Origin of the sequence: Pararhizobium sp., assembly GCF_035497515.1 — a bacterium.
Classification (GTDB): Bacteria; Pseudomonadota; Alphaproteobacteria; order Rhizobiales; family Rhizobiaceae; genus Pararhizobium.
In genome coordinates this window covers 1-57,671 of sequence record NZ_DATJDJ010000226.1, presented here as the reverse complement: position 1 = coordinate 57,671, position 57,671 = coordinate 1, and the positions used below count along the sequence as shown (strand labels likewise).

Here is a 57,671-nt window from a genome sequence, read left to right as displayed (position 1 = left end):
GCGCCCTTGTCGAACACGGCGCTGTCTTCCTCGACGGCTTCCTCGGCCTCCTCCGCGTCCTCGGTGACGGTGCCGAGATATTCCGGCCGGCCTTGCGTTTTCAGGTGGGCAACGACCTTCTCGACTTCCTCGTCGGAGACAAAGGGGCCATGGACGCGGGCGATGCGGCCGCCGCCGACCATATGCAGCATATCCCCCTGCCCCAGCAGGTGCTCGGCGCCCTGTTCACCAAGGATGGTGCGGCTGTCGATCTTGGAGGTGACCTGGAAGGAGATGCGGGTCGGGAAGTTGGCCTTGATCGTGCCGGTGATGACATCGACCGAGGGGCGCTGCGTCGCCGTGATCAGATGGATGCCGGCTGCGCGCGCCATCTGGGCCAGCCGCTGGATAGCGCCTTCGATCTCCTTGCCGGCGACCATCATCAGGTCTGCCATCTCATCGACGATGATGACGATGTAGGGCATCGGCGCGAGGTCCATTTCCTCCTGCTCGAACACCGCTTCACCAGTCGACCGATCGAACCCGGTCTGCACGCTGCAGAGGATCGTCTCGCCCTTGTCGCGTGCCATTGCCGCGCGGGCATTGTAACCGTCGATATTGCGCACGCCGAGGCGCGACATCTTGCGATACCGGTCTTCCATCTCGCGCACGGCCCATTTCAGCGCCATGACCGCCTTTTTCGGATCGGTGACGACGGGTGTCAGCAGGTGCGGAATGCCGTCATAGACGGAGAGTTCCAGCATCTTCGGGTCGACCATGATCAGGCGGCACTCTTCCGGCTTCAGCCGGTAAAGCAGCGACAGGATCATCGTGTTGATGGCGACGGACTTGCCGGAGCCGGTCGTGCCGGCGACGAGCAGATGCGGCATCTTCGCAAGTTCGGCGACAACAGGCTCGCCGCCGATGGTCTTGCCGAGGCAGAGCGCCAGCTTGAAGCGGCTCTCGCCGTAATTTTCCGATTCGATCAGCTCGCGAAAATAGACGGTTTCGCGCACAGGGTTCGGCAGTTCGATACCGATCACATTGCGGCCGGGAACGACGGCGACACGGGCCGACAGCGCCGACATCGACCGGGCGATATCGTCGGAAAGACCGATGACGCGGGATGATTTCACGCCCGGCGCCGGCTCGAATTCGTAGAGCGTGACGACCGGACCGGGGCGGACATCGATGATCTCGCCGCGAATGCCGAAATCCTCCAGCACGCTTTCAAGAAGCCCGGCGCTCTGTTCCAGCGCTTCCTGGGTGATGACGGCGGTTTCTTGGACGCATGGCTCCTGCAGCAGGTCGATGGGCGGAAAGACATATTCGCCTTCTGCTGCGATGGCAGGCATGTTGACAAGGGTCTCGGCAGCTTCGATCCGGGGAGCCGGGATATGTACCGGTGCCGGCGCAACAGCTACCACAGGCGCCGGTGCCGGCATGGCGGGGGCAACGGGCAGTTTCGGCTGAATAGCAGGCCTGACGGGTGCTGCTACGCCCGCAAGCGGCTTGATATCCCGCGCAGGGCGGATCGGCACTCTCAATGCGGGTGCCGGCGGCGGCGCGATCCTCGGCGTCGGCAAGGCTGGCGTGCCTGCGGGCCGGATGCCGATTTCACGATAAAGCGCCGTCACCGAATTGGCCGCGATCCGGACCTCTGGCGCCTTCCAGGTGGAAATCGGAGCGAGAAACTCCATGTCGGCGTCCATGTCCATCGCATCCCAGAAGACGTGATCGGAGACATGGAACGAGAAGGTCGGCTGCGGTTCGGCAACCGTCGTGACTGCGGGAGCGACAGGCACTTCGATGACGGCCTGCTCTATCGGGAAGCATGCGAGATCGACGTCTGCGGTCGCTGGTGGTTCAAAACCCGGAACGGTCTTTTCCATGCGGGCTGCCGCGACGGCGCTCATTTCACGCATTAGCCTAAGTGACAGAGCTTGGATGCCATAAGCAGGCATCGCATCGTCGATGGCAGGGACTTTTGCAACTGGTACGGTGTCGAGAACTTCAGGCTGCTTGAAAGCAGCAACAACTGGAGCCTCAAGTTCTTCCTTGTGATCCACTGCTGTGCGCTTGGAATAGACGCTTTCCGGTGTGCGGGTGAAGCGGACGTTCGGACCCAGCACGAAGGCGCTCTGCCAGACCGGCGCATCATCCCTGCCCTCGATTTCGCTGGCAGCAATCGCATCCGTATCGGTCGCGACCTGAGATGAAATGTCGAGAGGGTTCGCGTTCGGTGCGCCGTAGATGCGACGCTGCAGTTCTGCCCTCATCTCCTGGCTTTCCGAATCTGTGGGCGGTTCCCCCGCGTTATCGAAGCTGTTCGAAAAGTTCGTTCGGGAAAGACGCATAGTTACCTGCTCACTCAAAATTCACGGGCATTGGGCACACCCCTCTTCAATAGAAAATAAAGGTTAATCGCCCCTTTCCAGCGACCCTTTTTCGCACACGCGCCATGGGCGTCGGGGGAGGTCGGAACGGGACCGAAAAGGCGAAAGGCGTCGATTTTCGGCCTGTTTTGCCAATTTTTTTTCAGCTTATCGCGTGCTTTTCCCGAAAAATGCATCGTTTCGGTTTCTTTATTCAGGAACTTGCCGGGAGGGGTGTCGGGCATGGACGATAACCGCGTGCGCGCTTGCTGCGCATGAGGCCGAGGAAGAGGTCTACCGCTTCCTTTTCGCGTGAGAAATGATGGATCTTGCTCTGCCCGCGTTTGCCGATCCGGCCCCAGGAGCGGGTGAGACAGACCTCTCCAAAGAGGGTCGCGGAAATCTCCAGGACATAGTAGCGCGCCATGTTTTTAGAGGCGTCGGTTCGTTCGATATAGAGGTGATAAGGCTGCTTGATCATGCCGACAGAATCGGAAATTCCGCTGCAGGCGTCCAACGAGACTTATGAATCGATCAGGCCGCATCGATTCATGTTCGTGATGGAAGTGTCACGATCGATCTGTAATTCTCTGTCCTTATATGTCGGCGTATCGAACGATGTGGACGCGAATCGCATCGATGCTGTCGGTATGTGGTTGCGAATCGGATTGGATCGACGGTTCCCTTCAAGACGAAAGCGCCGCAGCCATATGCCGTGGCAGATTTCTGTGGGATTTCAGCACTTGCGATGAAGGATTCCAAGCGACTGGAGTTCTCTATAAATAATTGATTATAATAGTAAAATTGAAAAAATACTGATTCTTCGGGATGAACGGTTACCCGCCGCGCAAAAAGTCGCCTGCCGAGACCGTTTGACGAAAGACGGGAATCGGGCAATGGTCCCTCGACGGAAAATCACTGACGATCACGAAAAAACCGTCGTGAGGAAAAATGAAAGCCAGCAAGCAGCATATCGAACCTGTGGAATCTTCGGCAACGAAGATCAGTCGGCAGTCGCAATTGCTGTCCGCGCAACTCCAGTCGATCCGCGAGCGGCTCTACGAGCCGCAGGACGCAAAATCCCTGAAGACCTTTACGTCGCGCGAAGTCGCAGCGATGCTCGGTATCGCGGAATCGACCTTGCGGCAAATGTCGCTGGATGGCGAGAGCGCCATTCCGGAGCGGCAGGATAACGGCCGACGCATTTACACGCTGGTGCAGATCAACCAGATTCGCGAGCATCTAGCCCAGAAGCGTCCCGCCGAGGCACTCGATTTCTTCCCGCGCCGTCGGGAAGGCGAAAAACTGCAGGTCATCACCGTCGCCAATTTCAAGGGCGGATCTGCCAAGACGACGACGACGCTGCACTTGGCGCATTATCTCGCGATCCAGGGCCTGCGCGTGCTCGCCATCGACCTCGACCCGCAGGCTTCACTGTCTTCGATGTTCGGCTATCAGCCTGAATTCGACGTTGATGAAAACGAGACCGTTTATGCGGCCATCCGCTACGACGATCGCCGCCGGCCCGTTCAGGAGGTGATCCGCAAAACCTATTTCGAAGGGATCGATCTCATCCCGGCGAACCTGGAACTGATGGAGTACGAGCACGAGACGCCACAGGCGATCGCGGACGGCTACGGTCGCGGCGACAAGATTTTCTTCCGCCGGCTTTCGGCTGTCATCAGCGAGGTCGAAGCGGATTACGATATCGTGCTGATCGATGCTCCGCCGCAGCTTGGTTATCTTACCCTTGGTGCGCTCTGTGCGGCGACCGGTCTTTTGATCACCATTCATCCCGCTATGATCGACGTGGCGAGCATGAACCAGTTTCTCGCGATGATGAGCGATCTGATGGGCGTGATCGAAGAGCGTGGCGGCACGCTCAGCCATGATTTCATCCGCTACGTCATCACCCGGCACAATCCGAATGACAGCCCGCAGGTGAATGTCGTCACCTTGCTGCGCTCCCTCTTCAAGGAAGATGTGCTGGCACCGGCTGTCGTCGAGACGACGGCTATCGCCAGCGCGGGTCTCGAGAAGAAGAGTCTCTATGAACTTTCGAGGGGAAGTGTCGGGCGTGATACGCTGAGCCGGGCTCTTGAATCCGTCGATTCTGTCAACCGTGAAATCTTTCTTCACATCAAGGACGTGTGGGGCCGGTGATGGTCAATCCGAAAGAACGAAACCTGCGGATGAAGAGCCTGTTCGGCAATGTCGATCCGGAAGCACTCAACAGGCAGGCAGCCCCCTCCCCTTCCGAGGCGGAGAAAAAGCGTGTTGGTTCGGCGGCGGTCAAGTCGATGGACCGCGCCTTCGTCTCGATCGAGGACGAGAACAAACGGCTGCATGATCAGTTGCTGTCGTCAGAATCGATCATCGAACTCGATCCGGAGCGGATCATCCCCTCCTTCGTGAATGACCGTCTGGACATTGAAGGCGATAATGGGTTCCAGGCTTTCGTCGAAGGTATCCGGGAAGCGGGGCAGAAGCTGCCGATCCTGGTGCGTCCGCTACCCGGCAAGCCAGGCCACTATCAGGCAGCCTACGGGCATCGACGCCTGCGCGCCTGCCAGATCCTCAAGCGTCCGGTCAAGGCGATTGTCCGCGACCTTAGCGACGAAGAGCTTGTCATTTCGCAAGGCATCGAAAACTCGGAGCGCCTCAACCTGTCCTTCATCGAGCAGGCACTTTTTGCCCTGAAGCTGAAGGAGCGCGGCTATTCCCGGGAGACGATCTCCGATGCGCTCGGCCGCAAGGAGGGGCAGCGCCTCGCCTATATCTCGATCCTGACGAATACGGTATCGCTGATCCCCGATGTGCTGATCCGTCAGATCGGTCCCGCCTCCTCCATCGGCCGCCCGAAATGGGAAAAGTTGGGCGCCCTGATCCATGACCGGAAACTGAGCGCCCGCCAGTCGGAAACGCTCAAGGACCTGACTGCCTCCGCCGCCTGGTTGGAAAGTGATAGCGACCAGCGCTTCAGTCTGGTGCTCGACGCTTTCGACCAGACGTCAAGACGCAAGCCGGATCTGGTCGAGGTCTCGGTTGCACACGGTATCATCATTGTTGCCAAGCGGGCGGACAGTTCCACCCGGATTTCAATTCCCGACAATCGCCTTCCCGGCCTTTCGGACTGGCTGCTGCAACGGCTGCCCGAGCTTGTCGAGGAGTTTCAGCAAAAACAGGGAAAGGGTTCTGCGATGACATGATCGCCAGAAACGGAAAAGGGCCTACCAACTGCAATCGGTAGACCCTTAAACCACGAGCCAACGGACCACATGTGAACCGTCAACATCAGCTGTAACGAACTGATTCTAAGACGGACGAGGGTGTTAATCAAGTCTCTGTAACGAACGGGGACGGATTTTTTATGCCCCGCATCCGGCGGCTCCCGCGAAATCGAACGATTGGAACTGCGTTTCTACGGATTCGCAGCGGGATAGCTATGACCCAAGAAGCCTCTGTGGCGTCCTTCAGACGCGTCACCCCCGGAATTGTCGCCAGTGCGCGCCTGGCGATGGCGAACGACATACCGGACACGACCAAGTCGGAAATGGCGCTTCTCCTGAAAAAGGCGGCGCCGGTTCTCGGCATCGACGGCACGACCTATCATGTCATGGATATCCTTCTCGGTCTATCGAGGGCCGATGACTGGAAGGGCGCGAGCCGTCCGGTGGTGGCGATCTCGAATGCGAAGCTTGCGGAATATACGATGCGCTCGGAGCGCACGGTGATCCGCTGCATCCGCCGTCTTGTGGAAGCCGGGATCGCGGCTTATCGGGACAGTTCCACCGGCCGTCGTTTCGTTTATCGCAATGACAGCGGGGAGGTGATCGCCGGGTTCGGAATTGATTTCACGCCGGCACGTGTGCGATTGGACGAGTTGAAGCAGGCGGTCGAGCAGTATCAGTCGCGATTGAAGGCAGAACTCGCCGCCAGACGCGACATTACCCGCTTGTCGCGGATGATCGAAGATATGTGCATTGCATTTTCAGCAGAAACTGATGGCGCAAGGGACAAGTTGGCGGCTATTCTGGCCAGCAGCCAGGCAAACGTCATCCGAGCAGAGGCCGTCCGGGAGCTGCATCAGCAGGTAGTGTCCCAGGCCCCAGCTGAGCAAGTGCCGCTTGATATGTCATCCGAGGGTGACATGCATGTCAGTCCATATATAAATACAACCCAAGAATCTTCAATTGAAAGTAGGAAAAAGCGGACCCGCTCAACAGAGCGGGAGCACAGCAACACCAACGACCGCAATGCGGTCGAAGAGGCTTTTGACAAAAAGCCTGCCGAAACTGAGGGTGCTAGACAAGGTCGGGTTGGGCAGGATGTTCGGGATGTGACCGTTATCCAAGGCGAAGTTCTTGGCGCCGTGTCCGTCGGTCTGCTCCAGGCCGCCTGCCCCGAGACACAGGCCATGATTGCGGTTCAGTTCGACACCTGGTCTACGCTTGGACGTTCCGGCGAAACCCTGCGCCGTATGATCGGACTATCCGAGGCCGGGTGGGCGGATGGGCAAAAGCGTGTCGGCATCTACGCGGCCGCCGCGATCCTGGCGACTGTTGTGGAAAAATCGATCAGGGATCCCGACCAGATTTCCAAGCCCGGCGGTTATTTCCGAGCGATGATCGATCGAGCGGTTGAAGGTCAACTGAACCTTGAACGCAGCCTGTTTGGCCTTGCTGAAAGCCGATATCAAAGCTCGTAGCGAAAAAACTGTTGCTACCTCTTCATGGACTGTCATCCGTTTGCGGTGGGTTTGCCCCCCCAACCGGCTTTACGACCTGGACCATCGCCCGTCCGGGCCGCTCTTGATGCGGCGGTTTGAAAGAGTGGTTGTGGACAGGTCCGCTCCGACCCGAGGTACATCTGCTCGGGCATCGGGCCGTTCTACGTTGGGCTTTACCGTCAATGCCGAGGATTTGAAATCGCGTCACAAGCAATGACGTGGCGGCTGGCAGGCAGTGGTTGTGAGAATGTCGTAGTCCGACCGGTCGGCTGTTCGTCGGGGAGTTGGTGATGGACCTACGCCATGCGAACGCCGAGCTCGGGAACCTATTCCGAGCTTATTGGTGTGTCCCACACAAGTGGAGGCGGATCTCGTCCGAGGTCGTCAGATCACGACGTCAATTGTCGGTCGTTGCGAGCAGGTAACAGCTGTTACTCTCAAAGGGCCCGCGAACAGGCTTGAATTCATCGCTATGACGATGAAATTCCGCGGCGTGGCTCACCACCCCGCCGCCAGTTTTCGGGCCAGACGGGCTTAAAATAATTGAATGCCGGATAACCCCTTCTTCCGCCAAAATTGGCAGGCAGAAGGAGACATGAACATGAGCGAGAAGACGCACTCAAAAAGCCAGGCCCGATCGTCGCGCGGCAACTGCGATGAGTCGATGATTGTTGCGTTGGAGGCGAGGGAGGCCGACCGGGCTGCAGAGGACTTGAAGACGGTGTGATTGTGAATGTCGAGAGAAAGTTGGCGGAAGAAGCCGAAAGACGGAGATGGCGAATGACGGACTGGAACGCGGATAAACGCCGAATCTTGTGGCGCCGATCGGTCGCCACCATGGAAGCCCAGGGCTTGCCGGTCGAGAAGGACCCGCGGTTTCTCGGCTGGGTGGAAGACTGGATTGCCGGCCATATCCCGATGGCGGAAGTTCAGCGTCGCTACGGGCAATTGCTATCTGAGACGCCAGCCGAACCGGCCGATGCGGTTGATGCCACGACATATGCGGTTCTGGACGAGGTGCGGCAGGAGATCCCGAATATTGCCGGCGTCTCGTTAAGTACGGCCGAAGAGCGGGCGGAGCGGACACAAAAAATCACGGATGCCTGGCAATCCGGCCGCACATAGGTCGTTTAAATGCACCTGTTGTTTCAGCAGCACTGGGAGTGACCAGCGATCTGATCAAAAGTCTGGTCGGTTACGCTTCGTGCAAAACCCGGACGCATTTTAATCTCCACATGTCTCGGGGTATCGGTGAACATCGTTGGAACTGATGGGCATGGACCGGGGTCGCTAATACGGTTATGTGAGAACGAGTACTCTCGACCGGTTGAACAGCCGGTCGATTCTTCGGGGTGAGCAAGGACATGTGCGATATATTGACAGTTTTGAAGTTCCTATTAGACATGCACGCGGCTTTCTCTGCGTCTTGCTCGTTGGGACGGTGAGTATATCGCGTTGGGGGACACCAAGAAGGAGAAGGGTGGCCGACCCAAGACATTGCTGCAGCAATTGGCGGCGTCCCCGGAAAAACTGTTTTCCGGATCCTTCCGGCAGCAGGTCGCGGCGCTGTGCTTCCGCTTCACACCGAAGCCCGGTGAAATCGAAGTGCTGGTGGTGACGTCGCGCGAAAGCGGCCGTTGGGTTATTCCAAAAGGCTGGCCGATGAAGAACAAGGCGCTTTATGAGGCCGCCGCGATCGAGGCTGGTCAGGAAGCCGGTGTTCGTGGTCCCGTGAGGAAGAAGGCGATCGGCAGCTACACCTATCTGAAAACGCTGGAGACCGGCGCCGTTGTTCCCTGCATCGTCGACGTCTTCCAGATCGAGGTTCGCGAAACTGTCGACAAGTTCAAGGAGCAGGGCCAGCGGCGATTGGCTTGGGTGAGCCCGGATGAAGCGGCGCGGCGTGTTCGGGAAGTGGAGCTGAAATCGCTGATCATTGAATTTACACCGCGATAGCGGGGAATTGGTGGTGCCTGGACTTCGCCGGATCAGTCTCTGTCGGAATACCGATGGCTCTGCGTTGGGAGATACAGCATTCCCTCTCCGGCAACATGAGCGGGTTCCGGGATGGCGCGCCGGAGGTTATGGCGACGCAAATGTGAGTCGGCCCGTCATTCTGGTCCTCGCTCCCCAACGATATTCATTCATCCCATGTGGCGCCGGGGCGCGAGATAATCCGTTGATGGCCGCGTGCCTACTGCATAATTCCTTAAGCCGGAATCGATTTGAGGATAAAATTATGCAGCGTATTTAAAGGATTACAGCGACTTTACTCGTCATTCTTGAAGCGCTGCGCTATCGTTGCCACCCATATGGCGCGGTTCTTTCGCGAGGGCGGGGCGCTGCAGCGCCGCCCAGACGTATCGATCGCATGCGGATAGCCGATACTCAACGGGAGTGTGCTCCGTTGCGTGAACGCGATGGTAACAGCTGTTACTTTTGCCGAAACAAAACAGACCTCAAAAAATCATGTTGTGAGCTTTCTAACCCTCGGCATCTCATCATGATGCCTGCGCATTCGATCGAGGTGGCGGAACATGGTTCTCCGATCATCGTCAATCCGAAAATTCTCCCTCGCTCCCACGCCTGTGACGAGCACAGCCGAGGTTACCCGGCCGAGCGCACGCATTACCTATATCCGGGCGGGGGGGGATGGGATAACAATGGAAACGTATCACCGCACTTCGTTGCGCAAGTCGGGCAGGCCGATGCACGATGTAATGCGCCGTTGAGAAGAACCGCTAAAGCCCGACAAAGTCGCCAAACCGACGACTTCCGTTGTCGATCACGGTGTGTCGAAGCTCGACACGTCGACCCCGCATCGTCGGGCCGTGTGGTGAGAGGCTGCCCGCGTAGACGTTTTTCCCCTGACAGGAGATCACGCTCGTCGACAGTGATTTCGTTTGAGGAAGCGCAAAGGGGATCCGAAAAATCTCTCGCTGCTGGATAGGCAGCGGTTTCCAGAGGCTGTCTGCTATATGTGCCGGCGCCATTGTCGTGCCCGATACCGTCAGGATAACAACCGCGCAGCCTTGCCGCTACGCCGTGTCGCGTTGTTGTAGTAGCTGGAAGCCTGCTGCACGGACCGATGCCGGGATTGTTCCATGGCCTCGGGGAGAGGAACACCCCGGTTTGCGGCTTCCGTCAGATAGCCGGATCGCAAACCATGCGCGGAAAATTCGCTGGGATCCAGCCCCGCCATCCGGGCGCGCAGCTTGACGATGTCGTTGATCGCCTTCGGATCGAGTGCCCGGCGGGAAACGTTGCCCCAGCGATCGATTCCACGAAAGACGCTTCCACTGTCGATTTTTGCCGCAGCAAGCCAGGCATTGAGCGCATCGACGGGGCGGCCCGTCAGGTAGACGATTTCATCCTCATCCATGCTGCTGGTCTTGGTGCGGCCAAGATGGATTGACAACGAGGGCAGGGAGGGTCCTTCCTCGACAGGAACCGGCTGTTCGACAGTTAACTGCTCCTTCCGCAGTCCGGCTATTTCGCTGCGCCGGCGGCCGCCGGATGCGAAACCCAGCATCAGGATCGCCCGGTCGCGCAGATCGCGAAGCGCTGGGCTTGCGCAGGTGGCTAGCATTTTTGCCAGCACATCGCCGGTAACCGCCCCGGCGCTCTTGCGACGTCGCTTGCGTGGTGTGGCACGAACGGCCAGGCGAATCGCGGATTTGACGGCAGGGGAGGTAAACAGGCCGTCGAGCCCCCGCCATTTCGTCAGCGTCGACCAACTGGCCAGCCGTCGCTGGACTGTGGCTGGCGCATGCGGTTTCGCGACATGATACCCGGCCAGCCGCAGGTCCAGTTCGACCTGCGGCGGCATGCCGTGATCGGGATCGGTTTGCCGCCGGTTCGGGTCCCACAGATGGTGGGCGACAAACTTCAGAAGAAAGGCCTCCGGCGCCGGCCAGGGAAGGGGCGAACCCGTCGCTGCGGTCGCCCATGCTTCGAGATAGGCAAGGTCGGAGGCGAGTGCCCGCAGGCTGTTGTCGCCCATGCCCTCGTTGACCAGATGGCGTAGCGTTTCGACATCCTGATCAGTCAGCAGTTCGGCGAGCTTGTCTCGGCGGTCGATGGGCAGTACGGCGGCGATCGTGTCGAGTTCGCCGGCGCGCCGCTCGATGCTGGACGACACAGCTTTGCTTGGGGCAGGGCGGTTCACTTGGGCTCCATCGAGAGTAAAATTCGCTTCGGAACCGGCTTCTATGGCCGTCCGTTTGTCCAATTTCGCTGATTTGCTGTTGGAAATCAATAACTTCCGATAAGCGATCCTTATCGGTGGTTAGTGCATCAACCCACGAGCATACCCACTGGCGAACTCTAAAAGAACTATAGAGTTCGTTTAACAAATCGTTTACCATAAAATCAATGGCTTACGATATCGCGAAAATCAGCATGAGTGCCTTGATGCGGCCGGCTTTCGACGCCGGCATCGCTCTCGCGCGTTTGGACGAGCGCATTGCACGTTCGCCGGTCGGGCAGGGCTGGATTGAGCGCGCCCACTTCACCGATGCCTGCGCCTCCTTGTGGATCGACGGCGAACTCGTCCATCTCGAAGACCTCGTCCTCCACGACGCCACGCGGGATATTCGCACACCCACCCACGAACTGACAATCGCCCGCGACGTGTTGCGCACCCGCCGGCGCATCGCAGCCCAACCTCCCGGCTGGGCGCTGTCCGCCGACGGCATCAGCTCGCTGCGGAAAACCTCGAAGATCGGGTCGGGCGGCGGTGACGAGGCGACGACGGCCGGAGTTGTTCGGCCGGCGGTGGCGATCGACGCGGAAGGGGAGGGGGAAGATGTCGACGACATCGAAAATCTTCCCGGCGTCGACTATGCGGCCATTGATGCCGTGCTGGCCCGATCGGAGGCGGCGATCGAGAACGCAAAGCGCCCTGGCGCCGTCGCAGGCAGGCTTACTGCGGAAAAGGATCCCCTGGTCTATGACCTCGACTGGGACGAAGACGCGCGGCTCGACGAATGGCGCGGCGTGGTGCGCCAGGCGGAAAACTTGCCAGCGTTGCTGCAGGCCATCATCGCCCTCGATGCCTGGAACGAGCTTTCCGTGCTTCAGCATGGGCCCTGGCTTGGCCGGTTGTTGGCCGCGTCGATCTTGCGTCAGAGCGGCGTTACCACCGGTGCGCATCTCGCCGCTATCAACCTTGGCCTGAAAACCATTCCCGTCGATCGACGCCGGCATCGCGACCGGGAAACTCGGCTATTGGCCATCGCCCAAGGGTTTTTGGCGGCCGCCGAGATCGGCATGAAAGAGCATGACCGGCTGACACTGGCGAAAGCGATGATGGACCGAAAACTGGAAGGACGGCGGACGTCGTCAAAATTGCCGGAGCTGGTTGAGCTGGTGATGGCAAAACCGTTGGTGTCAGCCGGGATGGTGGCAAAAACCCTCGGGGTGACGCCGCAGGCGGCGCGGCGGATCGTTTTGGAGCTCGGCCTCAGAGAGATGACGGGGAGGGGGAGGTTTCGGGCGTGGGGATTACTATAACTCGCATATTTTAGAAAAGCCTCATCGCCGCCGCCGGCGAGCAAGGCGGGCTTTCGCGACAATCGAAGAAAGGCTCACTGTAAGCTCAATGCTTTCGGTTTCATCTATGCATTGCTTGATAAGACGTCCCAAAGTCGCGTCATGGGCCTGTCGCAAATTTTCGAGCTTAACCGTATGTTGACCATAGGCATAGAATTTGCCGCTTCGAAAGTTGCGGAGGCGAGCCATGATTTTGAATACCATTGCCGAGAAGCTGAAGCGCCCGTCGAAGGATGATTTCAAAGGCAGGCATTTCGAGGCATGGCTGATTGTACAGGCGGTTGCCTGGTACTTGCGCTACCCGCTCAGCTATCGTGACTTGGAAGAGATGTTTCGCGAGCGGGGCTTTGAGGTCGATCATAGCACGGTCAACCGCTGGGTATTGGCTTATGCGCCGATAATCGAGAAACGGCTGCGGCAGTTTCGGTGACCCCACTGCGGCTCGGTTCGGATCGATGAGACCTACGTCAAAATTCGCGGCAAATGGCGCTATCTTTACCGAGCCATCGACAAGCATGGCAATCCAGTGGATTTCCTGCTGACAGCTAAGCGCGATCTCGACGCCGCCAAGCGGTTCTTCCGCAAGATGCTCAAAGATGAACCCTTGTTGTCGCCGAACAGGATCGGGACGGACGGGGCCAACACCTTCCCTTCAACGATCAAAACGTCGGTTGAAGACGGGCTTCTACATTCCGATTCCGTCCACTATGTCACCAAGTACCTCCAGCAAGGCATAGATTTCCGGGTAAAGAAGAACATGCCAAAGATCGGTGGCTTCCAATCCTTCAACACGGCGCGGCGAACCATCGCAGGTTTCGAGGCGATGCTGTGGTTGAGGAAAGGCTTTGGCTTACCCGGCGGCTGGACTGTCAACGACCAGAACGATTTGCTTGCGCGCCTCTTCGGACTGCAAAAGCTTAACAAAGCATGAAAATGAAGATGCTCAGGGCATAATCGCGCGCTCCGATAATGTTTGCGACAGGCCCGTTCCGTCTTCACGCCTTATGTCCGCCATACGGGCAAGTTTTCCCTCCTGCCTGGAAGCAGACGTCGCGGATGACCCATGCTTTACATCATGGACTTCCGGTCGGCTTGAATGACCACTTATCAAGCGCCACGTGAACGATTTCGGCAAGCCTTGACCTCCAACTGAGACCTTCACCACACCTTCGGCAGAAACACCGTTGCATCTGCGATTTCTGTATGCAAGTATTCCAGCACACACATTATGGGAGGTGTACCGTTGACTCTTTCTGCGAAGTTAAACACCGATTTTGGGCACAGCCGAACTCTGGTCTAAAGCGGTGGGGATCCGAGCCAATCCGGCGTTGTTCAAGACATGTATTTTATGATCGGCAGGTTTTCTCACGCCGGAAAAGCAAAATTCCGGCGTTGGACGACTATCGGAAGATTAACAGTTCCTACCCGCGCGGACTGCATTTTCTCGCGCCCAATATGTGTTGAATGTAGAGAGAACAATATTTCCAAAATCCAAGGAGGAGTTACCATGAATATTAAGTCAGTGCTTCTATCATGCGGCATCTTACTCGCAACCAGCTCAGCATTTGCGCAAGACAAAGAGATTACCGTTCAGATATGGGGCTCGACGTGGGAAAACGGCCTGAAAGCCATTTCGCAGCAGTTCGAGGCTGAAAAGGGTATCAAGGTCAATGCGGTCACCCAGTCGTCTTCGGGCGAGGGGCTGGTCAAGCTCCAGGTCGAGCGCGACAAGCCCTCCGTGGATGTCTGGTTTGCAACCAACACCATTGCAAGCGAGGCGGCGCAGGATCGGAAGCTGTTCGTCAAGATCCCGCAGGATAAGCTCAGCAACCGCGACCAGTTGATCAAGGGCGCGATTTCCGAGGATTGGGTTGGCATCTATTACTACCCGATGGGCATCGTCTATGACGCGGACGCTATAGATGTCCCGCCGACGTCCTGGGAAGACCTCTGGAAGCCTGAGTACAAGGGCAAGATCATTGCTCCGGCCATGTCGATCTACTCTGGCTCGCTTTTGACGGTTGCAAACACCATCAATGGCGGCACCTCGGAGAACTTCGATCCCGGATTTGAGGCTCTCAAGCGCCTCAATGAGAATGTCTCGCTATACTACACCTCGGACTCCCAGGCTCGCCAGTCCGTCGTTCAGGGGGAGGGGAGCATCCTCATCGGTCAGAGCTCGCATATGAATGCGGTTGCAGGCGAAGGCCTCAACATGAAGATGATCGCTCCGCGCCCGGCCCCGATGTATTTCGATGTCATGATGATGACGAACGGATCCCATCAGGAAGAGGCAGCTATGTTTATCGACTTCATCATCTCGAAGAATGCACAGGAAGAGATGCTGGCTAGGGTGAACATGGCTCCGGTCAACCGGAACGCAAAGCTGCCGCCAGAACTCGCAGCGACCCTGCCAGCTGAGGGCGACGGAATCGTGATGGATGGCGCTGTCGTTTTGAAAAACATCAGCGACTGGTCTGTCCGCTTCGATGAAATCGCGACCCGCTAACCCCCACATACCGCCGCCCTGCGGAATAGAGATAGATCAGGTGGTGAAAGCCACCTGATCTTCTTTCCGATAAAGCTTCAAATCAAAGCAGTGGGCACCAGCCCGTCTGTGTCGCCTGGCTGGCCGACCCCTTGGGAGCCCACGACCTTGCCCACCCCGATCGCCGTCCTCACACTTCCCGAGCTCATTGCCCAACCGCTGGCTCAGATCGCAAAAGCGGTCGCAACGGGTAAGGTCAGATCGGTCGCCCTTACACAGCATTATCTGGAGCGGATCGCGCGGTTGAACCCGTCGCTTCAGGCCTACATCACAGTCACTGCTGAAACAGCGCTTGCGCAAGCAGACGCAGCCGACCGGGCATGGGATGAGGGCCGGCCCCTTGGGGTCCTGCACGGCGTACCCGTTGCGCTCAAGGATTTATGCGAATCTGATTTCGCGCCAACCTCCAACGGCATGGCGATTTATCGCAATCGCAATACCGGTCGCAATGGAGCCGTCGTCGGCAATCTTCTGGGGGCTGGCGCGGTTATTCTTGGCAAATTGGCCATGGCCGAGGGCGCTTGTTCCACCCACCATCCGAAAATGTCAGTTCCTGTAAACCCCTGGGGCCAATCGTTTCGCGTTGGTTCATCCTCATCGGGCTCGGGTGTTGCGGTCGCTGCCGGCCTCGCAGCCGCAGCCGTGGGCAGCGACACTGGCGGGTCAATCCGCTTCCCTTCAGCCTATTGCGGAATAACAGGGCTTAAGCCCAGCCGCGGTCTTGTCAGTACCGATGGCATTTGCGCCATGGCCCCCAGTCTCGACCATGTAGGTCCAATGGCATCCAATGCTGAAGGCTGCGCTTTGCTGCTGAAAGCGATGACTGGCCACGACAATACGCAACCGGCCCAAGAAAAAATGCACCGCTTCGGCTACCTTCCGATCCTGCTCAATGATGGGCTCGACCCCGAGATTGCGGCAACTTATCGCCGCCTGCTTGATACAGCCGAGCGTATCGGCCTCGATCTTATTGCCTGCGACCTGCCTGATATCCCCTATCTGCACGAAACGTGGGACCGGATCTGCGCTAGGGAGACGGCGCTCGGCCACGCAGCCACCTATCCCGCAAAAAGTGAGGACTATGGTCAGGCGCTCGCTACATTGATCCAAAAGGGATTGAGCGTGTCGGCTGACGACTATGCTGACGCCCTGAAGCGGCAGGCAGAGATCACCATCCTGTGGGAAAAGCTGTTCGAAGAGATCGACTGGCTGGCCCTGCCGGTTCATGCAGCCATTCCGCCCCCGCTTGATAATGCGCTTGGCGCACCAAACAGGAGCGTTGGCAATCCATTGGAATACACTTCGGCTGCCAATCTTACCGGCCTGCCGGCTCTTGCCTTTTCTGCAAGTCGAGATTCCCGCGGTTGCCCCATCGGCATGCAGGTCATGGGCCCGATGCACGCTGACTTCGCGTTGCTGGAACTGGGCAGCAGCTTGCAGTCAAACGGCCTCCATCCGCTCTCGCTTCTGAACGGAGAAAGCGGGAGCGTGCTGGAGTAGTCCGCAGGTCCAGAAAATAGCACTTGTTATCAAGCGAGGGCGCGAAAGTTTTTTTGTTGCGCTGCTCTAATAAGTATGCTTGTATCCATGTATACAAATATGGAGGCTATCGTGGATCTGGCTAATGAGTTTCGCAGCGTTTTTGCGGATCGTCTTGATGCAATGCTCGCAGACATTGCCGAGCTCGTCGCCATTGAGGCGGGCTCCTATGATATCGAAGGCGTGACCCGTACATCGCGCTGGATTGGCGAACGGTTGCAGGCGCTTGGCTTTGAGCTGAACTATGAGCAGGTACCCGAGCGCGGAGATCGCCTGCTGGCAGTACGAAAGGGTGATGGCAAGGGCCGCTTGATGATCCTCGGCCATGCCGATACCGTTTGGCCGCGCGGTACTCTCGAGAACTGGCCCTTCGAGATCAAGGCCGAGCTTGCGACCGGCCCCGGCGTTGGTGACATGCGAGGCGGGCTTGTGTTGGCCCTCAATGCCATTGAGGTTGCTTCCAAGGCGCGCCTTGCCGAGTTTGAAGAGATCAAGTTCCTTGTCGTCAGCGATGAAGAGCTCGGGAGCCCGCTCTCGCGCGACTGGATCGAAGCGCACGCAAAGACCTCCGATTGGGTACTGACCCTTGAGCCTGGTCGTCCCGGCGGTGGTTATTTTACCTCTCGCGGTGCCGTTGGTGCCTTCTTTATTGAGGCGACCGGGCAGACCGCGCATGCGGCAGCCAACTATCTCAAGGGCGCTTCCGCGGTTCGTCCTCTTGCCATCCTCGTGCCTCAGATCGAGGCACTTACGAATCTCGAAAATGGTACCATCGTCAACGTCGGCGTGTTTCAGGGTGGCGATGCCCGGCAGGTCATTCCGGGCCACGCTAAGCTCCACGTTGATATGCGCGCTCGAACGCCGGAGGAGGCTGAGAAGCTGCAAAAGGAAGTGGAGCGTCTGATTGCCGGGGTTTCGACCGACCGGGTTCGGGTGGTTCTGTCTGGCGGCTGGACGCGGCCTGCCTGGGCCCGGACGCCCGAGACCAAGGCGCTTTACGAGATCGTTGCCAAGGCTTCCGAGAATATCGGCGCGCCCTGCTTTGAGCTCACCAATATCTCGGGCGGCTCCGACGCAAGCTTCTGCGGCGCGGCCGGTGTACCCACGATCGACGGCCTTGGTCCGATCTGCAATGACATCTGCTCGCGCGATGAAACGATTGTCGTTGACAGTCTCGTGGCGCGGGGCGCGGTGTTTTCGACGCTGATCGCTGATCTCTCCAAGAACGGCAAGCTCCGGGACAAGGGATAACGTGCAAACTCGTTGTCCGGGGACTGGCAGTGAGCTTTTGATCGCGGCATAAAACAAAGGCATGTCAGTGAATATATGGAAGCGAGATATCATGGATGCCGATGGAATTGACGATCTGGTTGGAGGCCGGCTGGCTGCGGTAAGCTCTGCCGATGCTGTCTATGAACTGTTGCGGTCGCTTATTCTGGATGGGAAGATCGAGGCGGGGCAGCGTCTGCGCGAAGTTGAGGTCGCCCAGCGGCTCGGAGTCAGCCGCACGCCCCTGCGCGAAGCCTTTACGCGGCTTATCTCCAACAGGCTCCTTGTGCGGACGTCTTCTGGTGTCGTTGTCGCGGATGTGAAGTCCGCCCTGAAGGGTATCCGCGCAATCAGGATTGCGCTTGAGGGTTACGCGACGAGGCTCGCGGTGCCCCACCTCAACGAGGAAGACTTCAAGGTTCTTGAGGCGTCGATAAAGTTGGCGCTAACGCTGCCGGAGGAGGCGCGTACCGAGCGCGTGCGCAACAACAATGTATTTCACGGGAGGATCTACAACGCATGCGGCGTTCCCGAACTCCAGTCCGCGATAGACAACTACGCCGGCTTTTTCATGAGTGAGGCGAATCTCGCCGCCCTCAGTCGGGCGCAGTCGCAGGAAGTGATCCAGGATCATGTCAAGCTTCTCGAGGCAATCAAAGCGCGGGATGCGGAGGAAGCCGAGCAATTGATGAGAGCTCACCTGATCCGCGGTTTTAACCAACCAATGGGATAAAAAATGAAGTACAGTGCGTATCCCGCGACAGAATGTGCCATCGGTAGCACATTCTGTCGGACCCGGATTCAAGCGGTCCGGTGAGCCAAGCTACGACATCGTAGCTCGTCAACAGTCCCTAAATTCAAATTCAGGCGAATATTCGGGCGGCCGGTCGCGCGAACACACCCTCAATTCTTCTCTGACGGAATGGCGACCATGAAACATCTGCAGAGCAGTACTTTGCAACTCAGGAACTTGACCAAGCGGTACGGCTCGTACGATGCTGTACGCGACCTCGATCTGGACGTGCCGAGCGGATCGCTCTTGACCCTTCTTGGGCCATCCGGTTGCGGCAAGACTACCGTTCTCCGAATGATCGCGGGCTTTCTCAACGTGACATCCGGTGAGATCCTCGTCGATGGCAAGGACATCGGCAGGGTCGAGCCGAACTTTCGCGACATCGGCATGGTTTTCCAGAACTATGCCCTGTTCCCGCATATGACCGTTGAGTCGAACATTGCGTTTGGCCTCAAGATGCGTGGCGTATCAAAGAACGAGCAGGCGACCCGCGTGCGCGAAGCGCTCGCGATGGTCCAGCTCACGCACCTTGCCGACCGCTATCCCAGCCAATTGTCCGGCGGCCAGCAGCAGCGCGTCGCCCTTGCGCGTGCCGTGGTCATCAAGCCCAAGCTCTTGCTTCTCGATGAGCCGCTTGGCGCGCTCGACCGGCACCTTCGCGAAGGGCTGCAGTTTGAGCTGCGCGAGCTCCAGCAGAAGCTGGGCATTACATCCATCCTTGTGACGCACGATCAGGAAGAAGCTCTCTACCTCTCTGACTATATCGCCGTTATGAACCAGGGCCGCATTGAGCAGCTTGATTCTCCGATCGAGCTCTATGATCGGCCCAAGAGCGAATTCGTCGCTCGATTCCTCGGCGTGCCCAATATCTTTCATGCAACGATTGTCGCCACTGAAGGCACAGAGGCAACACTGTCGCTGGGTGGACAGCACATTGTTGTCAAGTCTGCCGAAGGCCAATCCAGGGGCGCGGATTGCAAGGTTTCGATTCGTCCTTCTCACATCAAGGTTGTCGGCGCTGATGATCAGCGGGAAGGGATCGCGGGAACCGTCAAGAACCTGCACGAACTTGGCGAGCGGGTCGTCTATCGTATTGAGGTCGACGGCCTCCTGATTGAGGCCAATGCTCCGCGCAATAACAACCGTGACAGATACGCCGTCGGGCAGCCGGTCAAGCTGATCCTCGATCCGGCCCAGACAATTGTGTTGAGGGCGTGATGGAGGCCACCAACGATCGCACCAAGTATCTGATTGCGCCCGCGCTGATCATCGGGCTCTTTATCGTTGCCGCATACAGCTACTTCGGTCTCTCGAGCTTTTTTGTAAAGGGCCCTCCGGGATCGCAGTTCGTCGGGGAGTTCACGCTCGAAAATTATCGGCGTGTATTGTTCACCGGGGCAAACCAGTCGGTGCTCATAGGCACGCTTGGGGCTTCCTTTGTGATCTCGGTGGTTACAGTTGCCATTTCCATTCCGATGGCGATGGCCATCGTGCGTTCCAAGCGACCGTGGATCGGCACCTTGATTATGCTCGCCATCGCCGTCACCTTTCTGTCAGGTGGCGTGACGCGAGCATATTCCTGGCTTATCATTCTGGGAAACAAGGGCCTGATCAACCTCAGCCTGGTTGAGCTAGGCATCATCGATAGGCCGATCCGGTTCCTCTACAGCTGGTCCGGCGTTGGCATCGCAATCACCCATTACCTGCTGCCCTTCGCCGTCTTTACCCTCATCGGCGTGGTCCAGAACCTCAACGTTTCGGTCGAGGAAGCAGCTCGCAGCCTTGGCGCCAGCCGCACGACGACATTCTGGCGCATTACGATGCCGATCCTGTTGCCGGGGCTCATGGTCACGCTAGTACTCGTCTATTCAATTGCGCTTGCCTCATTCCTCTTCCCGCTGGTCCTGGGCGGAGGAAAAGTACGGATGATCGCCAATCAGATCTTTGACCGCATGTTCACCGAATATGACGTCCCGTATGCCGCTGCTACCGCCGTCGTATTCCTGATCAGCGCGTTCGTTTCGATCTGGCTGATCAACTTCGTTGCCAAGAAAATCAAGAAGGCGGTTTCGTGATGTTGAGGCGTGATCTCGAAGCGAAGTACGGCATCGTCGCCAGTACCCTGGCAACGATCGCGGTCATCTTCCTGTTGTTGCCGGTGGTGTTTGTCGTGCTCCATTCGTTCAGCCCAACGCGCTATTTCCAGTGGCCGCCCACCGGGTTCTCCCTCGAATGGCACAAGAACTTTTACACTTCCCCCATGTTCATGGATGCTGCGAAGAACTCGTTCACGATGGCCCTGATTGTAACACCGCTCAGCCTATTGATCGGTATTCCAGCCAGCTACGCGCTGGTGCGGGCCGAATTCAAGGGCAAGGGGCTGATCCAGCAGGTCATCCTCTCGCCGCTGATTATTCCCGGCGTCGTGACGGGTATATCCCTGCTCTCGCTGCTTTCAGCGGGTGGGGTCCGTATTGGTCTGTTTGCGCTCTGTCTCGGCATGCTGGTCTTCGCACTGCCTTTTGCCATCCGTGCGCTTGCAGCCAATCTGCTTGGTCTTGATCCGCGGATCGAAGAGGCGGCACGCAACCTTGGCGCGGGACCGTTCCGCACCTTCTTTGTCATTGTACTTCCGCAGTTGAAGTCGGGCATCCTCGCCGCGTCGGTGTTCATCTTCGTCGAGTCACTCGACAACTTTTCGATCGCTGTGTTCCTCACCAACGACAGCACGAAGGTGCTGCCAGTCGCGGCGTATCAGTACATCAAGGATTTCGACGATCCGACGGTTGCAGCCATGGCTACGGCACTGGTTGTGCTCTCGGTGATTGCGGTCGCGCTCCTTGAAAAACTCATGGGTTTCCAGAAGAGCCTGAGGCTCTAGGCCCAGGACTTCCCAGGCAAGTTCTTTAAATAAAATGGCCCTAGGCGGCCGGAAAAATGGTGAAATAACATGGCTGATATAGCTCGCATTGAACGACTGAAACGCACCTCGATGGTCTCCGTCCATAACGGCATCGCCTATGTGGCGGGCATGTGCGGCAATCAGGGCGAGTCCATCCAGGACCAGACCCGCGTTATCCTGCAAAAGGTTGACCGCTGGCTGAAGGAAGCAGGAACCGACAAGTCGAAGATTCTGCGCGCCACGGTCTGGATTTCCGACCAGAAGCATTTCGAAGCCATGAACGAAGTCTGGGAAGAGTGGGTCGATCCGGAAAATCAGCCGTCACGCGCCGCCGGTGTCGTGCAGCCCGCAGCCCAGGGTTACGATGTCGAGATCATCGTAACCGCAGCAATCTGAGGGACTGCCTTCAATGCAGACCAACAACAGCGGCAAGCTTTCCGTTGCAGTGATTGGCGCCGGCGTGGTGGGCCTTTCCACGGCGCTATGGCTGCAAAAGAAGGGGTTCGATGTGGTCGTCATCGACCCTACACCACCCTTGCCGGGCGTGTCGTTCCGCAATGCTGCCTCCTTTGGCAATGCGGCAACGGTTGCGCCGTCGGGAATTTTTCCCACTGCTGCTCCGGGTATTCTCTGGAAGGTTCCGGGAATGGTGTTGCGTCGCGATGGGCCGCTGACGCTCTATTGGCATGATCTTCTCGATCTCGCCCCGTGGATCGCGGCCTTCCTTACGGCTTCACTACGCCGCCGGCAGAACGGGACCATCTCGGCGCTCGGCTCGCTGATGCGCGTGCTGGAAGAGGGCCATGCGCCGTTGATGGAAGAAGTCGGTGGCATTCAGCTTGGCCGCGGCAAGGGGTCCGTTCACCTTTATCGCACTGAGGAGGAAGCCCAGAGCGCCAAGAAGTCCAATGAGCGTCGACGCGTTGAGGGTATCGAAGCACAGTACCTGTCGCGTGAAGAAATAGCTGCCATGGAGCCAAATCTCGCACCGGGCTATATTGGCGGTACGATTTTCCCCGGCTGCTTTGTCATCGACAGTCCCGAGGCATATTGCCGGGGCCTTGCCGAGGCAATCCAGAAGCGCGGCGGCCGTTTCGTTACGGCCAGGGCCGAGCGGATCGAAAGCGGGTCCGATGGCGTGCGCGTCCATGCGGGCGGCCAGTTCATCTCGGCTGACCGCCTCGTCATTTCGGCCGGCGCCTGGTCGCGCAGCCTGTCAAGGCAGGTTGGCGATCGCCTCAACATGAATACCGAGCGCGGTTACCACGTCGCTTTCGCGCATGATGAGCCGCTGCTGACGCACCCGGTCATGTATCCCTCGGACGGGTTCTTCCTCACTCCGCTGTCGCATCAGATTCGCGCGGCGGGCACGGTGGACCTGGGCGGGCTCGACAAGCCTGCGCGCCAGTCGCGTCTTGATGTGCTTGAAAAGAAGGCCAGGCAGATGGTGCCCGCACTGGGCGCGCGTCAGGATACCTGGATGGGCTTCCGTCCCTCGACGCCGGACAGCCTTCCCTTCATCGGCCCGTCGCCCAAGGACCCACGCATCATCTATGCCTGCGGTCACGGCCATCTGGGCCTGACGCTCGGCGGCATCACGGGCAAATGCGTGTCCGAACTCATGACGGGCGAGAAACCGATTGTTGATCTCTCACCGTTTTCTCCCGCCAGAGCCATGTTGAGGCTGAACTGATGACTTTCTCCATAGCACTTCGCTGCCCGCAAACAGGACAATTCGGAATTGCCGGCGCAGCCTCCTCTATGGCCATGGGCGCACGTTGTCTGTTCGTCAATCACGACGCCGGAGCAGTCATTACTCAGCACCGTACCGACCCACGTCTGGGCCCGTTGGCGCTGCGCTACCTGCGCAGCGGGCTTTCCGCGCAGGAAACACTCGACAAGATTGCAACCACGCCCGGTATTGAATGGCGCGAGCTTGCCATCGTCGATCGAAATGGGGCGACAGCCTTGCGGCAGGGCTCCAATCAGGAGCCGATCTATGCGAACGCATCTGCTATGGGCACCGTTGCCGTCGGCAACATCCTGAGGAATGACCGGATTCCGGTGGCAATGGTTGCGGCAGTACTCGAAACAAGTGGCAGGCCGCTCGCCGAGAGGTTGCTGGCAGCGCTTGATGCTGCGCTCGAAGCGGGCGGAGAGATCTTCCCCTTGTGCTCTGCCGCGCTCAAAATCGCCGAATACCCGGATTTCTGTTCGGTTGATCTTCGCGTTGATCGCTGTGCGGAGCCATTGGGCGAGTTGCGGCGCCTCTGGGAAGACTATGAGCCGCAATTGGCCACATTCGTAGAGCGCGTTCTGAATCCGGATGTTGGCGGACGCGCAACCAACTCACTGGAAATTCTGTCATCCGAGGAGGAGAGGCAATGAGGATCGCAGCAGTTCAAACGCTGATGGGGTTGTCGCCGGACATCACTGTGCCCGCCGCGCAAGCGGCGATGGAAACGGCAATGCAGATGGCGGAGCGGCCAGATTTTCTCGTTCTCCCGGAATACTTCAGCTATTACGGTCTCGACCAGAAGCGCTCGGTCGCGCTTGCCCAGCCTCTGCGCGAAACGCCCGCCTTTCAGATGGCGCGGGCCTTTGCCAAGCGCCACAATGTCGGGCTGCAGGGAGGCACGATCCTTGCCAAGGTTCCCGGCGAAGAGCGCGTCGAAAACGTCTCGGTGGTCTTTGACCGTCAGGGCCAGGAGATCGCCGAATACCGTAAGATTCATCTGTTTGACATGGGCGACCTGGGCAGCGGCGCCTTTCGTGAATCCGACTATATCAAGCCTGGCGAGGAGATTGTCACCTGGGAGTTCGATGGCGTAACCTTCGGCACGGCTATCTGCTTTGACGTCCGGTTCCCCGAACTCTTCCGTGCGCTGCGACTTAAAGGCGCCGCGGTCATCACGCTGCCGGCTGCCTACACCATGGTCACCGGTGAGGCGCACTGGGAGCTTTTGGCGCGTGCGCGCGCCGCTGAAACTCAGTGCCATTTCATTGCCTGCGGCCTTGGCGGCAGCGTGGTTGTCGATGGTCAGGAAAAGGGCTGCTACGGCCATTCCATCATCGTCGACGCCTGGGGAAGGGTCTTGGCGCGCGCCGGGCAAGGCGCCGAGATCATTTCAGCCGGAATGGATATGGAGAACCTCCACTCAATTCGCAAAACCATGCCGGTCATGAAGCAGCGTCGCCTCACGGGCGATCCTGCCACTGCTTTTTAGAGTAATTCCAGAAAGGTGTATCCAGTATCTGGCGCGAATCGCGATAACAAACGCCATTTCAGCTCAACTCTTCCCCGAAGAAACTGAAATGATCTGAGATTCTACTAGAAATAACTTGGTTTTAACTGTCGCGCTTATTGAGCAGGGCGGCGGGAGAGCGGGTCTTTGCGCGCTTTTTTCCAGGCGACTGACATCACGGTTAGGGGGTGAACCCCTAAGAAAGGTTTGAGAGATAATGGAAAAGGTTAATACGGTAGTCGTTGGTGCGGGCCAGGCTGGCCTATCGATGAGCGAGCACCTGAGCAAAGCCGATATCAGCCACGTCGTTCTCGAGAAGGGGAGGGTTGCCGAAAACTGGCGTTCGCAGCGCTGGGACTCGCTGCGCGCCAACGGTCCGGCATGGCACGACAGGCTCCCGACCATGCCGATTGCCGATATTGAGCAAGATGTCTTCACGCCCAAGGAGAAGCTCGTCGACTATCTCGCCGCCGTTGCCGAGAAGATCGCCGCACCGGTTCGCACTGGGGTCACTGTGCTGTCTGTCAAGAAGCTGCCCAGGAAGCAGGGCTTTCTGGTCTCCACCACGGCGGGCGATTACGAGGCCATCAACGTGATTGCAGCGACCGGCCCGTTCCAGGTTCCGGTTACCCCCGAGATTGTTCCCAAAACGGCCGGCGTTGTGCAGATGCATTCGGTTGCCTACAAGAACCCGAGCCAACTGCCCGAAGGCGCAGTACTCGTCGTTGGCGCGGGCGCGTCGGGTGGCCAGATTGCTGAAGAACTGGTTGATGCCGGCCGCAAGGTCTATCTGTCGCTCGGCCGCCACATCCGCCCGCCGCGCTACTACCGCGACCGCGAAGGCGCCTACTGGACCGGCGTTCTGGGTCGCTGGGATACGGTCAATCGCGACAAGAATGTCCAAAACATTGCTCTGGCCATCAGCGGCGTGCACACCAAGATGCCGATCGACTACCGGTTGCTGGCTTCAAAGGGGGCGACTCTGGTTGGCCGTACGGCAGGTTACGGCGATGGAAAGCTCACGTTCGCGGATGACCTCCCCGGCAACATCCGGGAAGGCAACCAGAGCTACCTCAATACGCTCGACCTGATCGACAAGTATATCGAATATAATGGGCTCGACCTGCCCGAGTATCCGGACGCGCGCAACCTGCTTCCGGCAACCGAATACGAAAAGAACCCGATCCGCGAGGTCGATCTGGCCGATGCCGGCATCACGTCAATCATCTGGGCCTCGGGCTTCAGACGCGACTATAGCTGGCTTGAGTTGGACATTTTTGATGAGGACGGCAACCCGATTCACGAATCTGGTGTGTCAAAGGAGCCTGGCATCTATTTCCTGGGCTTGCCATTCCAGACGCGCCGGCGGTCCAGCTTCCTGTTCGGCGTCTGGTATGACGCAAAGTACATCTCCGACTACATTGCCATGATCCAGGCGTATCACGATAAATATAGCACCTGATACGCTGCTTATTTCCTGACGTTCTCTTGCTGTTGCTGGCCTCAAGAGAACGTCGTATCTCTCAGTCCCTGAATCACCCAGATGGTGTCGAACGACATTTCGCGAGCGGCCCGAAACGATGCCGATGCTGAGTCCTCCGCACGAGGCTAACATCGGAGAATTAGCTCGTGTACCGAAGCAATGGTGTCGAAACCGGGAGGAATTCGTTAGCCCGGAACGAGTCTGGGGGCGACCTGATTTCTGCCCAAGCGGCATCCGGTAACTGTATCGAGATGTTAAAAACTCGAAACGCCCCACACATCATGAATGGCAGTGCTGTCACCATTCAAGTTCGAGACGCAGCAGAAATCTAACCCGAGTTAATTGCCGAATTCGGGGTTGTTCCGCCGCCTTGCAGGTGAGGAACAGGCAGGAAGCCGCATCTTCCTGCTCGCCACTCTCCGAAAATGTCTTCCTCAGGCCAGCGCCTCGCGGAGCCTTGAAAGAGTTGCCTGCTGAATTTTGCGCGCCGCCAGCGCTTCTTCCATCGTCACCCTGACGAAGCGGGTTGGCGTGTGCGGCTGGAGTTGACCGATGAGATCCATGTCGGCGGAGATGACGGTGCCGACCATGAAATAGCCACCACCTGACACGGCATCCCGGTGCAGGATGATCGGCTCCGTGCCGCCCGGCACTTGGATCGAGCCGTAAGGATAGCAGCTGTCGACGATGTTCGACGGGTCGGAGCCGGCGCCGAAGGGCTGTTCGCGCTCGACGAAATCGAGTTTGCGGCCGCCCTTGAAACGATAGCCCATGCGGTCCGCCTCGTTCGCCACCTTCCATTCGTCGGCGAAGAAGCTTTCCTTTGATTCCTCGGTGACGCGGTGCCAATAGAGGCCGGGCAACACGCGTAGCTCCGCCGGCATGCCAGACTTGCGGCGCAACTCTTCGGCAACCGTCTTGCCCTCGTTGGCAAGGCTTCCCTCGCCGACCGGCAATTCGTCACCCGCAGCGATCGGCCGGCCCTTGAAGCCGCCAAGCGCACCGATCGGATAGGTCGAGCGGCTGCCGAGTGCTTCCGGCACGTCGATGCCGCCGGAGACGGCGATGCAGATGCGGGCGCCGGACTTCAGGAAGTCGAAGGTCAGCGTCTGGCCGGCCTTCACCTTGATGGCGGTCCAGCCCGGTTGCACCACGCCATCGATCTTGGCCGGCATCTCTGCGCCGGTAATGGCGACGAGTGCGTCCTCGGTGAATTCGAGCTTCGGGCCGATGAAGACGGCTTCGAGGCCAGCCGCACCCTCGTCATTGCCGACGAGCAGGTTTGCCGCGCGCATCGCATAGCGATCCATCGCGCCGCCGACGGGAATGCCGAGGTGGAAATAGCCGGGGCGGCCGAGATCCTGGACGGTGGTCGCGAGACCGTGGTGGAGAACCTTAATGGCCATTGAGCATGCCCTCCAGCTTGGCATTGGTGCCGTCGATATCCTTCTGGAATTCCCGGAGGTCGAAGCTGACCTCGCGGATCGGGGGCGCGAAGCGGCCCTTGTCGACATCCTCGACCGCCTGATCATAGGCATCGCGGTCGATCGGCTTGAACTTCACGATGTCGCCGGGGCGGAAGAACACCATGAAATCGCGGAGATAACTGGTCGTCTGGGTTGGGTCAAAGATCGGCATCGGCGTGATGCCAAACATCTGATAACCGCCGGCACCACGCACCGAATAGATGCAGCCGAAGCAGCCGCCGTGGCCGACCGTGAGTTTTGGCGTGTCCGTGCGGGGACGCAGGTACTTCGGCACCTGGATCTGCCGCTGACGCTCGACCATCTGGTACATGAAGGGAAGGCCGGCGACGAAGCCGACCATGGAGACGAACCACGGCGAGCCGGAATGGGCCGTGACGAAATCATCGACCGAGCCGAAGTCGTTGATGCGGGCGGCGTAGTCGAGATCGGTGCCCGTCGGGTCCTGATGGCGCTCGCGAAAGCGCATCAGCGTCTCGTGCGTCCAGGGGTCGTTGTAGAAGACCGGGATTTCGACGATGCGGGTCTTGATGACAGGTTCCGCCTTGGCGGCCGCACCCTCGATCGACTTCACTTCCTTCAGGATATCATCGGGATGGATGATGTCCGGGTTGAACTTGATCTGGAAAGAAGCATTGGCCGGGCAGATTTCCGTGATGCCTTTGATGCCGCTTTCGCGCACCCCCTTGGCCATGGAGAGGCTCTTGAAGAAAGCTTCGAGCGACATCTCCTCGCTGCATTCGACGAAGAGGTGCTCGTCACCCCCGAATGTGTATCTGATGCCCATCAGGCAACCTCCGCAGTCGCGCCGGCTTTCGCGGCGAATTCGGTTTCAAGCCATGTTTCGAGGAAGCGGGTGTCGAAGGCACCGCGTTTGACGCTGTCATCCGAGGCAAGCTCCAGATGCAGCGGCACCGTCGTCTTGATGCCCTCGATCGTCAGGCCTTCGAGCGCGCCCTTGAGCCGTTCGAGGCAGGCATCGCGGGTCTCAGCCCAGACGATCAACTTGCCGACGAGCGAGTCGTAGAACGGCGGGATCGTATAGCCTTCGTAGAGCATCGTATCGAAGCGAATGCCCTCGCCCTCCGGCACGACGAGTTTGGTGATGGTGCCCGGCGCCGGCAGAAAACCCTTGGCCGGGTCTTCCGCATTGATGCGGCATTCGATGGCATGACCTTCGGCCTGCACATCCTCCTGGCGGATCGACAGCGGCGCACCGCCGGCGATGCGGATCATTTCCTCGACGAGGTCGATGCCGGTGATCATCTCGGTCACCGGATGTTCGACCTGGATGCGGGTGTTCACCTCGATGAAGTAGAATTCCTTCGTCACCTCGTCATAGAGGTATTCGACAGTGCCGGCGCCGCTGTAGCCGACCTCGCGGGCAAGCGCCACGGCGCTATCGCAAAGCCGGGTGCGCACATCGGCGGGCAGCCGGAAGGATGGCGCCTCCTCCCAGACCTTCTGGCGGCGGCGCTGAAGGGAACATTCCCGCTCGAAACAATGGATGAAGTTCTTGCCGTCGCCGAGGATCTGCACCTCGACATGGCGCGCCTTGGTGATGACCTTTTCCAGATAGAGGCCACCATCGCCGAAGGAGGCGAGCGCTTCGCCAGAGGCCTGCGGGAAATGGCGTTCCAGTTCGGCAAGATCGGCGGCGATGCGGATACCGCGACCGCCGCCGCCTGCTGCCGCCTTGATCATGATCGGAAAGCCGGTTTTGGCCGCCACGGCCCTTGCTTCCTCGATCGTTGAAAGGCGTCCGGCACTGCCTGGCACGGTCGGAACACCCGCCTTGGCAGCAACGTCTCGGGCCGCGACCTTGTCGCCGAGCAGGCGGATCGCGTCGCCTTTCGGGCCGATAAAGATCAGGCCCGCGGCCTCCACCGCATCGGCGAAATCGGCGTTTTCCGACAGGAAGCCGTAGCCCGGATGAACCGCATCGACGCCGGCCGCCTTGGCGGCGTTCACCACCGCCTCGATGTTGAGATAGGATTTCTTCGGTGCCGGCGAGCCGATATCGACGGCTTCGTCGGCAAGCTTGACCGCCAGCATGTCGGCATCGGCAGCGCTATGGACCTGCACGGTGCGAATGCCGAGCGCCTTCGCCGCCTTGATGATGCGCACCGCGATCTCGCCGCGGTTGGCAACGAGGAGCGAGCGGATCGTCATGCCTCCACCTCGGCGATGACCTGGCCGGCCATGACCGGCTCTTCATTGTCGACGAGGAAGGTGATGTTCTTGCCCTCGATGCCGGCCGGCACTTCCTGGAACGTCTTCATGACCTCGATGAGCCCGATCGCATCGCCGCTGGCTACGCTGTCACCATCCACCTTGAATGGCGGCACATCCGGCGACGACGACCGATAGAAGGTGCCCGGCAGGGGGGATCTGATCTCAATCTTGCTCATGTCTCTCTCCGCTTGAATGGTCGAGCCTCCGCTTTGTTCCAAGCGGCGGAAAGCTCCTGTCTGTTTGTATCGTGCGATTCGTTCCTTAGAGCATTTCCGCTTTTCTCGAATTGAGAAAACGCTCTATGTCGTTGTTTTTACGAAATTCCGAGCGTAAAATCGCTGCGAACTCTTGCGAGCCTTCCTAGGGTCCGGCGACGTCTGAGGCCGACGTTATACGAATGCCTTCGGCGATGAGCGCCTCGCGCATCTGGCGAACAATGTCGAGCGCGCCGAGCGTATCGGAATGGAAGCAGATGGATTCGAAATCGATGTCGATGTCATTTCCTTTGATGGTCTTGACCTTGCCTTCCTTGCAGGCGCGCACGACCTTGCGGGCAATGGCGGCCGGGTCCGGCCGGCCGGCATCGCGCGTAAACACGATGGAGCCGCTGTCGTCATAGTCGCGGTCGGCATAGAATTCGCGAACGACTGGGTGGCCAGCTTCCTTCGCCGCGCGCCAGGTGGCGGAGCCGCCCATGCAGAAGATGAAGGCATTCGGCTCGACGGTGCGCATGTACTGCACGAACATCTGCGAGAGTTCCGAATTGACGGCCAGTTCCATGTAGAGCGCGCCATGGGGCTTCACGTGCTGAAGACGGGCGCTGTGACGGTGGGCGAACTCGCGGATCGCGCCGACCTGGTATATGATGTCGTTGACGAGTTCCTTGGCCGTTCCGCCAATCTTGCGCCGGCCAAATCCCTGCAGGTCGTTGTAGCCCGGATGGGCGCCGATGCCCACGCCGTGCTGAGTGGCGAGCCAAACGGTGTGATCCATCAGGTTCGGATCGCCGGCATGAAAGCCCGCCGCAATATTGGCCGAACTGATCAGCGGCATGAGGGACGCATCATCCGTGTTCCCCACGTGCCAGCGGCCGAAGGCTTCGCCCATGTCGCAGTTGATATCGACTACCTCGCGCAATGTCTCTTCCCTCGCATGCATTTTCCAACACGGAAACGCTAGCGTGCTTCGATCCATTTGAAAAATTCTATTTTTTCATAAACAAATTCTGAAAATCAGAATTCTTGCATTGTGTGTCCTCGGAAATATATATAATAAAAACAGTTAGATAATTGGCGTATTCATTGGATTAAACGGTTCTTGGCCAGTTTAGATGCCGTTTGTTCTGATTTTTTGATATGCCCGCACAAGAAACCAGATATGGAGCTACGCCCTTGACAATTAGCCTGCGACAGATCCGCTACTTTGTCGCGACCGCCGAGCTGGGGCAGATATCACAGGCCGCGGTCGATCTCTCAATTTCGCAGTCCGCCGTGACGACAGCGATCAAGGAACTTGAGCGTACGGTTGGCGTCAGCCTCTTCCTGCGCACGTCGCACGGCATGGACCTGACATCCGCCGGCCGGCAGTTCTTGTCACACGCCTATGAAATTCTGAAGAAGGTCGATGAGGCAACGCATCTCAACGTCGTCAGCAGCGAGGTCGAAGGCACGCTGACCGTCGCAGCCACCTACACCGTAATGGGATACTTCCTGCCGCTGCATATCGAGCGGTTGCGCCGGCTCTTTCCCCGACTTGAAATCCAGCTCTTCGAACTCAACCGCGAATCCATCGAAGAGGGGCTTTTGAGCAACCGTTACGACATGTCGGTTCTGCTCACCTCCAACATTCTCAATCCGGCGCTGGTGACCACGACGGTACTGAGCTCGCCGCGCCGGCTCTGGCTGCCCTCGCAGCACCCGCTTCTGCAGTCAGAATCGGTCGGGCTGAGGGAGATTGCAAATGAACCATACATCATGCTGACGGTCGACGAGGCGGCCCATTCCTCCCTCAAATACTGGAGCGCGACACCCCACCAGCCGCGCGTCGTCCTGCGAACGTCCTCGGTGGAGGCGGTGCGCTCGCTGGTCGCCAATGGCCAGGGCGTCGCCATCCTCTCCGACATGGTGCACCGGCCCTGGTCGCTCGAGGGTCGGCGCATCGAAACTATCAATATCAGCGACCCCGTCCCCGCCATGGATGTCGGCCTCGCCTGGCGGCGGAACATGGAACTGACGCCTTCCATGCTCGCATTCTGCTCCTATTTCCAGCAGGTTTTCCACCTGTCCGGGGCGATGACCGGCTAGCCGACGTCCGTCGGGATTCTATCCCTGCTGAGCGATCACATCAGGAGCTGATGATATAACGGCGAGCGGAGCTTTTATAAGAAAATGCAAATCGCAGTATAAGCTGAGCGTAATTTCCAAAGGTGCAAGTGCGCTGTACCGTTTCGTCAAGTCCAGGGCCTGAAAGGGTATCGCGGTGCCTGGCCGGACAAATGGAGGAACAGTTGTCGGCTTATCAAAAATCAGACGTCCTGAGCGGTGCTATCGCACTGATTCAAGATCACATGGCTGTAATCACTGGTGATGTGGTGTTGATCACCGCTGATACGCTCACCGATGTCGGCGCCATTGAGGCGATCTGCAATGCGGTTCGCCTCGCCGGAGCCCAATATTCAGTGATGACGATTGCCCAGCTGCCTTTCCAAGGCGCGCTATCCGACCCCTATATTCCCTCGACGGTGGCTGCGGCTGCCCTGGAGGCGACGGTCTGGATCGACCTGACACTGCCTTACCTCGCCGGGTCGCATGTCTTCGACGTCGCGTTGAAAAAGGGCCTGGTGCGCTACAATCTGGCGGTCGGTCTTGATTCGGATGGTCTTGCCAGCCTTTACGACAAAGTCGATCTGGATGTTCTCTACCGGGTTCAGTCCACTCTCGATGGTCTTGCGACGGAAGCGCAGCAAAAGGGCCTATCCTGCCGGATCACGACGCCGCTCGGAACGGATGTGTCCTTCCGTATTGCCGAACCCAGCCTCACCAAGCCACGGCGGGCGACAAGCGGCGGGATCTACTCGATCCCTGGAAACCTCTTTATGTGTCCCGACTTGGAAAGCGTGAAGGGTCGCATCGTCATCGAATGCGCCTATCACGAATACTACACCCGCCTGCAGACTCCGATCACCGTCGAGGTCGACGGTGCCATACGCTCGGTGGAAGGCGGTGGCTTCGATCGCCGCCTTATGGATCGTGCCCTGCGTCGTGCCTGCGGGGGAGATCTCGGCTACGTTATTCATCTCACGCATGCGTTCAACCCGGTCGCCCGCTTCAAAGGCACCAATCTCCTGGAGGATGTACGTGCCGCCGGCAACGATGCTGTCGGGTTCGGACGGCCGTGGTGGATTCCGGGTGGCGGCGAGAACCATCCCGATGGTGTGATGAGCCGCCAGTCGCTGTGGATCGGAGATCATCACATCGCCAGCGACGGCGCCTTTACGGGCGATTTCGCGCATTTCGAAGATGAACTTCAGCCGGTTTACGGTTGAACGGGCGCTGGGTGACACGATGCAAGCACGCTTTATCACCGTTAATAATATTCGCACCCGCTACCTGACTGCAGGCGATCCGTCCAACACGCCGCTTCTTATGGTGCACGGCCGCATCCTCTCTGCGGAACACTGGTTCTGCAACATCGATGCGCTCGGCCAGGATTTCTACGTCGTTGCTGCGGATACATTAGGATCCGGTTTCACGGGGCCAGCCGATTTTTCCAAGGGCCTTCATCCGGTAGAACAGCGGGTCGATCACCTTGAAGCATTGGTTGACAAGCTTGGTTTCGGCGAATTCTACGCAAGCGGCAGTTCCCATGGCGCGCTGCTTTCGACGCTTCTGCATCTCCGGATGCCGGATCGACTGACGAAGCTTGTCGTCAACGGATCGGCTGCGTTCGCCAGCCCCGAGCTTTTGGCGGACAGTGTCGATGCCACTCTGCAGCGTGACGATCCAAGGATCGGCAAGCTCAGCCTGCGCGATTGGCACGATTGGATGCGCGGCTATGTCTACGATCCGGGCTGTCTCCCGGATGCGGCTTTCACCCCGGTCATGACCGCCTACGCGCAGGACTGGGTGATGGATTGCTGGCGCGAGTCGCTGAAGGGGCATAAGGAAATGGCGAAGCGGCCGGATCTTCGCATCGGTCATCGCCTCGATCAGATCAAGGCGGATACGCTGCTGGTATGGGGCCGTGACGACGCAGGGGCCCCGCTGTCGGACGCGGAACCGTTGGTCGCCGGCATCGCCCGGGCGAAACTGGAGGTCTTCGACAACTGCGGCCACATGCCGATGATGGAACATCCTGATCGCTTCAATGCGGTCGTCCGCGACTTCCTGATGAGGAGGTCGCGCTGATGCAAATCGAGTTGCGAACCCTGCTGACAGAGCGCCTAGGATCCCGATATCCGATCATCCAGAGCCCGATGACCTGGGTTTCAGACGCGCGGCTTGCGGGGGACGTCAGCTCGGCGGGCGGGTTCGGCATCTTTGCCTCGACGACTGTCAGGGCCGGCGAGGTCGATGCCGAAATCGTCAGGATCAGGCAGTCGACCTCCGCCCCCTTCGGCGTCTATGCGACCGGTTTGCAGCCCAATCTCGACGAGGTCGTGGATGCCGTCATTCGTCACAATGTACGCGGTTTTTGCTATGGTCGCGGCGTCACATCCGCCACGCTTGAGCGATTGAAGTCCCATGGTGTCGTCTGCATGACGAATGTGGGTGCGGTCCGCCATGCCGTCAAAGCCGTCGAAGTCGGTGCCGATATCCTGCTTGTTCAGGGCGGCGAGGGGGGAGGCCACACAGGCGCCGCCTCAACCATGGTCCTGCTGCCGCAGGTCCTCGATGCGGTTGATGTTCCCGTGGTTGCAGCAGGCGGTTTCAGGGATGGACGAGGGTTGGCAGCCGCGTTGGCTTGCGGTGCCGTGGGCGTCGCAATGGGCACGCGGTTCATGATGACAACCAACACGCGGGTTGCCGCGCCTACGTTGGCCCACTATGCAAATGTCACCGATCCGGCGCGCATCACTGTTTCAACCGCCATCGATGGCCTGCCGCAAAGGGTGATCGCGAACCGGCTTGTGTCCGCGATGGAACAGAACACAGCTGCGCTCCAGATGATCCCTGCGCTTCGCGCCGCGTGGAACTTCAGGACCCAGCAGAAACTGAGCTTTCTCCAGTTCCTCGCCATGAGTCTGAAATCACTTAGGGAGGGGCCCGTGGCTGCCAGTCAGGCGTTGCGCATGGCGCGTCTGCCCGAACTTTTGCGGCTTGGACTCGAACAAGGTGATGTGGAGCACGGTCTTCTACCTGCAGGGCAGGCCGCTGCCGCAATCACAGAAATTGTGAGTTGCGAACAGGTCATCCGCGAAATCGTACAGGTCGCATCTCAAAGACTTAAGAGCATCGATAAAGAGATCGCATTGGTCTGAAACACGCGACTTTTAACCAGTCAAAATGTGAGGGTAAGGTTTTGGAGGCTTCGATAAAAGAGGAAGACGCATCGGGCAGACATCCGGTTATAGCGTCTCCGCGAAATTTTTGGGGTGGCTTCGCCCTCTTTGTCCTTTCAGCCGCCGCTTACTGGCTGCTGGGCAACCTGAGCGCGATGCACGGCTATACCTTCGGAGCTGGCACCATGCCGCGGTTGATCGCCGGCCTGCTCGCGGCGCTTTCCGTTGTCCTAATCGGCATGGGGCTAGCCATAAGGGGATCCGCGCTACCGACCCTCGCGCTGCGGGGCCCGCTGATGCTTTTCTCCGCAATCATCTTTTTCGCGCTTGCAGTGAGTGCACTTGGGATCGTGATCACGTCGTTCCTAACGTACCTGATTGCGGCTCTTGCCACAAAGGAAACGCGATGGGGCGAGGCCGTAGTTGCCGGCGTCTGCATGACCGTCTTCTGCACGGTGCTGTTTTACTACGGCCTGTCGCTGCCCTTCGCGCTCTGGCCTGCCCTGTGAGGATGAGATGACGGATTTTCTATACAATCTTAGCATGGGTTTCGGGGTCGCGCTTTCGCCAATGAACCTCGCGATGTGCTTCGTCGGCGCTTTGATGGGGACGCTGGTGGGTGTCCTGCCCGGTGTGGGAACCGTTGCGACGGTAGCCATGCTCTTACCGTTGACATTCGGCATGCCGCCCGAAACTGCGCTCATCATGCTCGCCGGCATTTACTACGGTGCCCAGTATGGTGGCTCCACGACATCGATCCTTGTTAACATTCCGGGCGAAGCCAGTTCCATCGTGACTGCCCTCGACGGCTTCAAGATGGCCCAGAAAGGGCAGGCCGGTAAAGCTCTGGCCGTCGCCGCGATCGGGTCATTCTTCGCGGGCTGTGTTTCGACGCTTCTCGTCTCGATCCTCGGCAAACCCCTGACTTCGATCGCACTGGCGTTTGGCGCGGTGGAATATTTCTCTCTGATGGTTCTGGGGCTCGTGCTCGCGGTCGTATTGGCACGCGGATCCGTTTTCCGGGCCTTGGCCATGGTCGCACTGGGTCTGCTTCTTGCAATGATTGGTTCAGACATGGAGACAGGCGCGCAACGGCTGACCTTCGGGCTGCCGGAACTGTCCGACGGGTTGGATTTCTCTGTCGTTGCGATGGGTCTCTTCGGCTTTGCCGAGATTTTTCGAAACCTCGAGGGCAACAGCGTGGACCGGTCGGTGTTGACGCAGAAAATCAACGGGTTGATGCCGACGTGGCAGGATTGCAAGAATTGTTTCATGCCCGTTTTGCGCGGTACCGCACTCGGTTCGGTCCTTGGGATATTACCAGGTGGGGGTGCGACGATCTCGTCGTTTGCCGCATACACGCTTGAAAAGAAGATTTCCCGCAATCGTGCCCAATTCGGGAAAGGCGCGATCGAAGGCGTGGCTGCGCCGGAAAGTGCAAACAACGCGGCGGCGCAAACCTCGTTCATCCCGCTTCTTACCCTTGGTCTTCCGTCCAACCCGGTCATGGCATTGATGATCGGCGCGATGATGATCCAGGGCATTGTCCCGGGTCCGCAGGTCATGGAAAAGCAGCCCACTTTGGTTTGGGGTCTCATCGCGTCAATGTGGATCGGCAACCTTATGCTGCTGGTCATCAACCTCCCGCTCGTCGGCATGTGGGTCAAACTTCTGCGTGTTCCCTACCGGCTGCTTTTCCCCGCAATTGTCGTCTTCTGCTCGATTGGGATGTATTCCATCCACAATTCTGCCTTCGACGTCATTCTGGCCGGCGGGTTTGGTATTGTCGGTTACGTGTTGATAAAACTAGACTTTGAGCCTGCTCCGCTAATCCTGGGTCTGGTTCTCGGCCTGATGGTCGAGGAGAACCTGCGCCGCGCGCTCATCATCTCCCGTGGTGATACATCAGTCTTCTTCACGTCGACGCTGTCACTGGTGCTGCTTTCAATTTCGGCTCTGCTTTTGATCCTGTCCATACTTCCCGCAATTCGAGGGAAACGGGATGAGGTGTTTGTTGAGGAAGATTAGCAGCCGGAACTGTTCCAACAACTGAGGATCGACTTATGAAGAAGCTTAAAAAAACGCTGCAATGTCTCGCTTTACTATTTGCTGCAGCTGTACCAGCCCTGGCGCAGGACAGCACGACGCGGTTCATCGTTGGATATGCGCCGGGGGGCGGCAACGACCTATCTGCACGGATCGTTGCGGAGGCGCTGGGGAAGGCGACAGGCCGGCCTTTTATCGTGGAAAACAAGCCGGGGGCCAGCGGCCAGCTCGCTGCAGAATTCGTTGTGCGGGCAAAACCCGACGGGCTTACTTTGCTGGCAACAGGAAACTCCGCCGTCTCCATGGCTGCGGCGATCTATCCCAAGCTCAGCTATGACCCGATCAAGGATCTCGTGCCGGTCGCCGTCATTGCGGATTACCCGCAGCTTGTACTGATTGTTGCCGCCGACCATCCCGCCAAGACCTTCGCGGAATTCGTGTCCTGGACAAAAGCCAACCCAGAGAAGTCGAACTATGCCGCCGTCGCTCCGGCTTACACGATACCGACCGAGCAGTTGAAGCTCGCCGCGGGACTGGAGGCGCAGGCGGTCTCCTACAAGAGCTCCTCGGAAGCGTTGGTTGGTGTTTTGAACGGGCAGATAAGCTTTCTTCTGGGTGACCACAACACGACGCTTCCCACGGTCGAAAGCGGCCAGACCCGGGCGTTACTCGTAACGGGTGTGGACCGCATTGCCGCGCTACCCGACGTTCAGTCGGCCGGCGAGCTTGGCTACACCCAGGTCAAAAGCAGCCTATGGACGGGAATTTTTGCACCCCCGGGAACGACCGCCGAGCAGGCACGGGAAATTGCAGGCTTGATCACCGCTGCTCTGAATGAGGCTGGCGTCCGGCAAAAGCTTCATCAGATCGGTGTCGAGCCCGGGAGGCTCGTCACTGGGCAGTTTGGTACACAGATCGCCACGGAAGTCGAAAGCCTTCGTGCCGTCGTCAAGGCCGCTGGCCTAAAGTTTGAATAGCGGATCCGCGCAATCAACAATCTGGGAGAAAATACGATGTTGAATCTGTTGAGAAGAGTTCGTGCCGTTTGGCTTAGCGTCGCCGTGGCAGTGATGGCTACCGGCCCCATCGCCAAAGCTCAAGATACCGCAGACTACCCAAACAAACTGGTGACTATCTACGTCGGCTATGGAGCCGGGGGGGCTTCCGACGTCACCGCCCGACTTCTCGCCAGCCACATGTATGCGGAGAAGGGGGCTAAGGTAATTGTTGAAAACAAGCCGGGCGCGGGCGGGCGACTGGCTGCGGAATACATGACCCGACAGAAGCCCGATGGATATTCGCTTATGGTGGCGGGTAACGGCGTGATCTCGGTCGCGAAGGCGATCTATCCCAACCTCAACTACGATCCCACCGCCGGGTTGACGCCAATCGCGATCATCGCCGAGTTCCCGAACTTCATTCTCGTCGTTCCCAGCGATCATGAAGTCAAAACCTTCGCTGAACTGGTTGAATGGACAAAGGCCCATCCAGACGCCTCGAATTACCCGACACCCGGCCCCTCATATACGATCCCGACAGAGCAGCTGAAAATCAACAGCGGTCTTTCGGGTGTGGCCGTCTCATATCGCTCCGGGAATGAAGCTCTGATGAGCGTGGTAACCGGCGAGAGCCTCTTCATGCTCGCGGACCCGGCGTCGGCCATGCCGTTGCTTGAGGGCGGCAACGTCCGGGCGCTTGCCGTAACGGGCAAGGAGAGGCTGGCGTCGATGCCGGATCTGCCCACCCTTAAGGAACTGGGCTTCGACGTGAACATGAACCTTTGGACAGGCCTGTTCGCACCCGCGGGTGTTCCAGCGGATATCCTTACGAGCCTTGAAGCCGAGGTCAACCGAGTGGCCCGGTTACCGGACGTCGCCGAAAAGCTCCGCGGGATGGCACTCGTGCCCGGCAACATCAATTCTGCCGACTATACCGCCCTCATTGCCAAAGAAGTCTCAGACTACACTGCCACCGTCAAAGCGGCTGGTCTGAAATTCGACGAGTGAATTGAGCGGGCGTTGCCGAGAGCAACGCCTCACCACCATGTGAAAGCACCATGACCCAAAGTACCCTTAAGGCCCTAATCGTAACCCCGGAAAACAGCACGATGCTGGAGCCGGAAATTCGGGCGCTGTGTCCCGAATTCAGCGACATCCGGGTGGGCCGCGTGCCTCGCAGCCCCGGCATGCTGACCCTCGATACATTGCCAATACTGGAGGAGCGCAGCTTGCGAGTTCTCGAGGACAACCTCAGCTTCGAGCCCGACATCGTGCTCTTCGGGTGCACCGTTGCCGGGTTCCTGTCCGGCCCGGAGCGTCACGAAGCCTATGTCCAGCGGCTTCGTAAAGTCGCCGGCGTAGATGTCGTGGCGGTTGCCCCGGCAATGGAACAGGCGCTGCGTGCATCTAGAGTGAACAGCACGACAGTCGTCACACCCTATATGGATGCCGCGAACAATAGCTTGCGACGTTATCTGGATGCGGTCGGCATCGAGGTTGAAACGCTGGACAGTTTCTATCCCGGGAGCATTGAGAACCTCATGAGGATCACCGAGACCGACATTCTTCGCAAGGTGAATGAAACGGTGCTTCCCCATTCGAAGTCTGTTTTCATAGCCTGCGCGCAAATGCCGGCCATGAATATCCTGCCGGGCATTCGCAAGGATCTTGGAATTCCGGTCTGGTCGTCGATTATTGCGACGGCCTGGGCGGCGGCGCGCAGCTTGGATGCGCAGGGTCATCGCCTGAGAATACTGGATGATCCCGGCTACGCGCCGGCGCAATAACCGGAGATTTTTCACAAATCGTTCCTGGGCTTGACCCGGGTAGGACGTTCCACGCGGAGAACGAAAGGCAGAGCTATGTCTCAAAGTATCATAATTGCCGGTGGCGGAATCGGTGGTCTAACTGCAGCACTGGCGTTGCTCAGAAAAGGCTTCGACGTCACCGTCGTCGAGCAAGCGTCTGAGCTGAAGGAGATTGGTGCCGGGTTGCATATGGGACCCAACGGTACGGCTGCTCTTTTTGGGCTCGGGCTGAAAGATGCGCTTATGAAGCAAGCCGTTCTTTCGGTAAAACGCGAAATGCGTCTCTGGAACACCGGGGAAGCGTGGAGCCTCGCAGCCCACGGGGCGGGCTCTGAAGAACGATATGGTGCCCCATATATGCTTCTCCACAGAGCCGACCTCCACGGAATACTTCGTGATGCAGTGCTTGCGATCAAGCCGGATGCCGTACTCCTCAACTCTAAGGTCACGGGATTAGAGCAGGACGAGAGCGGCGCAGGGGTTTTGCTTGAAGACGGGCGTATCGTTCGTGGCGCGGCGGTTGTTGGTGCGGATGGCGTCCACTCCGTCGTGCGCGACAGGCTCGGCAAGAGTGTCACGCCGCAGTTCACTGGCAACATGTTCTGGCGCGGCATGATCCCGATTGAGCTGGTGCCGGAGCGTGAAAGGGATAGCGCGGGCGGCTGGTTCTCGCACAGAGCGACCGTGACCTGCTATCCCGTGCGCGGCGGCAAGTTCCTGAATTTCGTCGGTACCGTCAAACGCGATGGGTGGTCCACCTTGTCCTGGACGGAGCAGGGCACGACTGAAGAGTGCCTGACCGATTTCGAGGGCTGGCATCCGAATATTATCCAGATGATCGAAAATATGGGCACTCCTTACAAGTGGGGCCAGTTCCAGTTTGAGAGCGTACGCGAATGGACCGATCGCCGCGTGACATTGCTTGGGGATGCTTGCCATGCCATGCCCCCGTCTCTGGGGCAGGGCGCCATCATGGCCATCGAAGACGGCGTCGTTCTCGCCCGGGCCTTGGAAGCAAGCAAGGGCGACATCATCGCTGGGCTGCAGCGCTATCAGGCTGCCCGCGTTGAACGCGCCACGGAGGTCGTGAATTGCTCCTGGAGAGAATCCCGGGGCCGCAACAGCGCTGATCTTGCGGATCCGGCTAAAGCGTCGGCTTACATGGCGGCCCGTTTCACGAGCAGTTCCGTCAACACTTTCTATGACTGGATCTTCGGATACAAGGCGCATGAGGTGAACGTCTGATGTTCAAGGACACCGAAGATCAGATCGCAATCCGAAACGCCGTCCGCACGCTGCTGAAGCAGTTCCCGGACGAGTACTGGATGGAAAAGGACAGCAAGGAGGAATTCCCCAAGGAATTCTACAGCGCTTTTGCAGAAGCGGGTTTTCTGGGCGCCTCAATTCCCGAAGAGTTCAACGGAACTGGACTGCCGCTTGCCGACGTCGCCGCGATCCTCCAGGAAATTTCCGAGAGCGGCGCCGGCATGGCGGGTGCGAGCGCCGTCCATATGAGCATGTTCGGCATTCAGCCGATCATCAAGCACGCTGACAGTCGGCTTCGTGACGAGATCCTGCCGCGCATTATAGACGGTTCGCTGCAAATTTGCTTCGGCGTGACGGAGCCGGATGCAGGAACTGACACGACGCGCATCACGACCTTCGCGCGTCGGGATGGCGACGACTACATCGTTCGCGGCAACAAGATCTGGATTTCGAAGGCACTGGATGCGGACGAATGCCTACTGCTCGTTCGAACAGTGAAGATCGAGAATGTCGCCCGTCCGACCGACGGCATGAGCCTGATCCTCGTGCCGATGAAGGCCGCCGGCATCGCAGTCAGTCCGATCCCGATGCTGGGCCGCCGCTCGATTGCGGCATGCGAAGTGGTCTTCGATGATGTGCGGGTTCCCGCAAACCGCATTGTCGGAGAGGAGGGTAAGGGCTTCCGTTACCTTCTGGAAAGCCTGAATGCCGAGCGCATTCTGGTGGCCGCAGAAGCGGTTGGACTGGGACGCGCGGCTTTGGCGAAGGCGGTTCGCTACGCCAACGAACGCCAGGTCTTCGGTCGCCTGATCGGACAGAACCAGGGCGTTCAGTTCCCTCTTGCCGACAGCTATGCCCGGCTGGAGGCTGCCGACCTCGCCGCGCGGAAGGCGGCCTGGCTTTACGACGCGGGCGAGCCGTGCGGGGCCGAAGCCAATACGGCCAAGTATCTGGCATCGGAAGCAGCGTTCGAAGCTGCCGATCGCGCCATGCAGACGCTTGGCGGTTTTGGCTACGCAAATGAGTACCACGTCGAGCGGTATTTTCGTGAAGCCCGGCTCTGGCGCGTGGCGCCTGTCGCGCAGAATCTCATCCTCAGTTTCATCGCGGAACGTGTCCTCGGACTTCCCCGGTCGTTCTAACCGCAATATCTGTTTTGGAGCAAAACATGACCAAGTATGATTGGGCCAGCCTCGAAGCCCTGATGCAGCCTCGGGGGATCGCCGTTGTCGGTGCGTCGCCCGACGCCGGCAAGTATCCCGGCAAGGTGATCAAGAATCTCGGTAAGTCGGGTTTCCCCGGCAAGATCTATCCTATCAACCCCAAATACGACGAGATTTTCGGATATCGCACCTACAAATCCGTGCGTGATCTGCCGGGGCCGGCCGATGTGGCCTTGTTGCTGATCGGCGCGAAGAACATCCTCGGCATGCTGGATGACTTGATTGCCATCGGCACGCGCACGGCGATCATCTACGCTTCTGGTATGGCCGAGGCGAGTGAGGCGGGTGTGGAACTTCAGGAACAGATCGCCGCCAAGGCGCGCGCCGGCGGCATTCGTCTGCTTGGGCCGAATACGCTCGGTGCGATCAACCGCGACAATGGAACCTGGCTTTCGGGTGCGGCTGTGCTTGGACGCGAAACGCTCATCGAGGGACCTTTGTCGATGGTGACGCAAAGCGGCGGCATTATGGGTTCGTTCCTCGATAGGGCCATGGCGCACGGCATCGGTTTCTCCAAGGCGATCGCGACAGGCAACGAGGCCGACATTAACGTCGCCGATTGTGTAGGCTACTTCGCGCAGGACGAGGCAACGAAGGCGATCGCCGTCTTCGCCGAGTCGATCCGCGATATTCCCAAGTTCACCGCTGCCTGCCGACTGGCGGCTGACAATGGCAAGCCGATCGTGCTGATGAAGACCGGCCGGTCAGAGCGTGGTAAGCGCGTGACGCAGGGTCACACCGCTGCGCTGATCGGAAACGATGATGCCTATGAAGCCCTGTTTGCCGACCTTGGCGTGATCCGGGTCGAGAGCCTGGATGACCTGTTTCTGATTCCGAACGGGATCATCAACCTGCCGCGTCCAAAAGGAAAACGCGTCGGCGTGATTTCGGCTTCTGGTGGCCTTGCCGGGCTTTCTGCCGATATCTGCGACCGCGTCGGTATCACCATGGCGACGTTCAGCGACGCCACGGACGCCGAGGTGAAGGAGTTGCAGACGGGTTATGGCAGCTGCTTCAACCCGCTGGATATTACCGGTCAGGTGGTGACCTCGGAAACTTGGTGGCAGGTCCGTCATATGCATGAACTTTTGTTGAAGGATCCGAACGTCGATGTCGTTGTGTCTGGGCAGGCAGCCGGGCAATATGCGGAACAGACCGGCATCGATTTGGTTGAAATGGCCAAGGCCGCCGACAAACCGCTGATACCGTTCTGGACCGGGCGCGACGTCAATGCCGGGGGCCTTCGCCGGCTCCGTGACGCAAACCTCCCCGTTTTTGAACAGGCCGATGCTGCCTTCCGAGCCGTTAAGGCCTCCGTCGACTACGCGGCCTTCCTGCGCGAACGGGATACGGCAGAGAGCGGCAAGGCAGTGGATACGAACTTCGCGAGAGGCGCCGTTACTATGGATGCCTTCCCACTTACGAAAACCGATGTCGTCGTCTCGTTGGCAGAGGTTGAGATCGTGACACTCAGCTTGACGCCGGATGATCAGGTCGGGCCGTTCCTGACCTTTGCAGATGCCGATGGCAGTCGCCGTCACGGCCTAATTCCCTGGAATTCGAGGCAGGCGGATATGCTCGCCAAACGCTTCGTCGGAGAAAACGACAGTCGGCGCGACGTTGTCCGTGAACTGATCGCAAAGCTTGCCGAGATCGCAATTACTGCAAATCTACCCACTAAGGCCGTGCTCGCCTTTGGCCGAAATGGCGAGCCTCTGAGAGCGGACTTTGCGCAAGGTAACGCGAGCGATGATGCCTGAGTGGCCCGGCGAGAGCCGTATTCAGGAAGCTGAGATTTCTCAGATGACTATGGATAACGTTCTCAAGAAGGCGGCCACCCAGTGGGGGGACAAGACCTATCTGCATGATCTTGAGTCCGACAGCCGGTTCAGTTTTCGTGATATCGACGAGATTTCGTTGCTGATGGCCCGCAATCTGCGCGCTAAGGGCATCGGGTCGGGGAGCCACGTTGCGATCCTCATGGAGAACTCCGCGGATCTCCTCCTTCTCTATCTCGCTCTGGCACGCGCGGGGGCCATTGCCGCCCCCGTCAATCCCGATGCTCCGGCGCGCCTGCTGTCCTACTATCTGACGCTGTGTGATGCGACCGTTGTGATCGCCGATGATGCGTGCCGGGACACGCTGTCGGCGGTTCTACCCGACCTTCCCCTCGTGACGACGGTCATCCTTCGCAACGATGCCGCCCTCCCGGGGGCGATGTCATTCTCAAGACTGTTCGACACGATCGACCATGACGACACGCCGTTCTCCGTTCGTTTTACCGATGTCGCCTGCCTTGCTCTGACCTCGGGCACGACCGGTCCTTCCAAGGCCGTGGTCTTTAACCAGGCAACGATGTTGCTCGTCGCGCACAGCTATGCGTTGGCATACGATTATCGCTCGGACGACGTATATTACATCTGCCTCCCACTCTTTCACACCAGCGGGCTGCGCGGTGCCGCCTGGGTCGCCTTGTTGCAAGGGGCAGGTATCGCGCTGGCGCGGAAATTCTCGGTCTCCCGGTTCTGGAGCGACATTCAGCGATCGGGCGCCACGACTTTCGACTTGTTAGGGGCAATGGCATCCTTCCTTTGGCAGGCGCCGCCCCATCCGCTTGAACGGCAACATCGCGTCAGGATGGTCAGGGTCGCGCCTGTTCCAGTCTTCGGAAGGGAGTTTGAGGCCCGTTTCGGGGTCCGGCTTGTGTCGACCTACGGCCTGACGGACGCGGCCGCACCCGTGGCGCGCAACTTGGACGATCCGGCAGACAAGTTCTTTTCCTGCGGGCGTCGTCGCCCCGGATTTGACGTCAGGGTCGTCGATAGCGACGATCTTCAGATGGAGCCAGGCGTAACGGGGGAGATTGTCATTCGCGCCAATGTGCCATGGTTGATGCCAACGGGATACTACAACAATGCCGATGCCAATGCATCGCAATGGCGCAACGGGTGGTTTCATACCGGTGATCTTGGCTGGCTGGACAGGAACGGCTATCTCTATTTCGCCGGCAGGGCCAAGGATGTCATCCGCAGACGGGGTGAAAACATCTCGGCTTGGGAAGTGGAGCAGTTTCTTCGCAGCATTCCCGGCGTCAGAGATGCGGCGGTCTACCCGATCGCCTCCATGCACGGTGAGGACGAAATCGCAACCACGATCGTCCTTGCAAACCCGGACGCTCTGCTTGAGCACCAAATACGAGAGCATTGCCGAGAAGGCATGCTTGCCTATATGGTGCCGGGACATATAGAGTTCCGCCTGTCTCTTCCCCTGACGCCGAGCCAGAAAGTCGATAAGGCGGCGCTACGTCGCGAAACAGAGGCTCGCCTGCTTGTCGTTCGCACCGGTGACTGAGCGGAGCCGAAAGGCGCTTATATTTTTCAACCTGCCGCTTATACTCGTCCCTTTGTGACCGTCCGTTTCACGTGCATGTCGGACGGGTGAACGTGTGAGAGGCGAGGAATGGACGAGCATAGATCGCTGCATGATCTTCTTAGCCTCAGGGAGCTCGAGATCTTCGTCGCGTTTGGGGAAACGGGAAGCATTTCGGCAGCCAGCCGCAGGAGTGGAATCTCCCAGTCCGCCGCGTCCCAGTTGATCCAGCGGCTGGAGCACAGGATGTGCTTGACACTGCTGGATCGGTCCGCGCGGCCGTTGCGGCTCACGCTGGATGGCCACGACGTGATGCGTCGTGCGGAAAATCTCCTCACGGAGGCGAAGCAGTTTGTCAATCGTTTCGACGAAGTGGGGCTGTCACGTTCAGTTTTCCTGCGGATGGGTGTGGTGGAAACTTTGTGTCTGCCGTTCATTCCAAAGCTCGTCGAGGCGCTTGGAAACCGCCTGGATCGGCTTTCGGTGATGGTCGGCAGTTCCAACATGCAGCGTGAGGCCTTTTTAGAAAGGCGCATCGATGTAATGATCATGAGCGACTCGATGGACGATCTTGATGAACTCAAACGCCACCTCGTTGCCGAAGAACCCTTCATTCTAATTGTCCCTCGGGGGCGTGTCGTTAATGATATCGCCGATCTGCGCAGCCTTGCGGCAGAGTTGCCCATGATCCGGTTCGGGCACCGATCCGCCGCGCGCCTGAATATAGATGCCCAGCTCAAGCGCACGAAGGTGCCAATCATTCGCGACATCGAAATTGACACCCCGCATGCCGTCATTGGCATGGTTGCTGCGGGGCTGGGCTGGACGATTACAACCCCGTTGAGCGCCCGGTCGTCCTGGCAAGATCCGGAAGATGTCGAACTGCTGCCGTTTCCCGGCGCACAGTTCCGGCGCAAGCTCTATCTTGCGACGCGACGGAACGAGCTGGGCAATCTACCGGAAGAGCTCGCAAGGCATACCAAGAACATACTGCGTGAGCACTATCTGTCCGGTATTGCCGAAAAACAGCAGTGGCTGGCTTCCGAAATAAGAATTCCAGAGTGATTTGGCAGCAGCCCTTACCCTCGGCCTTAAACCGAGTCTTGGTTTTCAACGAGTTCAGGTTCTGAAGTGAGTATCGGAAGTTCATATCCCTTCAAGGCGAAGGCAAGGCATTTCGGTCTAAATCATGCCGCCCACAGCTTTGAGCTTCAACATGGCAGTTCGGACATCAGCCGCACATGACAAAAGCAGATGTAAACCATCCGGGTCCTTGCTCTGATCCTCAAGGGGGCTGGGTCGTGTAGACTTTCAAGTCTGGGCGACGCGCACCAGCGGGCTTAGGTCTGCGCGAGTCGTCCGGCCGCGTAGTCGCGCGCGAGCGCAATAAAGGCCTGGAAGGCGGCGGAGGAATTGCGCCGATTGGAATAGTAGAGGCACAACGGCACGAGCGGCGGCGTCCAGTCTTCGAGAATGCGCACGAGCCGTCCCGCTGCGATGTCTTCGCGGACATCGGTTTCCATGAAATAGCCGATCCCCACGCCGTTCGTTACCGCGATCCGCGCCAGGGATGCTTCGTCAAGAGTGATCGGCCCCTCGACGTCGAGATGCAGTTCTTCACCGCCCTTCTCGAACCGCCATCGGAACAGTGCGCCATTGGGAAGCCGCCCGCGAACGCAGGGGTAAGAGAGCAGATCCTGCGGCACTTGGGGGATAGCCCTGTTTTCGAAAAACGCGGGAGATACCGCAACCGCCATGCGCCGCATCTTTCCCAGCGGTATGGCGATCGCGTCGCTGGGCACCAGATCCGCGCTGCGCACGCCCAAATCGAAGCCCGCCGCCACGACGTCGACAAGCCGCCCCTCGGTGACGATGTCGATGTGAACCTGCGGATAGAGCTTCAGATAGCTCAGGACCAGCGGGGCCATGATTTCGCGCGCCGCCGTCGCGAAGGCATTGATGCGCAAGGTGCCGGACGGCGTCTCCTGCTGGGAGCGCGCCGTATTCATCGCTTTCTGGATGCCCTCGAGCGCTGGTTTGATCTGTGCGACGAAGATCCGCCCCGCATAGGTGAGCGAGACGCTGCGCGTGGTGCGATTGAATAAACGAACGTCAAGATCCCGCTCGAGCTTGCCCACCGCGTTGCTGATGGCCGTGGTCGACATGCCGAGATCGAGCGCCGCCGCTCGAAACGAGCCGCACCGAACGATCGCGAGAACCGCTTCAAGTTCGATCAGAGAATGGCGCGTCATTGTCCTGATTTTCGCAATACATCACGCCGATTTATCTTGCTTATCAGTAGAAAAGTCCATCGCTAACTTAGCCTCATCACCACTGAGGAGATGAAGATGTCAATGAACCTACCCAAGCCAATCGCCGACTATGTCGAGGCAAACGCCCGTCTCGATATCGAAGAAATGATGAAGCCTTTCCTGGATGACGCCGTCTTCATCGACAACGGCAAGCGTTACGAGGGGCTGGCTGAGATCCGCAAGCTACTCAAGGACGAAGCGATCGCGGTAAAGGCGATCTTCACGCCCGACACCGTCCGCGAAGAAGACGGCGATGTCGTGCTCGAAGGTCCCGCCCATGGAGACTTCCCGGGCAGCCCGATCCGCTTCACCTATCGGGTGAAGCTGGCGAACGACGCCATCAAGGTTCTGGAGACCACGGTATGAGCATCCAGGCAGTTCCCAACGAATTCGCGGGCAAGCGCGTGCTCGTCAGCGGCGGCACCAAGGGTCTGGGCCGCGCCACGGTCGAGCGCTTTCTCGCGGGTGGAGCCCGTGTTGTCACCGCCGCCCGCACGATCAAGGATCCTATCGAGGGCGTTGAATATGTCCAGGCAGACCTGACCACTGCGGAGGGCAGCGAAGCGCTAGCCAAGGCGGCACTTGAGAGGCTGGGTGGCATCGACATCCTTGCCCATGTCATCGGTGGCTCGGCTTCGCCGGCGGGTGGCTTCGCCGCGCTGACGGACGACCACTGGCTCGCCGAACTGAACCTTAACCTGCTGGCGACCGTCCGGCTCGATCGCCTGTTGATCCCGCAGATGATCGAGCGGGGCAAGGGCACTGTGGTGCACATCACCTCAATTCAGTCCGTCCTGCCCCTGCCCGAATCCACGACAGGCTACGCCGCCGCGAAGGCGGCGCTCAGAACCTACAGCAAGTCGATCTCGAAAGAACTCGGTCCCAAGGGCGTGCGGGTCAACTCCGTCTCGCCCGGCTGGATCATGACCGATGCTACTGGAGACTTTCTCGAAATGCTTCGGACTGCGAATGGCGGCACGATCGAGGACGCGCGGCAGTCTGTCCTCGATGCCTTGGGCGGGATCTCGATCGGGCGCGGAGCCGAGCCTGAAGAGGTGGCCGACCTTATCGCCTACCTTGCCTCGGACCGTGCTGCTGCGATCCACGGCGCCGAGTTTGTCATCGATGGCGGTACAATCGCCACGGTATAAGGGTGGCTTCCCGGCGCTCGCGCGAGCGCGGACGCCGGGACTGAGCCTGCCCTTGCCGGTGGATAAAGCCGTCGCGGATTGCTGATGCGAAGTTAGCAAGGGTCGGCGGCGATTTATAGATAAGCCTTTTCCATCTTCTTGGTGACGGTGAGAGCTGGGTTGCGAGCACACCACTCTCGAGAAAGTCTCGCAGGAGTTGAAACGGCGCGGCTTTAAGTTTGTCGGGCCGACCATCACCTGCGCGTGGATGCAGGCGGTCGGCATCGTCAACGATCATTCATTTAGGTGCTTTCGGCGCCAAGCAGAGCCCGAAAAAAGGCGTTAGGACGATTCTGGTTCATCAACTGCCATCGTGCGAGCCTGGTCTTGACCGCAGGGGCGCAAGGACAAGAAAGGCACGCCCGACGGACTCGAACGTTGTTTCCACACCACGCTCTCGCGGGATGCGATCGCATAACCTCTGTCATGTGACAGTATCGCTGGCCGATAGTGGCGACGCCAAGACCATACCAGCCCAGCGCACCGCCACCTGGCTGTGAGGTGCCATCAGGCATCGAGACGAGACCTACCGCGTTGAGCCGACGCCGATCGCCGGAAACAACGGGTAATACGGAAATGAATTGCTCCCCCCAAGGCTATGAGGGACCCAATCTTGGGGTCGCCGACGGATGAAGAAATTGGTCTTTGCTGCAGATCTCATCAACGCGGAAGACCACTTGATCTGCGTGCGGCCAAGAGCTGACCGTCCGAAAACCTCAAAGCCCAGGCCACATGCCGCCGTCAAGGCGTAGGTTTGCTCCCGTGATATAGCCCGCGCGCGGACTTGCAAGGAAAGCGATGGCATCGGCGATTTCGTCAAGCGTTCCAACCCGTCCCATCGGAACTTGGGCAAACATCGGCAGCACAGTTTTCTCGATTTCGGTCCATGACGCGTCCAACGCAAGGCCTTGCCCGGCGGCAACCTTGCGGAAGCCTTCGTCCAATTTAACGCTATGAATGGTTCCGGGCGATACCGTGTTCGCTGTAATGCCATCCATTGCAACCTCCTTTGCCAGCGAGGCTGTCATCGCGATCATCGCAGCCTTGGCAGCACCATAATCGGGCCTTTTCGCAGGAGTCATCATTGCCGCCATGCTGGAGATATTGACGATTCTTCCCCATTTGCCGGCCCGCATGCTAGGCAGCAGCCGAGCGGTTACCCTTACTGCCGCCAGCACGTTCCGGTCGTAAGCGGATGCCCATGTCTCCGGGCGAGTGGTCGTCCAGTCTTCCACCTCGCCGGAGCCGCCTGCGTTGTTGACTAGGATTTCGACTGGTTTCACGAAAGCCTGCGCATTATCGGTGAGCCCTTGTACGTCATCGTCATTCGTCAGGTCGCCAAAGACCGCATAGGCGCGCCCACCTTGGGTGACGATGTCGTGGGCGACTTCTTCCGTACTCGTCTTGTTGCGGCCATGGACGATGACGATAGCACCCTCACGCGCCAAGCCTCTGGCTATTCCTTCGCCAATACCCTTGCTGCTCCCGGTGACAAGCGCAATTTTTCCATCAAGTTTCAAATCCATCTGGCAATTCCCATGTTAGTGCGATGCACCGATAAGGAGACAAGACGATGAATGAGGCAATTACGCACTTTAAAGTGCCTGTCGAACGAGAACCAAGGGAGGTTTGCCTCGGCCCGGATGGATCGGGCGCACATGTGGCCAGGGTGCTTCGAATGATCACGGGTCGGTGGAAACTACCCATCCTGTTCCGGCTCTTTGCGGAGCCGTCGATGAGGGCGTCGCAATTCATGCGGGACATTCCTGACATCTCCCAGAAAATGCTGACGCAACATCTTCGGGAGCTGGAGAATGACGGCCTTGTTGAGAGGCAAGATTTCAGCGAGCGGCCGCCGCGCGTCGAATACAGTCTCTCCATCGCTGGCCGCGGTCTTATACCGGTTTTGATGGCAGTACGGGAGTTTTCTCGGGACCACCCTGAAACGTTTGCCTGAAACTCATGCGTGCTAATGGCTGTAAATGTTGCGAACGCGTCATGATGGCTCTCTGCTCGCAGCTGCCCTGGGCCGTTTAAGGCGCCCGAAACGACAGCCCGCACAGTCTAAGAACGTAATCGACCATGGGCGACAAGCATCCGTGCTGATCGGCCTGGTCACGTTCAGCTGATCGCCGTATTCCTGTCTCTTTGGGACACATCCCGTCATCCTGCTTCTGGGTACGGCTGTTTGGGTCTTCAATTGTTGAGAAGCGGCAACGCAGCAGATGTGGCCGGCGCGGCAGCAGACATTGCCCCTTCAGACGATAATCTATGAAACCTCGCCTGCGCCTCCATGGAAAAGGCAAGCTAGCCTCTGTCTCTCAGATCAACATCAATTCGCGTCTCATCCAGGCGGATCCCTCAAATCTCCAAAATATCGCTTGCATAAGGAACCGAATGGTTCCATATTGGCTCCATGGCGAAACACACTCAGACGTCCCCATCCGTTGGTCGCCCTCGCGAATTTGAACTCGATGATGCAGTTCGCAAGGCGATGGGCGTATTCTGGGACCTCGGATATCACGATGCGTCTCTTCCTGATCTGCTTGAAGGCATGAATCTGTCCAGAGGTAGTTTCTATAAGGCGTTCGTAGACAAGCGGGGCGTCTATCTACGTGCTCTTGACGCCTACATCGAGGATGCCGTTCGGACGGTGGGCGAAACGCTGAATTCCGACCTGTCACCGAAAGCCGCAATTCGCGAGGCATTTTCGCAGCAAATTGACTTTTCTTGCGGCAAGCCAGGATTGCGCGGGTGTTTTGTTGTCTTGGCAGCTGTTGAAATGCTTCCAGCTGATGAACAGATTTCGGCTCGTATTTCCCGCCTGTTTCGGCGACTGCAAGACCTTTATGCAGCCACGATTATCAGGGCTCAAGCTGGCGGTGAAATTGATCCTGGGCTGGATGAGCGGACACTTGCCAGGTTCCTTGTCTGCCAGATCCAGGGCATGAGGGTTTTGGGCAAGGCAGGAGCGGATCGTGAAGACACGCGAGCCATGGTTGATCTTGCCTTAAAGGCGCTTGACTGACAGTAATTAGGAACTGAAGAGTTCCTAATTACTGTCAGTTCCGCCAGCGTTTCGGCAGCTTTTTACCGACTACAAGGAGACAAATATGGAGAGTTCCTGCGACCCCGAAGACAAGCTCGATCCGCGCAGATGGGTCGCGCTCGTCATCCTGTTGGCCGGGGCTTTTCTGCCGCCTCTGGATTTCTTCATCGTCAACGTGGCGCTGCCGTCAATCCGGGACGATTTGCGGGCCTCTGCATCGACGATGCAACTAATTATCTCAGGCTACGCCACCACCTATGCAGTCATGCTGATCACAGGTGGCAGGCTTGGAGATCTCTACGGTCGCCGCAATGTCTTTCTGGTTGGAATGGTCGGATTTGCCGCGGCATCTGCAATATGCGGCTTTGCCTGGTCTCCGTCGATACTGATCATCGGCCGGGTCCTTCAGGGATTTGCTGCGGCAGTCATGGCACCGCAGGCCCTGGCGTCAATAAATGCGATTTTCCCGGAACACGAGAAATCGAAGGCACTCAGCTTCTACGCCCTGACATTTGGGTTGGCATCGATGGCTGGTCTGTTTCTCGGAGGGGTATTGATAGCACTGGATATATTTGGTCTTGGATGGAGAGCCATCTTCCTGATCAACCTTCCGGTGATCGCCATCGCCGCACCGTCCGCCTCTATCATGTTGCGCGAAACCCGATCGGAGCACCCGAGCAAACTGGATCTGGGCGGAGCATTGCTGATCGCGCTTGCACTTTTTGCATTGATCGCGCCGCTAATCGAGGGCCGCGAGCAGGGGTGGCCGGTCTGGTTGCTTTCGATGCTTGCCGCCTCCCCGCTGCTTTTTCGCCTATTCTGGCGATTTGAGCGAAACTTGGAGGCGGCGGGAGGAGATCCCATCCTCGCGCCGAGCCTCCTGAACGTTCCAGGATTGAAACGCGGGCTGATAGCTGCCCTATTTTTCTACTCGCTCGCAGCATTCTGGCTCGTATTCTCGGTCTATGAGCAGAGCGGTCTTGGTCGCACGCCTTTCCAGGCCGGGCTGGCCATCCTTCCCGCGGCAGTCGGCTTTGTCCTCGGCCCTTTCGCAAGCGAACGCATCCTCAGCGTCTTCGGAAGATATTCCGCAGCCGTTGGTATGGGGCTGCAAGCTGTTGGCCTGTTTGCAACAGCGGTTCTGATCTCAAGCGATCATGCCCAATTCCTCTTTCTTCCGCTCTTTCTCATCGGGGCGGGGCAGGGCATCGCGCTTCCAAACCTTTTGAAAAGCGTCGTGCAGCGGGTCGGCAAAACACAGTCCGGATTGGCCTCCGGCCTCGTCAACTCAATGCTTCAAATTGGCGGTGCCTTCGCGGTGGCAATCGTCGGCGGGTTGTTCTTCTCCATTTTGGGGTCTGCTACCGACGTGGACTCAATCGGCCGAGCGTACAGCGTGGCAGCAATCGCAATCGCAATCTGTTTTCTCGTCGCCGGTTGGCTTTCCGCCGGCCTTCCAGCGAACAACGCGGCCCACTGATGAGCAAGAATATTGGTGGGTTGGGGTCATTGGCTCATCCGCTGGTGGCGAGAATATTCCCACCGTCTCTGTCGGTCATGAGCAGACAATCATTCCTCTACAGAGCAGAACAGAAACATCTGAGGTATACCCCCATGAACAAAATCTCCACTCTTCCCCTCGCGGGTAAGCGAGCGCTTGTAACCGGTGCAGCGCGCGGAATTGGTGCGGCCATCGCGCTGAAGCTGGCCGAGGACGGTGCCGACGTCGCCATCACCTATGAGAAGTCGGCCGAAAAGGCCGAAGCTCTCGTCGCCGAGATCGGCGCCACGGGCCGTAAAGCCGTCGCCATTCAAGCTGATGCCGCAAGCCCCCAAGCCGCGATCGCGACTGTCGAGCGGACCGTCGCTGACCTTGGCGACCTCGACATTCTGGTCAACAACGCCGGTGTCCTTTTCTCAGGCGATTTTTCCACACAGCCACTGGAGGAGATCGATCTGCAGCTGAACGTCAATGTGCGCGGCGTCTTTCTGATCACGCAGGCGGCGCTGAAACACATCCCGAATGGCGGCCGCATCATTAGTACAGGCAGCAATGCGGGTCTGGCGGTCCCGTTCGCAGGGATCGCGGTCTATGCAGCGACTAAGTCCGCTCTGGAAAGCTTCACACGCGGTCTCGCGCGTGAACTGGGTCCGCGGGAGATCACCGTCAATCTGGTCCGACCAGGGCCGATCGACACCGACATGAACCCAGCCGACGGCGCTTTGGCGCCCGCTATCCTGCCGAGCCTGTCAATTGCCCGCTACGGTCGGACCAGAGAGGTCGCAGAGGCCGTCGCCTTCCTCGCCGGGCCGGGCGCTGCCTTTATCACCGGCTCCGGCATACTCGTCGACGGCGACATAAGCGCCTAAGCATTGAGAGGCGGGACCTGTCGCCTCATGCGTCACGTTCATATTTATTCGCGCTGCAAAAATGGGAGATAAACATGGAATATACGCGCCTTGGAAATACCGGCCTGGAGGTTTCCCGCCTCTGCCTTGGTTGCATGAGTTATGGCGAACCCGATCGCGGCAGTCATCCATGGACGCTGACGGAAGAGCAAAGTCGCCCCTTTATCCGCAAGGCGATCGAGCTCGGGATCAACTTCTTCGATACCGCCAATGTCTACTCGGATGGAACGAGCGAGGAAATTCTCGGCCGCGCGATCAGGGACTACTCGGGGAGAGACGACGTTGTCATCGCCACAAAGGTCAACGGCCGGATGAAGCCCGGACCAAATGGTGCCGGTCTGTCCCGGAAAGCCATTCTTTCGGAGATCGATGCCAGCCTGAAGCGGTTGGGGACTGACTATGTCGACCTCTACCAGATCCACCGGCTCGACCATCGTACACCGATCGAGGAAACCCTCGAAGCGCTGCATGACGTCGTCAAGGCGGGTAAAGCCCGTTACATCGGTGCGTCGTCCATGTACGCGTGGCAGTTCTCGAAAATGCTCGCTGTCTCGCAGGCGAACGGATGGACACGGTTCGTCTCCATGCAGAACCACCTGAACCTGCTGTACCGTGAGGAGGAAAGGGAAATGCTTCCACTCTGCAAAGCCGAGGGTATCGGCGTCATACCTTGGAGCCCCCTCGCACGCGGCCGTCTAACCCGCGACTGGAACGCGCAAAGTGATCGCTCGGATACCGATGAGATCGGAAAAGGCCTTTATACGTCGATGACCGCGGATGCCGATAGGCGCGTAGCAGAGGCAGTGGCAAAGATCGCGAAGGAGAGAGGGGTTCCCAAAGCGCAGATCGCACTCGCTTGGGTTCTTGCGAAATCCGAAGTGTCGGCTCCGATCATCGGCGCGACCAAATTGCATCACTTGGACGACGCTGTCGCTGCGCTGACCATCGGGCTCACCGATGCTGAAATCAGAGATCTTGAAATCAGTTACATTCCTCACTCTGTCGTTGGGTTCTCCTGAAGATAGGGTTTGGCGGCAACAGACTGAAACACGTGAAGATGGACTGAGAATTTGAAGACGATCGGCATATTGGGCGGAATGTCCGCGGCTTCGACCCAAATTTATTACCGGGAACTCTGCAGGCTTACCCGCGAGAGCCTGGGCGGACTTCATTCTCCTGAGCTTCTGATCAGGTCTGTCGACTTCGATGAGATCGAGAAATTACAGGCATCCTCTGATTGGGGCGTGGCGGCAAATATCCTCAATAAAAGAGCCGTTGCCCTCGAGCGCGGTGGTGCCGACCTCCTCATCCTAGCGACGAATACCATGCACAAGGTGGCGGACAAAATCGTTGGCGGGGTGTCGATCCCGTTCGTGCACATCGCGGACGCAACTGCGACTGCTATCCTGGACGGCGGTTTCCGTAGCCGGGGCTTATGGCGACTGCCTTTACGATGGAACAGAGTTTCTACACCGATCGCCTGACAGCCCGAGGCCTGTCGCCGATCATTCCCGATGCCGGCGATCGAGCGGAAATCCATCGCATCATCTATGATGAGCTTTGCCGTGAGGTCGTCACCGAGATCAGTCGCTCGACGTTTGAATCGATTGCGCAGCGGCTGATTGATCAAGGGTGCGACTGCCTGATCCTTGGTTGTACGGAAGGGGGCATGCTGCTGAACCACGACAATGTGGGTGTGCCGGTTTTCGATACCACCCTGGTTCACTGCAAGGCTGCGCTCGATGCAGCTCTGGAATGACATTTACCACGGTGTGAGCCAATCGTTCGGCATACAAGTTGACGAGCCGAGGGTTAGATCATCAGACCTGTTCTCCAAGGTGAAGCTGGACCCACTTGACCTCCTCCGATGCAGTGCGTCCGAAATGCCGTTTGAAATCGCGACTGAACTGCGCCGGGCTGACGTAGCCGACGGATCCCGCCACGTCTGCGATCGTCCTGCTCTGGCGGGCGATCATCAGTCTCGCCTCATGTAGTCGCATTGCTTTCACATATTGCATCGGACTTGAGCCGGTCAGGTTCTTGAAATGGACGTGATAGGAGGGGACGCTCATACCCACGTTTCTCGCAAGATCCGCGACGGCGATTTCACTGCTGTAGTTCTCCCGCAGCCATGCCACGCTCTCAAGCAGTTTTCCAGAGGTCCCTTTTCGCTGAAGGGCCGCGATAACCGCACCCCCTTGCGAGCCAGACATCACGCGGTAATGCAGTTCGCGCAGGATGGAACTCCCGAGGACGGCGACATCGACAGGGTTGCCGAGGACAGTCAGCAGGCGAAGCAGGACGTCTTCGATATCGCGATCCATTCTGCTCGAGAGCAGCCCTCGCGGTTTGGCGTCGGAGGGACCT

General features: G+C 58.7%; 52 protein-coding genes and 3 pseudogenes (1 of these 55 running past the window's edge). 43 read left to right on the top strand and 12 right to left on the bottom strand.

The features are described 5' to 3' along the window. The 3 genes in view from VL202_RS23865 to VL202_RS23855 are tightly spaced (at most 14 nt apart) and all read right to left on the bottom strand, a layout consistent with a single transcriptional unit that may run on beyond the window. Positions 1 to 2,336 carry the 5' portion of a DNA translocase FtsK gene (locus VL202_RS23865; protein ID WP_325466543.1) on the bottom strand. 241 nt of this gene lie to the left of the window's left edge, so 2,336 of the gene's 2,577 nt are visible here — the first part of the coding sequence; it begins with the start codon at positions 2,334 to 2,336; its stop codon lies off the left edge, out of view. 14 nt (positions 2,337 to 2,350) lie between these two features. Beyond that, positions 2,351 to 2,599 (bottom strand): hypothetical protein, encoded by a 249-nt coding sequence (locus tag VL202_RS23860; protein ID WP_325466542.1) that lies wholly within the window; start codon positions 2,597 to 2,599, stop codon positions 2,351 to 2,353. After that, positions 2,569 to 2,835 (bottom strand): WGR domain-containing protein, encoded by a 267-nt coding sequence (locus VL202_RS23855; protein WP_325466541.1) that lies wholly within the window; start codon positions 2,833 to 2,835, stop codon positions 2,569 to 2,571. Before VL202_RS23855 ends, VL202_RS23860 begins: the two co-directional genes overlap by 31 nt. A 470-nt stretch (positions 2,836 to 3,305) precedes the next feature. Here VL202_RS23855 and repA point away from each other — a divergent pair, with 470 nt between their 5' ends. From repA to VL202_RS23825, 6 genes are all read left to right on the top strand, one after another. Then, a complete protein-coding gene (repA, locus tag VL202_RS23850; protein WP_325466540.1) occupies positions 3,306 to 4,517 on the top strand; it encodes a plasmid partitioning protein RepA in 1,212 nt (403 codons plus the stop codon). Then, positions 4,517 to 5,563 carry a plasmid partitioning protein RepB gene (gene repB / locus VL202_RS23845; RefSeq protein ID WP_325466539.1) on the top strand — a complete coding sequence of 349 codons (1,047 nt, stop codon included), beginning with the start codon at positions 4,517 to 4,519 and terminating at the stop codon, positions 5,561 to 5,563. Before repA ends, repB begins: the two co-directional genes overlap by 1 nt. Positions 5,564 to 5,799: 236 nt before the next feature. Next, positions 5,800 to 7,062: a plasmid replication protein RepC gene (repC, locus tag VL202_RS23840; protein ID WP_325466538.1), complete on the top strand. Its 1,263-nt coding sequence runs from the start codon at positions 5,800 to 5,802 to the stop codon at positions 7,060 to 7,062. Positions 7,063 to 7,684: 622 nt separating this feature from the next. Next, positions 7,685 to 7,810: a hypothetical protein gene (locus VL202_RS23835; protein ID WP_325466537.1), complete on the top strand. Its 126-nt coding sequence runs from the start codon at positions 7,685 to 7,687 to the stop codon at positions 7,808 to 7,810. Positions 7,811 to 7,863: 53 nt separating this feature from the next. Then, on the top strand, positions 7,864 to 8,208 hold the full coding sequence (locus tag VL202_RS23830; RefSeq protein WP_325466536.1) for a hypothetical protein: 345 nt from the start codon (positions 7,864 to 7,866) through the stop codon (positions 8,206 to 8,208). A 330-nt stretch (positions 8,209 to 8,538) separates the two neighbouring features. Further along, a complete protein-coding gene (locus VL202_RS23825) occupies positions 8,539 to 9,039 on the top strand; it encodes an NUDIX hydrolase (RefSeq protein ID WP_325466535.1) in 501 nt (166 codons plus the stop codon). Between the two features lie 1,054 nt (positions 9,040 to 10,093). Here the strand turns inward: VL202_RS23825 and VL202_RS23820 are convergent. Further along, the gene (locus VL202_RS23820) at positions 10,094 to 11,251 is read right to left on the bottom strand and encodes a site-specific integrase (protein WP_325466534.1); all 1,158 of its coding nucleotides are present in this window, start codon (positions 11,249 to 11,251) and stop codon (positions 10,094 to 10,096) included. A gap of 197 nt (positions 11,252 to 11,448) precedes the next feature. On the opposite strand from VL202_RS23820, the gene VL202_RS23815 reads away from it, so the two are divergent. The 14 genes and pseudogenes from VL202_RS23815 to VL202_RS23750 all read left to right on the top strand — a co-directional run bounded on the left by VL202_RS23815 (position 11,449) and on the right by VL202_RS23750 (position 26,394). Continuing rightward, the gene (locus VL202_RS23815; protein WP_325466560.1) at positions 11,449 to 12,597 is read left to right on the top strand and encodes an RHE_PE00001 family protein; all 1,149 of its coding nucleotides are present in this window, start codon (positions 11,449 to 11,451) and stop codon (positions 12,595 to 12,597) included. Positions 12,598 to 12,823: 226 nt separating this feature from the next. Then, positions 12,824 to 13,567: pseudogene (locus VL202_RS23810) on the top strand (IS6 family transposase). Positions 13,568 to 13,975: 408 nt separating this feature from the next. Beyond that, entirely contained in the window at positions 13,976 to 15,145 is a 1,170-nt protein-coding gene (locus VL202_RS23805; protein ID WP_325466533.1) for an ABC transporter substrate-binding protein, read from the top strand. 147 nt (positions 15,146 to 15,292) lie between these two features. Continuing rightward, a complete protein-coding gene (locus VL202_RS23800) occupies positions 15,293 to 16,684 on the top strand; it encodes an amidase (protein ID WP_325466532.1) in 1,392 nt (463 codons plus the stop codon). A gap of 111 nt (positions 16,685 to 16,795) precedes the next feature. Then, entirely contained in the window at positions 16,796 to 17,974 is a 1,179-nt protein-coding gene (locus VL202_RS23795; RefSeq protein WP_325466531.1) for a M20/M25/M40 family metallo-hydrolase, read from the top strand. A 91-nt stretch (positions 17,975 to 18,065) separates the two neighbouring features. Further along, positions 18,066 to 18,725, top strand: coding sequence for a GntR family transcriptional regulator (locus VL202_RS23790; RefSeq protein ID WP_325466530.1), 660 nt, complete (start codon positions 18,066 to 18,068; stop codon positions 18,723 to 18,725). 198 nt (positions 18,726 to 18,923) lie between these two features. Next, positions 18,924 to 20,003: an ABC transporter ATP-binding protein gene (locus tag VL202_RS23785; RefSeq protein WP_325466529.1), complete on the top strand. Its 1,080-nt coding sequence runs from the start codon at positions 18,924 to 18,926 to the stop codon at positions 20,001 to 20,003. Beyond that, positions 20,003 to 20,860: an ABC transporter permease gene (locus VL202_RS23780; RefSeq protein WP_325466528.1), complete on the top strand. Its 858-nt coding sequence runs from the start codon at positions 20,003 to 20,005 to the stop codon at positions 20,858 to 20,860. Before VL202_RS23785 ends, VL202_RS23780 begins: the two co-directional genes overlap by 1 nt. After that, entirely contained in the window at positions 20,860 to 21,666 is an 807-nt protein-coding gene (locus tag VL202_RS23775) for an ABC transporter permease (protein ID WP_325466527.1), read from the top strand. The genes VL202_RS23780 and VL202_RS23775 overlap by 1 nt, the downstream gene beginning before the upstream one ends. 69 nt (positions 21,667 to 21,735) lie before the next feature. Beyond that, complete coding sequence (locus VL202_RS23770; protein WP_325466526.1) at positions 21,736 to 22,083, top strand: RidA family protein; 348 nt, start codon at positions 21,736 to 21,738, stop codon at positions 22,081 to 22,083. A 13-nt stretch (positions 22,084 to 22,096) separates the two neighbouring features. After that, positions 22,097 to 23,380 carry an FAD-binding oxidoreductase gene (locus VL202_RS23765; protein WP_325466525.1) on the top strand — a complete coding sequence of 428 codons (1,284 nt, stop codon included), beginning with the start codon at positions 22,097 to 22,099 and terminating at the stop codon, positions 23,378 to 23,380. Further along, positions 23,380 to 24,075, top strand: coding sequence for a DUF1028 domain-containing protein (locus VL202_RS23760; RefSeq protein WP_325466524.1), 696 nt, complete (start codon positions 23,380 to 23,382; stop codon positions 24,073 to 24,075). Before VL202_RS23765 ends, VL202_RS23760 begins: the two co-directional genes overlap by 1 nt. Then, positions 24,072 to 24,914 carry a carbon-nitrogen hydrolase family protein gene (locus tag VL202_RS23755; RefSeq protein WP_325466523.1) on the top strand — a complete coding sequence of 281 codons (843 nt, stop codon included), beginning with the start codon at positions 24,072 to 24,074 and terminating at the stop codon, positions 24,912 to 24,914. Before VL202_RS23760 ends, VL202_RS23755 begins: the two co-directional genes overlap by 4 nt. Positions 24,915 to 25,149: 235 nt before the next feature. Continuing rightward, positions 25,150 to 26,394 carry an NAD(P)/FAD-dependent oxidoreductase gene (locus tag VL202_RS23750; RefSeq protein ID WP_325466522.1) on the top strand — a complete coding sequence of 415 codons (1,245 nt, stop codon included), beginning with the start codon at positions 25,150 to 25,152 and terminating at the stop codon, positions 26,392 to 26,394. Positions 26,395 to 26,849: 455 nt separating this feature from the next. On the opposite strand, the gene VL202_RS23745 is transcribed toward VL202_RS23750, so the two are convergent. The 5 genes from VL202_RS23745 to VL202_RS23725 all read right to left on the bottom strand — a co-directional run bounded on the left by VL202_RS23745 (position 26,850) and on the right by VL202_RS23725 (position 31,271). Further along, positions 26,850 to 27,821, bottom strand: coding sequence for a biotin-dependent carboxyltransferase family protein (locus VL202_RS23745; RefSeq protein ID WP_325466521.1), 972 nt, complete (start codon positions 27,819 to 27,821; stop codon positions 26,850 to 26,852). Beyond that, positions 27,811 to 28,686, bottom strand: coding sequence for a 5-oxoprolinase subunit B family protein (locus VL202_RS23740; protein WP_325466520.1), 876 nt, complete (start codon positions 28,684 to 28,686; stop codon positions 27,811 to 27,813). Before VL202_RS23740 ends, VL202_RS23745 begins: the two co-directional genes overlap by 11 nt. Further along, positions 28,686 to 30,071: an acetyl-CoA carboxylase biotin carboxylase subunit gene (locus VL202_RS23735; RefSeq protein ID WP_325466519.1), complete on the bottom strand. Its 1,386-nt coding sequence runs from the start codon at positions 30,069 to 30,071 to the stop codon at positions 28,686 to 28,688. The genes VL202_RS23740 and VL202_RS23735 overlap by 1 nt, the downstream gene beginning before the upstream one ends. Beyond that, complete coding sequence (locus tag VL202_RS23730) at positions 30,068 to 30,310, bottom strand: acetyl-CoA carboxylase (protein ID WP_325466518.1); 243 nt, start codon at positions 30,308 to 30,310, stop codon at positions 30,068 to 30,070. Before VL202_RS23730 ends, VL202_RS23735 begins: the two co-directional genes overlap by 4 nt. A 184-nt stretch (positions 30,311 to 30,494) precedes the next feature. Next, complete coding sequence (locus tag VL202_RS23725; RefSeq protein WP_325466517.1) at positions 30,495 to 31,271, bottom strand: 5-oxoprolinase subunit PxpA; 777 nt, start codon at positions 31,269 to 31,271, stop codon at positions 30,495 to 30,497. Positions 31,272 to 31,525: 254 nt separating this feature from the next. On the opposite strand from VL202_RS23725, the gene VL202_RS23720 reads away from it, so the two are divergent. From VL202_RS23720 to VL202_RS23655, 14 genes are all read left to right on the top strand, one after another. Continuing rightward, positions 31,526 to 32,437 carry a LysR family transcriptional regulator gene (locus VL202_RS23720; RefSeq protein ID WP_325466516.1) on the top strand — a complete coding sequence of 304 codons (912 nt, stop codon included), beginning with the start codon at positions 31,526 to 31,528 and terminating at the stop codon, positions 32,435 to 32,437. Positions 32,438 to 32,640: 203 nt separating this feature from the next. Continuing rightward, positions 32,641 to 33,678, top strand: coding sequence for a hypothetical protein (locus tag VL202_RS23715; RefSeq protein WP_325466515.1), 1,038 nt, complete (start codon positions 32,641 to 32,643; stop codon positions 33,676 to 33,678). A gap of 19 nt (positions 33,679 to 33,697) precedes the next feature. Then, entirely contained in the window at positions 33,698 to 34,540 is an 843-nt protein-coding gene (locus VL202_RS23710) for an alpha/beta hydrolase (protein ID WP_325466514.1), read from the top strand. Beyond that, positions 34,540 to 35,613, top strand: coding sequence for an NAD(P)H-dependent flavin oxidoreductase (locus VL202_RS23705; RefSeq protein WP_325466513.1), 1,074 nt, complete (start codon positions 34,540 to 34,542; stop codon positions 35,611 to 35,613). Before VL202_RS23710 ends, VL202_RS23705 begins: the two co-directional genes overlap by 1 nt. 41 nt (positions 35,614 to 35,654) lie before the next feature. Next, positions 35,655 to 36,143, top strand: coding sequence for a tripartite tricarboxylate transporter TctB family protein (locus VL202_RS23700; RefSeq protein ID WP_325466512.1), 489 nt, complete (start codon positions 35,655 to 35,657; stop codon positions 36,141 to 36,143). 7 nt (positions 36,144 to 36,150) lie between these two features. Then, positions 36,151 to 37,662: a tripartite tricarboxylate transporter permease gene (locus tag VL202_RS23695; protein ID WP_325466511.1), complete on the top strand. Its 1,512-nt coding sequence runs from the start codon at positions 36,151 to 36,153 to the stop codon at positions 37,660 to 37,662. Between the two features lie 35 nt (positions 37,663 to 37,697). Then, complete coding sequence (locus tag VL202_RS23690; RefSeq protein WP_325466510.1) at positions 37,698 to 38,657, top strand: tripartite tricarboxylate transporter substrate binding protein; 960 nt, start codon at positions 37,698 to 37,700, stop codon at positions 38,655 to 38,657. A gap of 36 nt (positions 38,658 to 38,693) precedes the next feature. Continuing rightward, positions 38,694 to 39,686 carry a tripartite tricarboxylate transporter substrate binding protein gene (locus VL202_RS23685; protein ID WP_325466509.1) on the top strand — a complete coding sequence of 331 codons (993 nt, stop codon included), beginning with the start codon at positions 38,694 to 38,696 and terminating at the stop codon, positions 39,684 to 39,686. 50 nt (positions 39,687 to 39,736) lie between these two features. Then, positions 39,737 to 40,465: a hypothetical protein gene (locus tag VL202_RS23680; protein WP_325466508.1), complete on the top strand. Its 729-nt coding sequence runs from the start codon at positions 39,737 to 39,739 to the stop codon at positions 40,463 to 40,465. A 75-nt stretch (positions 40,466 to 40,540) separates the two neighbouring features. Continuing rightward, positions 40,541 to 41,731: an FAD-dependent monooxygenase gene (locus VL202_RS23675; RefSeq protein ID WP_325466507.1), complete on the top strand. Its 1,191-nt coding sequence runs from the start codon at positions 40,541 to 40,543 to the stop codon at positions 41,729 to 41,731. Then, positions 41,731 to 42,894: an acyl-CoA dehydrogenase family protein gene (locus tag VL202_RS23670; RefSeq protein WP_325466506.1), complete on the top strand. Its 1,164-nt coding sequence runs from the start codon at positions 41,731 to 41,733 to the stop codon at positions 42,892 to 42,894. The genes VL202_RS23675 and VL202_RS23670 overlap by 1 nt, the downstream gene beginning before the upstream one ends. A gap of 26 nt (positions 42,895 to 42,920) precedes the next feature. Next, positions 42,921 to 44,735 (top strand): acetate--CoA ligase family protein, encoded by a 1,815-nt coding sequence (locus VL202_RS23665; RefSeq protein ID WP_325466505.1) that lies wholly within the window; start codon positions 42,921 to 42,923, stop codon positions 44,733 to 44,735. Beyond that, on the top strand, positions 44,725 to 46,326 hold the full coding sequence (locus tag VL202_RS23660) for an AMP-binding protein (protein WP_325466504.1): 1,602 nt from the start codon (positions 44,725 to 44,727) through the stop codon (positions 46,324 to 46,326). The genes VL202_RS23665 and VL202_RS23660 overlap by 11 nt, the downstream gene beginning before the upstream one ends. A gap of 108 nt (positions 46,327 to 46,434) precedes the next feature. Beyond that, positions 46,435 to 47,409: a LysR family transcriptional regulator gene (locus VL202_RS23655; protein ID WP_325466503.1), complete on the top strand. Its 975-nt coding sequence runs from the start codon at positions 46,435 to 46,437 to the stop codon at positions 47,407 to 47,409. Between the two features lie 275 nt (positions 47,410 to 47,684). Here the strand turns inward: VL202_RS23655 and VL202_RS23650 are convergent, their stop codons facing one another. Further along, complete coding sequence (locus VL202_RS23650) at positions 47,685 to 48,596, bottom strand: LysR family transcriptional regulator (RefSeq protein ID WP_325466502.1); 912 nt, start codon at positions 48,594 to 48,596, stop codon at positions 47,685 to 47,687. A gap of 96 nt (positions 48,597 to 48,692) precedes the next feature. Between VL202_RS23650 and VL202_RS23645 the strand changes: the two genes are divergently transcribed. The 3 genes and pseudogenes from VL202_RS23645 to VL202_RS23635 all read left to right on the top strand — a co-directional run. Further along, on the top strand, positions 48,693 to 49,022 hold the full coding sequence (locus VL202_RS23645) for a nuclear transport factor 2 family protein (protein WP_325466501.1): 330 nt from the start codon (positions 48,693 to 48,695) through the stop codon (positions 49,020 to 49,022). Further along, positions 49,019 to 49,807 carry an SDR family oxidoreductase gene (locus VL202_RS23640; protein ID WP_325466500.1) on the top strand — a complete coding sequence of 263 codons (789 nt, stop codon included), beginning with the start codon at positions 49,019 to 49,021 and terminating at the stop codon, positions 49,805 to 49,807. The genes VL202_RS23645 and VL202_RS23640 overlap by 4 nt, the downstream gene beginning before the upstream one ends. Before the next feature lie 161 nt (positions 49,808 to 49,968). Continuing rightward, positions 49,969 to 50,132, top strand: a pseudogene (locus VL202_RS23635) (DNA-3-methyladenine glycosylase I); the annotation flags it as partial. Positions 50,133 to 50,562: 430 nt separating this feature from the next. On the opposite strand, the gene VL202_RS23630 reads toward VL202_RS23635, so the two are convergent. Beyond that, positions 50,563 to 51,372 carry an SDR family NAD(P)-dependent oxidoreductase gene (locus VL202_RS23630; protein WP_325466499.1) on the bottom strand — a complete coding sequence of 270 codons (810 nt, stop codon included), beginning with the start codon at positions 51,370 to 51,372 and terminating at the stop codon, positions 50,563 to 50,565. Positions 51,373 to 51,419: 47 nt separating this feature from the next. Between VL202_RS23630 and VL202_RS23625 the strand changes: the two genes are divergently transcribed. The 6 genes and pseudogenes from VL202_RS23625 (at position 51,420) to VL202_RS23600 (ending at position 57,063) form a co-directional block, all read left to right on the top strand. After that, complete coding sequence (locus VL202_RS23625; RefSeq protein ID WP_325466498.1) at positions 51,420 to 51,803, top strand: helix-turn-helix domain-containing protein; 384 nt, start codon at positions 51,420 to 51,422, stop codon at positions 51,801 to 51,803. 537 nt (positions 51,804 to 52,340) lie between these two features. Next, positions 52,341 to 52,874, top strand: coding sequence for a TetR/AcrR family transcriptional regulator (locus VL202_RS23620; protein ID WP_325466559.1), 534 nt, complete (start codon positions 52,341 to 52,343; stop codon positions 52,872 to 52,874). A gap of 85 nt (positions 52,875 to 52,959) precedes the next feature. Further along, positions 52,960 to 54,375, top strand: a complete 1,416-nt coding sequence (locus tag VL202_RS23615; protein WP_325466497.1) for an MFS transporter — start codon at positions 52,960 to 52,962, stop codon at positions 54,373 to 54,375. Between the two features lie 134 nt (positions 54,376 to 54,509). Further along, on the top strand, positions 54,510 to 55,265 hold the full coding sequence (locus VL202_RS23610) for an SDR family oxidoreductase (RefSeq protein WP_325466558.1): 756 nt from the start codon (positions 54,510 to 54,512) through the stop codon (positions 55,263 to 55,265). A gap of 74 nt (positions 55,266 to 55,339) precedes the next feature. After that, on the top strand, positions 55,340 to 56,323 hold the full coding sequence (locus VL202_RS23605) for an aldo/keto reductase (protein WP_325466496.1): 984 nt from the start codon (positions 55,340 to 55,342) through the stop codon (positions 56,321 to 56,323). 51 nt (positions 56,324 to 56,374) lie between these two features. Continuing rightward, positions 56,375 to 57,063, top strand: a pseudogene (locus tag VL202_RS23600) (aspartate/glutamate racemase family protein). A gap of 61 nt (positions 57,064 to 57,124) precedes the next feature. Here VL202_RS23600 and VL202_RS23595 read toward each other — a convergent pair. Next, on the bottom strand, positions 57,125 to 57,671 hold a 547-nt coding region (locus VL202_RS23595), incomplete at its 5' end, for an AraC family transcriptional regulator (protein ID WP_325466495.1).

What these genes read in the sequence shown, in the direction of transcription:
- VL202_RS23860 (WP_325466542.1), bottom strand. Translation starts at nt 2,599, where the DNA reads ATGCCCGACACCCCTCCCGGCAAGTTCCTGAATAAAGAAACCGAAACG.
- VL202_RS23855 (WP_325466541.1), bottom strand. Translation starts at nt 2,835, where the DNA reads ATGATCAAGCAGCCTTATCACCTCTATATCGAACGAACCGACGCCTCT.
- repA (WP_325466540.1), top strand. Translation starts at nt 3,306, where the DNA reads ATGAAAGCCAGCAAGCAGCATATCGAACCTGTGGAATCTTCGGCAACG.
- repB (WP_325466539.1), top strand. Translation starts at nt 4,517, where the DNA reads ATGGTCAATCCGAAAGAACGAAACCTGCGGATGAAGAGCCTGTTCGGC.
- repC (WP_325466538.1), top strand. Translation starts at nt 5,800, where the DNA reads ATGACCCAAGAAGCCTCTGTGGCGTCCTTCAGACGCGTCACCCCCGGA.
- VL202_RS23835 (WP_325466537.1), top strand. Translation starts at nt 7,685, where the DNA reads ATGAGCGAGAAGACGCACTCAAAAAGCCAGGCCCGATCGTCGCGCGGC.
- VL202_RS23830 (WP_325466536.1), top strand. Translation starts at nt 7,864, where the DNA reads ATGACGGACTGGAACGCGGATAAACGCCGAATCTTGTGGCGCCGATCG.
- VL202_RS23805 (WP_325466533.1), top strand. Translation starts at nt 13,976, where the DNA reads ATGTATTTTATGATCGGCAGGTTTTCTCACGCCGGAAAAGCAAAATTC.
- VL202_RS23790 (WP_325466530.1), top strand. Translation starts at nt 18,066, where the DNA reads ATGGATGCCGATGGAATTGACGATCTGGTTGGAGGCCGGCTGGCTGCG.
- VL202_RS23785 (WP_325466529.1), top strand. Translation starts at nt 18,924, where the DNA reads ATGAAACATCTGCAGAGCAGTACTTTGCAACTCAGGAACTTGACCAAG.
- VL202_RS23780 (WP_325466528.1), top strand. Translation starts at nt 20,003, where the DNA reads ATGGAGGCCACCAACGATCGCACCAAGTATCTGATTGCGCCCGCGCTG.
- VL202_RS23775 (WP_325466527.1), top strand. Translation starts at nt 20,860, where the DNA reads ATGTTGAGGCGTGATCTCGAAGCGAAGTACGGCATCGTCGCCAGTACC.
- VL202_RS23770 (WP_325466526.1), top strand. Translation starts at nt 21,736, where the DNA reads ATGGCTGATATAGCTCGCATTGAACGACTGAAACGCACCTCGATGGTC.
- VL202_RS23765 (WP_325466525.1), top strand. Translation starts at nt 22,097, where the DNA reads ATGCAGACCAACAACAGCGGCAAGCTTTCCGTTGCAGTGATTGGCGCC.
- VL202_RS23760 (WP_325466524.1), top strand. Translation starts at nt 23,380, where the DNA reads ATGACTTTCTCCATAGCACTTCGCTGCCCGCAAACAGGACAATTCGGA.
- VL202_RS23755 (WP_325466523.1), top strand. Translation starts at nt 24,072, where the DNA reads ATGAGGATCGCAGCAGTTCAAACGCTGATGGGGTTGTCGCCGGACATC.
- VL202_RS23750 (WP_325466522.1), top strand. Translation starts at nt 25,150, where the DNA reads ATGGAAAAGGTTAATACGGTAGTCGTTGGTGCGGGCCAGGCTGGCCTA.
- VL202_RS23745 (WP_325466521.1), bottom strand. Translation starts at nt 27,821, where the DNA reads ATGGCCATTAAGGTTCTCCACCACGGTCTCGCGACCACCGTCCAGGAT.
- VL202_RS23740 (WP_325466520.1), bottom strand. Translation starts at nt 28,686, where the DNA reads ATGGGCATCAGATACACATTCGGGGGTGACGAGCACCTCTTCGTCGAA.
- VL202_RS23735 (WP_325466519.1), bottom strand. Translation starts at nt 30,071, where the DNA reads ATGACGATCCGCTCGCTCCTCGTTGCCAACCGCGGCGAGATCGCGGTG.
- VL202_RS23730 (WP_325466518.1), bottom strand. Translation starts at nt 30,310, where the DNA reads ATGAGCAAGATTGAGATCAGATCCCCCCTGCCGGGCACCTTCTATCGG.
- VL202_RS23710 (WP_325466514.1), top strand. Translation starts at nt 33,698, where the DNA reads ATGCAAGCACGCTTTATCACCGTTAATAATATTCGCACCCGCTACCTG.
- VL202_RS23705 (WP_325466513.1), top strand. Translation starts at nt 34,540, where the DNA reads ATGCAAATCGAGTTGCGAACCCTGCTGACAGAGCGCCTAGGATCCCGA.
- VL202_RS23695 (WP_325466511.1), top strand. Translation starts at nt 36,151, where the DNA reads ATGACGGATTTTCTATACAATCTTAGCATGGGTTTCGGGGTCGCGCTT.
- VL202_RS23690 (WP_325466510.1), top strand. Translation starts at nt 37,698, where the DNA reads ATGAAGAAGCTTAAAAAAACGCTGCAATGTCTCGCTTTACTATTTGCT.
- VL202_RS23685 (WP_325466509.1), top strand. Translation starts at nt 38,694, where the DNA reads ATGTTGAATCTGTTGAGAAGAGTTCGTGCCGTTTGGCTTAGCGTCGCC.
- VL202_RS23680 (WP_325466508.1), top strand. Translation starts at nt 39,737, where the DNA reads ATGACCCAAAGTACCCTTAAGGCCCTAATCGTAACCCCGGAAAACAGC.
- VL202_RS23675 (WP_325466507.1), top strand. Translation starts at nt 40,541, where the DNA reads ATGTCTCAAAGTATCATAATTGCCGGTGGCGGAATCGGTGGTCTAACT.
- VL202_RS23670 (WP_325466506.1), top strand. Translation starts at nt 41,731, where the DNA reads ATGTTCAAGGACACCGAAGATCAGATCGCAATCCGAAACGCCGTCCGC.
- VL202_RS23665 (WP_325466505.1), top strand. Translation starts at nt 42,921, where the DNA reads ATGACCAAGTATGATTGGGCCAGCCTCGAAGCCCTGATGCAGCCTCGG.
- VL202_RS23660 (WP_325466504.1), top strand. Translation starts at nt 44,725, where the DNA reads ATGATGCCTGAGTGGCCCGGCGAGAGCCGTATTCAGGAAGCTGAGATT.
- VL202_RS23655 (WP_325466503.1), top strand. Translation starts at nt 46,435, where the DNA reads ATGGACGAGCATAGATCGCTGCATGATCTTCTTAGCCTCAGGGAGCTC.
- VL202_RS23650 (WP_325466502.1), bottom strand. Translation starts at nt 48,596, where the DNA reads ATGACGCGCCATTCTCTGATCGAACTTGAAGCGGTTCTCGCGATCGTT.
- VL202_RS23645 (WP_325466501.1), top strand. Translation starts at nt 48,693, where the DNA reads ATGTCAATGAACCTACCCAAGCCAATCGCCGACTATGTCGAGGCAAAC.
- VL202_RS23640 (WP_325466500.1), top strand. Translation starts at nt 49,019, where the DNA reads ATGAGCATCCAGGCAGTTCCCAACGAATTCGCGGGCAAGCGCGTGCTC.
- VL202_RS23630 (WP_325466499.1), bottom strand. Translation starts at nt 51,372, where the DNA reads ATGGATTTGAAACTTGATGGAAAAATTGCGCTTGTCACCGGGAGCAGC.
- VL202_RS23625 (WP_325466498.1), top strand. Translation starts at nt 51,420, where the DNA reads ATGAATGAGGCAATTACGCACTTTAAAGTGCCTGTCGAACGAGAACCA.
- VL202_RS23620 (WP_325466559.1), top strand. Translation starts at nt 52,341, where the DNA reads ATGGGCGTATTCTGGGACCTCGGATATCACGATGCGTCTCTTCCTGAT.
- VL202_RS23615 (WP_325466497.1), top strand. Translation starts at nt 52,960, where the DNA reads ATGGAGAGTTCCTGCGACCCCGAAGACAAGCTCGATCCGCGCAGATGG.
- VL202_RS23610 (WP_325466558.1), top strand. Translation starts at nt 54,510, where the DNA reads ATGAACAAAATCTCCACTCTTCCCCTCGCGGGTAAGCGAGCGCTTGTA.
- VL202_RS23605 (WP_325466496.1), top strand. Translation starts at nt 55,340, where the DNA reads ATGGAATATACGCGCCTTGGAAATACCGGCCTGGAGGTTTCCCGCCTC.